This window comes from Jidongwangia harbinensis, assembly GCF_020216025.1.
GTDB classification, from domain to species: domain Bacteria; phylum Actinomycetota; class Actinomycetes; order Mycobacteriales; family Micromonosporaceae; genus Actinoplanes; species Actinoplanes harbinensis.
Window position 1 is genome coordinate 1 of sequence record NZ_JAIWNC010000019.1, and the last position, 57,671, is coordinate 57,671.

52 protein-coding genes (1 of these 52 running past the window's edge) are annotated in these 57,671 nt (G+C 71.5%); 33 read left to right on the forward strand and 19 right to left on the reverse strand.

Translation table 11 applies throughout. From position 1 onward, the window contains the following. Positions 1-377: DUF5984 family protein (locus LDL48_RS22900; RefSeq protein WP_225257255.1), on the reverse strand; the 377-nt coding region annotated here is incomplete at its 3' end. A 146-nt stretch (positions 378-523) separates the two neighbouring features. Between LDL48_RS22900 and LDL48_RS22905 the strand changes: the two genes are divergently transcribed. Together LDL48_RS22905 and LDL48_RS22910 are read left to right on the forward strand one after the other, a co-directional pair. Next, entirely contained in the window at positions 524-1,186 is a 663-nt protein-coding gene (locus LDL48_RS22905) for a DUF2625 family protein (protein ID WP_225257256.1), read from the forward strand. A gap of 265 nt (positions 1,187-1,451) precedes the next feature. Next, positions 1,452-1,781: a nucleoside triphosphate pyrophosphohydrolase family protein gene (locus LDL48_RS22910; RefSeq protein WP_225257257.1), complete on the forward strand. Its 330-nt coding sequence runs from the start codon at positions 1,452-1,454 to the stop codon at positions 1,779-1,781. Positions 1,782-1,849: 68 nt separating this feature from the next. Here LDL48_RS22910 and LDL48_RS45105 read toward each other — a convergent pair whose 3' ends face one another. Beyond that, positions 1,850-2,218, reverse strand: coding sequence for an IS3 family transposase (locus LDL48_RS45105; RefSeq protein WP_372472189.1), 369 nt, complete (start codon positions 2,216-2,218; stop codon positions 1,850-1,852). Beyond that, positions 2,215-2,841 (reverse strand): class I SAM-dependent DNA methyltransferase, encoded by a 627-nt coding sequence (locus tag LDL48_RS22920; protein WP_225257258.1) that lies wholly within the window; start codon positions 2,839-2,841, stop codon positions 2,215-2,217. The genes LDL48_RS45105 and LDL48_RS22920 overlap by 4 nt, the downstream gene beginning before the upstream one ends. A gap of 822 nt (positions 2,842-3,663) precedes the next feature. Here LDL48_RS22920 and LDL48_RS22925 point away from each other — a divergent pair. From LDL48_RS22925 to LDL48_RS22980, 12 genes are all read left to right on the forward strand, one after another. Next, the gene (locus LDL48_RS22925) at positions 3,664-4,473 is read left to right on the forward strand and encodes a hypothetical protein (RefSeq protein WP_225257259.1); all 810 of its coding nucleotides are present in this window, start codon (positions 3,664-3,666) and stop codon (positions 4,471-4,473) included. After that, positions 4,470-5,528, forward strand: a complete 1,059-nt coding sequence (locus LDL48_RS22930; RefSeq protein WP_225257260.1) for a WD40 repeat domain-containing protein — start codon at positions 4,470-4,472, stop codon at positions 5,526-5,528. The genes LDL48_RS22925 and LDL48_RS22930 overlap by 4 nt, the downstream gene beginning before the upstream one ends. Positions 5,529-5,692: 164 nt before the next feature. Beyond that, positions 5,693-6,271 (forward strand): RNA polymerase sigma factor, encoded by a 579-nt coding sequence (locus tag LDL48_RS22935; RefSeq protein WP_225257261.1) that lies wholly within the window; start codon positions 5,693-5,695, stop codon positions 6,269-6,271. A gap of 1 nt (position 6,272) precedes the next feature. Beyond that, on the forward strand, positions 6,273-7,244 hold the full coding sequence (locus LDL48_RS22940; RefSeq protein ID WP_225257262.1) for a CU044_5270 family protein: 972 nt from the start codon (positions 6,273-6,275) through the stop codon (positions 7,242-7,244). Continuing rightward, entirely contained in the window at positions 7,241-9,106 is a 1,866-nt protein-coding gene (locus LDL48_RS22945) for a hypothetical protein (RefSeq protein ID WP_225257263.1), read from the forward strand. The genes LDL48_RS22940 and LDL48_RS22945 overlap by 4 nt, the downstream gene beginning before the upstream one ends. A gap of 28 nt (positions 9,107-9,134) precedes the next feature. Further along, positions 9,135-10,145 carry a DUF6461 domain-containing protein gene (locus tag LDL48_RS22950; RefSeq protein WP_225257264.1) on the forward strand — a complete coding sequence of 337 codons (1,011 nt, stop codon included), beginning with the start codon at positions 9,135-9,137 and terminating at the stop codon, positions 10,143-10,145. Positions 10,146-10,282: 137 nt separating this feature from the next. Next, positions 10,283-10,591 (forward strand): hypothetical protein, encoded by a 309-nt coding sequence (locus tag LDL48_RS22955; protein WP_225257265.1) that lies wholly within the window; start codon positions 10,283-10,285, stop codon positions 10,589-10,591. Next, positions 10,592-11,524, forward strand: coding sequence for an MFS transporter (locus tag LDL48_RS22960; protein ID WP_225257266.1), 933 nt, complete (start codon positions 10,592-10,594; stop codon positions 11,522-11,524). It begins immediately after the preceding gene. 319 nt (positions 11,525-11,843) lie between these two features. Beyond that, complete coding sequence (locus LDL48_RS22965) at positions 11,844-12,434, forward strand: DinB family protein (protein WP_225257267.1); 591 nt, start codon at positions 11,844-11,846, stop codon at positions 12,432-12,434. 319 nt (positions 12,435-12,753) lie between these two features. Beyond that, positions 12,754-13,188, forward strand: coding sequence for an aromatic ring-opening dioxygenase LigA (locus tag LDL48_RS22970; protein WP_225257268.1), 435 nt, complete (start codon positions 12,754-12,756; stop codon positions 13,186-13,188). A gap of 101 nt (positions 13,189-13,289) precedes the next feature. After that, entirely contained in the window at positions 13,290-13,820 is a 531-nt protein-coding gene (locus LDL48_RS22975) for a hypothetical protein (RefSeq protein ID WP_225257269.1), read from the forward strand. 4 nt (positions 13,821-13,824) lie between these two features. Continuing rightward, positions 13,825-14,211 (forward strand): SpoIIAA family protein, encoded by a 387-nt coding sequence (locus tag LDL48_RS22980; RefSeq protein WP_225257270.1) that lies wholly within the window; start codon positions 13,825-13,827, stop codon positions 14,209-14,211. 49 nt (positions 14,212-14,260) lie between these two features. Here LDL48_RS22980 and LDL48_RS22985 read toward each other — a convergent pair whose 3' ends face one another. Further along, positions 14,261-15,730, reverse strand: coding sequence for an SMI1/KNR4 family protein (locus tag LDL48_RS22985; protein WP_225257271.1), 1,470 nt, complete (start codon positions 15,728-15,730; stop codon positions 14,261-14,263). 192 nt (positions 15,731-15,922) lie between these two features. Here LDL48_RS22985 and LDL48_RS22990 point away from each other — a divergent pair, with 192 nt between their 5' ends. Continuing rightward, positions 15,923-16,558: a DUF4360 domain-containing protein gene (locus LDL48_RS22990; RefSeq protein WP_225257272.1), complete on the forward strand. Its 636-nt coding sequence runs from the start codon at positions 15,923-15,925 to the stop codon at positions 16,556-16,558. A 7-nt stretch (positions 16,559-16,565) separates the two neighbouring features. Here LDL48_RS22990 and LDL48_RS22995 read toward each other — a convergent pair whose 3' ends face one another. After that, the gene (locus LDL48_RS22995) at positions 16,566-17,411 is read right to left on the reverse strand and encodes a hypothetical protein (RefSeq protein ID WP_225257273.1); all 846 of its coding nucleotides are present in this window, start codon (positions 17,409-17,411) and stop codon (positions 16,566-16,568) included. Positions 17,412-17,599: 188 nt separating this feature from the next. Beyond that, positions 17,600-18,418 (reverse strand): SDR family NAD(P)-dependent oxidoreductase, encoded by an 819-nt coding sequence (locus LDL48_RS23000; RefSeq protein ID WP_225257274.1) that lies wholly within the window; start codon positions 18,416-18,418, stop codon positions 17,600-17,602. A 284-nt stretch (positions 18,419-18,702) separates the two neighbouring features. Here LDL48_RS23000 and LDL48_RS23005 point away from each other — a divergent pair, with 284 nt between their 5' ends. Both LDL48_RS23005 and LDL48_RS23010 read left to right on the forward strand, forming a co-directional pair. Then, entirely contained in the window at positions 18,703-19,536 is an 834-nt protein-coding gene (locus tag LDL48_RS23005) for a hypothetical protein (protein ID WP_225257275.1), read from the forward strand. Between the two features lie 775 nt (positions 19,537-20,311). Continuing rightward, a complete protein-coding gene (locus LDL48_RS23010; RefSeq protein WP_225257276.1) occupies positions 20,312-22,687 on the forward strand; it encodes a hypothetical protein in 2,376 nt (791 codons plus the stop codon). A 37-nt stretch (positions 22,688-22,724) separates the two neighbouring features. On the opposite strand, the gene LDL48_RS23015 is transcribed toward LDL48_RS23010, so the two are convergent. The 4 genes from LDL48_RS23015 to LDL48_RS23030 form a co-directional block, all read right to left on the reverse strand. Continuing rightward, positions 22,725-23,597: an aldo/keto reductase gene (locus LDL48_RS23015; RefSeq protein ID WP_225257277.1), complete on the reverse strand. Its 873-nt coding sequence runs from the start codon at positions 23,595-23,597 to the stop codon at positions 22,725-22,727. Between the two features lie 32 nt (positions 23,598-23,629). Next, positions 23,630-24,757: an AAA family ATPase gene (locus tag LDL48_RS23020; RefSeq protein WP_225257278.1), complete on the reverse strand. Its 1,128-nt coding sequence runs from the start codon at positions 24,755-24,757 to the stop codon at positions 23,630-23,632. Continuing rightward, complete coding sequence (locus LDL48_RS23025; RefSeq protein ID WP_225257279.1) at positions 24,747-25,529, reverse strand: RNA ligase family protein; 783 nt, start codon at positions 25,527-25,529, stop codon at positions 24,747-24,749. Before LDL48_RS23025 ends, LDL48_RS23020 begins: the two co-directional genes overlap by 11 nt. Before the next feature lie 539 nt (positions 25,530-26,068). Further along, the gene (locus LDL48_RS23030; protein ID WP_225257280.1) at positions 26,069-26,410 is read right to left on the reverse strand and encodes a M23 family metallopeptidase; all 342 of its coding nucleotides are present in this window, start codon (positions 26,408-26,410) and stop codon (positions 26,069-26,071) included. A 118-nt stretch (positions 26,411-26,528) separates the two neighbouring features. Between LDL48_RS23030 and LDL48_RS23035 the strand changes: the two genes are divergently transcribed. The 4 genes from LDL48_RS23035 to LDL48_RS23050 all read left to right on the forward strand — a co-directional run bounded on the left by LDL48_RS23035 (position 26,529) and on the right by LDL48_RS23050 (position 30,856). Continuing rightward, positions 26,529-28,637 (forward strand): fascin domain-containing protein, encoded by a 2,109-nt coding sequence (locus tag LDL48_RS23035; protein ID WP_225257281.1) that lies wholly within the window; start codon positions 26,529-26,531, stop codon positions 28,635-28,637. A gap of 82 nt (positions 28,638-28,719) precedes the next feature. Then, positions 28,720-29,238 (forward strand): SigE family RNA polymerase sigma factor, encoded by a 519-nt coding sequence (locus tag LDL48_RS23040; RefSeq protein ID WP_225257282.1) that lies wholly within the window; start codon positions 28,720-28,722, stop codon positions 29,236-29,238. Then, positions 29,219-29,821: a LytR C-terminal domain-containing protein gene (locus LDL48_RS23045; RefSeq protein ID WP_225257283.1), complete on the forward strand. Its 603-nt coding sequence runs from the start codon at positions 29,219-29,221 to the stop codon at positions 29,819-29,821. Before LDL48_RS23040 ends, LDL48_RS23045 begins: the two co-directional genes overlap by 20 nt. Before the next feature lie 171 nt (positions 29,822-29,992). Next, complete coding sequence (locus LDL48_RS23050) at positions 29,993-30,856, forward strand: alpha/beta fold hydrolase (protein WP_225257284.1); 864 nt, start codon at positions 29,993-29,995, stop codon at positions 30,854-30,856. 27 nt (positions 30,857-30,883) lie between these two features. Here LDL48_RS23050 and LDL48_RS23055 read toward each other — a convergent pair whose 3' ends face one another. The 9 genes from LDL48_RS23055 to LDL48_RS23095 form a co-directional block, all read right to left on the reverse strand. Next, on the reverse strand, positions 30,884-31,711 hold the full coding sequence (locus LDL48_RS23055) for a hypothetical protein (protein ID WP_225257285.1): 828 nt from the start codon (positions 31,709-31,711) through the stop codon (positions 30,884-30,886). An 11-nt stretch (positions 31,712-31,722) separates the two neighbouring features. Then, positions 31,723-35,652 carry an FxSxx-COOH system tetratricopeptide repeat protein gene (gene fxsT / locus LDL48_RS23060; protein ID WP_225257286.1) on the reverse strand — a complete coding sequence of 1,310 codons (3,930 nt, stop codon included), beginning with the start codon at positions 35,650-35,652 and terminating at the stop codon, positions 31,723-31,725. After that, the gene (locus LDL48_RS23065; RefSeq protein ID WP_225257287.1) at positions 35,649-36,695 is read right to left on the reverse strand and encodes a hypothetical protein; all 1,047 of its coding nucleotides are present in this window, start codon (positions 36,693-36,695) and stop codon (positions 35,649-35,651) included. Before LDL48_RS23065 ends, fxsT (LDL48_RS23060) begins: the two co-directional genes overlap by 4 nt. Positions 36,696-36,810: 115 nt before the next feature. Continuing rightward, a complete protein-coding gene (locus tag LDL48_RS23070) occupies positions 36,811-37,602 on the reverse strand; it encodes an AAC(3) family N-acetyltransferase (RefSeq protein WP_225257288.1) in 792 nt (263 codons plus the stop codon). Then, complete coding sequence (locus LDL48_RS23075; protein WP_225257289.1) at positions 37,599-39,911, reverse strand: FxsB family cyclophane-forming radical SAM/SPASM peptide maturase; 2,313 nt, start codon at positions 39,909-39,911, stop codon at positions 37,599-37,601. The genes LDL48_RS23070 and LDL48_RS23075 overlap by 4 nt, the downstream gene beginning before the upstream one ends. Next, the gene (fxsA, locus tag LDL48_RS23080; protein ID WP_225257290.1) at positions 39,911-40,084 is read right to left on the reverse strand and encodes an FxSxx-COOH cyclophane-containing RiPP peptide; all 174 of its coding nucleotides are present in this window, start codon (positions 40,082-40,084) and stop codon (positions 39,911-39,913) included. The genes LDL48_RS23075 and fxsA overlap by 1 nt, the downstream gene beginning before the upstream one ends. 281 nt (positions 40,085-40,365) lie before the next feature. Continuing rightward, entirely contained in the window at positions 40,366-42,555 is a 2,190-nt protein-coding gene (locus tag LDL48_RS23085; RefSeq protein WP_225257291.1) for an alpha/beta hydrolase, read from the reverse strand. 144 nt (positions 42,556-42,699) lie between these two features. Then, positions 42,700-44,133, reverse strand: a complete 1,434-nt coding sequence (gene rox / locus LDL48_RS23090; RefSeq protein ID WP_225257292.1) for a rifampin monooxygenase — start codon at positions 44,131-44,133, stop codon at positions 42,700-42,702. Positions 44,134-44,273: 140 nt separating this feature from the next. Continuing rightward, on the reverse strand, positions 44,274-44,783 hold the full coding sequence (locus LDL48_RS23095; protein ID WP_225257293.1) for a DUF3455 domain-containing protein: 510 nt from the start codon (positions 44,781-44,783) through the stop codon (positions 44,274-44,276). Positions 44,784-45,004: 221 nt separating this feature from the next. On the opposite strand from LDL48_RS23095, the gene LDL48_RS23100 reads away from it, so the two are divergent. From LDL48_RS23100 to LDL48_RS23155, 12 genes are all read left to right on the forward strand, one after another. Further along, positions 45,005-46,120, forward strand: a complete 1,116-nt coding sequence (locus LDL48_RS23100; protein WP_225257294.1) for an acyltransferase family protein — start codon at positions 45,005-45,007, stop codon at positions 46,118-46,120. Between the two features lie 38 nt (positions 46,121-46,158). Continuing rightward, positions 46,159-46,725 carry an RNA polymerase sigma factor gene (locus LDL48_RS23105; RefSeq protein WP_225257295.1) on the forward strand — a complete coding sequence of 189 codons (567 nt, stop codon included), beginning with the start codon at positions 46,159-46,161 and terminating at the stop codon, positions 46,723-46,725. Next, positions 46,722-47,510 carry a hypothetical protein gene (locus LDL48_RS23110; protein WP_225257296.1) on the forward strand — a complete coding sequence of 263 codons (789 nt, stop codon included), beginning with the start codon at positions 46,722-46,724 and terminating at the stop codon, positions 47,508-47,510. The genes LDL48_RS23105 and LDL48_RS23110 overlap by 4 nt, the downstream gene beginning before the upstream one ends. Positions 47,511-47,550: 40 nt before the next feature. Next, positions 47,551-48,564 (forward strand): sialidase family protein, encoded by a 1,014-nt coding sequence (locus tag LDL48_RS23115; protein WP_225257297.1) that lies wholly within the window; start codon positions 47,551-47,553, stop codon positions 48,562-48,564. An 84-nt stretch (positions 48,565-48,648) separates the two neighbouring features. Further along, a complete protein-coding gene (gene fxsT, locus LDL48_RS23120; protein ID WP_225257298.1) occupies positions 48,649-51,990 on the forward strand; it encodes an FxSxx-COOH system tetratricopeptide repeat protein in 3,342 nt (1,113 codons plus the stop codon). Between the two features lie 117 nt (positions 51,991-52,107). After that, positions 52,108-52,941 carry a basic amino acid ABC transporter substrate-binding protein gene (locus LDL48_RS23125; RefSeq protein ID WP_225257299.1) on the forward strand — a complete coding sequence of 278 codons (834 nt, stop codon included), beginning with the start codon at positions 52,108-52,110 and terminating at the stop codon, positions 52,939-52,941. After that, entirely contained in the window at positions 52,938-53,759 is an 822-nt protein-coding gene (locus tag LDL48_RS23130) for an amino acid ABC transporter permease (RefSeq protein WP_225257300.1), read from the forward strand. The genes LDL48_RS23125 and LDL48_RS23130 overlap by 4 nt, the downstream gene beginning before the upstream one ends. Further along, positions 53,756-54,520, forward strand: a complete 765-nt coding sequence (locus LDL48_RS23135; protein ID WP_308016483.1) for an amino acid ABC transporter ATP-binding protein — start codon at positions 53,756-53,758, stop codon at positions 54,518-54,520. Before LDL48_RS23130 ends, LDL48_RS23135 begins: the two co-directional genes overlap by 4 nt. A 66-nt stretch (positions 54,521-54,586) precedes the next feature. Further along, positions 54,587-55,546: an XdhC family protein gene (locus LDL48_RS23140; RefSeq protein ID WP_225257301.1), complete on the forward strand. Its 960-nt coding sequence runs from the start codon at positions 54,587-54,589 to the stop codon at positions 55,544-55,546. A gap of 103 nt (positions 55,547-55,649) precedes the next feature. Beyond that, positions 55,650-56,573, forward strand: a complete 924-nt coding sequence (locus LDL48_RS23145) for an oxidoreductase (RefSeq protein ID WP_225257302.1) — start codon at positions 55,650-55,652, stop codon at positions 56,571-56,573. Further along, on the forward strand, positions 56,570-57,547 hold the full coding sequence (locus tag LDL48_RS44600; protein WP_225257303.1) for an AraC family transcriptional regulator: 978 nt from the start codon (positions 56,570-56,572) through the stop codon (positions 57,545-57,547). Before LDL48_RS23145 ends, LDL48_RS44600 begins: the two co-directional genes overlap by 4 nt. A 78-nt stretch (positions 57,548-57,625) precedes the next feature. Next, positions 57,626-57,671 carry the start of a phosphoribosylaminoimidazolesuccinocarboxamide synthase gene (locus LDL48_RS23155; RefSeq protein WP_225257304.1) on the forward strand. The gene runs 794 nt beyond the window's last position, so only the first 46 of its 840 coding nucleotides appear in the window; the start codon lies at positions 57,626-57,628; the stop codon falls past the right edge of the window.

Genomic DNA, 57,671 nt, shown 5'->3' on the forward strand with positions numbered 1-57,671 from the left:
TAGCCGAGATCCAAGGCGTAGTCGCTCTGGATCTCAAAGGCAGCGTCCACGTCGTCACCGACGTCGTCTTCATCCGGGAACCCGCGGGGCAGAAAGGTCCCATCGACAAACGGGACCAAGTCCTCAGGCACAGGCTCTTGCAGCGCCCAACGCAGCCCGATGACGTCCTCCCACAGGCGGGCGACGTAGTAATCGGGATGCCTCCGCTCGAGATTCCAGTGGCGGACGGCCTCGTCGCGATAGCGCAGGAACTCGCAGTTCTGACCTCTTATCCAGTACCAGCCGCTGGTCAACCCAAACCAGTGCAGCGTCAGCTTGTCGCCGCCCCACGGCGGCACCTCAGCGTTAGGCCGAAGCTCGAACTCGAACTGAAACATCGACCACCCTCGAGACTGCAAATTTCGGACATCGGTCGGGGTCACGCGCCGGAGTTCCCCGTGATCAGCTCGATAGATTTTGGCATCCTCATCTGCCGCGAAGCGTGCGCGAGGGCGCCGGAGTCTGCGGTCGGTAAGGTGCCGCTGTGCGTTCACTGAGCGAGCTGGTCGAGTCGCAGGATTCCGCGTGGCCCGAGGTCGAGGCTGCTGTCGCTGGGGCTCCGTATCCGGTCGTCGTACTCGCCGTTGACTCTCAGCGTGCCGACGAGGAGCTATTGCGTGTGCAGGTGACAACGCGGTCGTGGCTCGGTGCCGTGGTGCATCGCAGCGGTGGCCTAGTGCTCGATCACGGGTGGCTGCGGGTTCTGGGGTCGGGCAACGAGGAGTACCGGCTCGCCAGTCTCGGCGAGATTAACGACTTTGCCGGCGCCGTTGTGGTGGCCCGGGATGTCCTGGGTGGTCAGTTCGCATGGCGGGTGAACGCTGCAGGTGGACCGACGATCTGGTACCTCGCCCCGGATACGTTGCGCTGGGAGAACTGCGAGCTGGGTTACGGCGGCTGGCTTGCTGCCATGATCGGCGGCGGGACGACGGCGTTCTACCAGCATTTGCGATGGCCGGGATGGGTGCACGAGACGGAAACGTGCCAACTCGACCACGCTATCGACGTGTTTCCCCCGCTGTGGACGAGAGAAGGCAAGGACATCAGCGCGGCGTCCCGCCGCGTGGTGCCGATGTCTGAGGCAATGTCTCGGATCGGCGTCACCCGGGGTCGCGGGGACGCCGGCAACGACCACAGAGTTCACTGAGCTGCCGCTGTTGTCGTCTGCCAGTTGCTACTCAGATGTGGTCGCAGTATGCGTTGCACCGTCGGCCGAGGGAATGGGCGAGATCTCGAAGAACGCTCGACTTCCTCAGAGGTGGGCGGGGTGATCGCAGCTCCGCCAGCGATGTGCTCACCAACCTCGTACAGCGTGACGTACAGGTCCTCGGCCGACGGTGGACAGCGATGGCCGGCCCAGGGCTGCCGCGCCGCGCTCAGGTCGCAGGAAGGGTTGGCAATAATGGTCCGTCATGGACCTGGACGAGTACCAGCGCGGAGCCGTACGAACCGCTGCTCCACGCGACGAGAGGAACGAGCTGCTCCACCTGGTCCTCGGACTCGTTGGCGAATCCGGTGAGATCGCCGAGAAGTTCAAGAAGTGGATCCGTGACCTCAATAGCGACGAGTCTCTGATCGATCGCGGCGACATCACCAAAGAACTTGGCGACGTGCTCTGGTACGTCGCGGCGCTCGCCGATTACCTCGACCTGTCGCTCGACGACATCGCGACGACCAATCTGGCCAAGTTGGCCAGCCGCCACGACCGCGGCGTGCTGAAAGGCAGTGGCGACAACCGCTGAACCCGGGAATCTGCCATCCGGACAATCCCAGCCTCGGCCCGGGCGCACATCGACGCACAAACCTCTGCCTAGGACAAAGTTACTGGCCTGCGGACACATCTCGATGACCAAAGACATCGAGATCGGCCGGGCAGAAGGCCGGTGACCTGCCGACGGCGGGGATTGCTGCCGCGGATCCCGGCAGCTTGCATGCGGCGGGCGATGCGTTCACGGCCATGCTTGAGGTCGGCGTCAGCGAGTTCGGCGTGTATCCGCGGCGCCCCGTACGTGCCGTTCGAAGCCGTTGCACCTGGCGGACCGTGACGGTGAGCTCGACCTGTCGAGCTGGGGGCGGCGAAGGATCGACCGGGGGCCCCGCGAGGTGGCGTAACGGTGTCCGGATCTCCCGCCGACCGCGCGCCGGTCGGCGCCGCCGCCTCGCCGGCGCCGGTGCTCAGCCGAGTTTGCGAGCGATGAGGAACGCCACCACCATGCCCGGGCGCTCCTCCACGTCGAAGACGGCGTTCAGCACCATGCGGAACCCGGCGCCGGTGAGCATCGCGGCGACCGTCTCCGGACGCCGCCGGTACAGCGTCAGGTCGACCTCATGCCCCCACGCCTCGGCAATCGGTTTGGGCCCGTCGCCGACTTGGAACGCCAGCAGCAGCGGCGCGCCGGCGGTCAGTACCTGGTGGAACCCGCCCAGCACCGCCGGGAGCTCCGCGTCCGGGATGTGGATGATCGACAGGTACGCGATCAGCCCTCCCAGGCTGCCGTCCGGGTGATCGAGCGCGGTCATCGATCCGACATCGAACCGCAGCCCCGGATGGTTGGACCGGGCCTGCGCCACCATGCCCGGCGACAGATCGACCCCGGACACCTCCAGGCCCTGCTGGTGCAGATACGCGGTCACGTGCCCCGGCCCGCATCCCGCGTCGAGGGCCGGGCCGGACGCCAACTCCGCGAACAAGGTCAGCATGGCCCGCTCGACCGGCTGCCGCACCAGATCACCGTCGGCCAGCGCCGAGTAGCTGGCGGCCACCGTGTCGTACGACGCCCGCGTCCTGTCAAGATCATTCATGGTGGGAACCTATCCGCCGCTGCCGAGCCCCGGCGAGCGGCTGCCCCACCGTCTGGCCCGCATTGCCCGCCGGCCTTCCCGGTAATGCCGCATGCTCGTCCGCAGCCAGCGCAGGTGCGCGCAGCTCCGCCAGGGGTGGCCATCCGAGCCGCGTCTTGGACAACCCAAGCGGTACCGGGGCTCACCTCGTTCCTCGGCGCATGCTCAACTGCCGAGCTGAGTGCACTCGATCATGCCAAGAGGAAAAGGTGATTGATTCACCGGCTGGCCATAGGGTCCAAGATTCCTTTGTCCGAAACCCGGTCTACCGAGGTTGAAGTGCGCTCAATCTATTGCCAGCGATTGCAAGGTTTCGGGTCTGCCGGTGCGCAGATGGTGAGGGTGACGTCGAAGGTTTTGCGGTAGGCGATTCCTGCGGTGCGGTACCGAGTGTTGCAGCATGGGCGCACGGTGCCGCCAACCGTGCCCTTGTCTGGCCGCAGACAGTACGGCGCGCAGCGATCGGGTCAGCAGAGCCCAATCGCGGTCTGACGAAATCTGACACCTCGCGTTTGAACCCTCCACTCCCGCCGATCATCCGATCCACTGTGCGACGGCGGCGGCACTACCATCTCCTCGACGTTTGCTCCGCCGTTCACACGACCCAATGTGGAAGGTGAGTTCCGGATGAGCCCGCGCCGTCGCCGGCCAAAGTCCGCCAAGCGAGGCCCGGCCAGCACGAGGTCGGCTGACGCCATGACACCTCCCGATACTTGGCGGACGCGAACACGCCGACTGTGGAAGAACGTTGTCGACCATCGCGCCGCTGTTGCGGGGGGCCTGGTGCTCGCGCTGGTTCCGGTCGCGGTGACGTGGATCATCGCGCCCGGCCAGGAGGTGCGGTCACAGCAGGCCGTTCAGAGCGAGCAGCGGCGTCAGGCGGACAGCGGACCCCCCGTCCAGGCAACGGTGGCGTACGACTATGACGACAGCGACGGCTACACCTACGCCCTAGCCGGAACGCTGTCGGACGCCTCCGCGCGATCGCTGTCCGCCGCTCCCGTCAGCGTTGGCGCCTTCGAACACCTGGAGAACACGATCGCGCCGTACCGCCCGATCCGCATCGCGGCGCCGGACGGCGACGACGTGCCCGGCCGGACGATCACCAGGCTGAAGGCGGTGCTCCGTGGCAGGCACACCGACCCGGTGACGATCACGGAGATCAGGGCGCGGGTGGAAAGTCGCCGGGCTCCGTACGAAGGCACTCTTGTGTATGCCCCAGCAGAGGGCGAGTCGCCAACCGCGCAGGTGGGATTCGACCTCGACAGCCCGGAGCCCTATGCGCGTGTCATCAACCCGGACGGCGGGCTCGGCGAACGCTATTCCCGTGCGAAGTTCATCAGTCTTGCTCGCGGCGAGCCGATCGTGGTCACGGTTTCGGCCGTGGCGACCCGCTTCTACGAGTGGCGCCTCGACCTCACCGTGACGGACGCCGGCACATCGCGTGTCGTGACGGTGGGCATCGGGCCGGAGCCGGTCCGCAGCACAGGACTAACCGATACGTACAAGAGTCTTTACGCCTACCGGCAGGAGCCGCCACCGCCTCGCTTCGTCGGTGTTCCGTCAGGCCGGCTCAAGGACGCCTCAGGATGATGGTGACGATGAAAACCAAGCGACGCCGCAGATGCGGCGTTGCGGTCACGCTGTTCTGTACGCTCACCGCCTGCACTCCGGCGGCACCGACGCCATCGCCTACGCCGACCACGGAGGCGAGATACGAGTTCCAGCCCTTCCTGAAGGCATGGCCACCGTCGGGTAGCGTCCAGCGGATCATCTGGGCCGGCACCAAGATCGTTCTTGCGGCGGACGGCGATGTCTACAGCGTGCAGCCCGAAGCACCGGATCAGCCGGCGCTGCTCATGAGCACCGACAACGCCGTACTCGACCTCGTCTCCGACGAGGCCGGTGCTCTCATCGGGGTGAACACCTCGGGTTCGATCACCGTGCTGGCCGCGGATGGATCGACCGTCCGCCGTCGTACCATCGGCCTCGCCGAGGTAAGCGGCCTGTTCATGGACTCCGACGGGACGAGGCTGGCGGAGTTCGGCGACTCGCTGGCGGTGACCGACGCGCGGTCGGGCCGATCTGTGGCGCGGGGTGAACTGCCCGGGGACGAGTGGCCGAGGTACTTCTGGGAGGCCGGGTCGCCGACCAGGTTGATGGGCTTTCCCGGACACCCACCCGGCCGAGAGAACAGCATCGACGTCTGGACCGTAACCGACAACCGCCTCAGCGTTGAACGGCAGTTCTGCGGGTGCGACCCGATCCGCGCCCGATTCAACGCCTCCGGCAGCCGGATCGCGCTCGCCGGCGACGACGGGTTGGTGACCCTATGGGACACCGCCCGAGGTGCTGCGGTCGCCTCCCAGAGGGTCGCACGTCCCGCACACGACCGGGTCGAGCCGTTGGCCGTGCTGGGTGACGCCACCGTGTTGTACCAGTCGTCACGATCGGCCGCGTCGGGAACGACCGCCTACGACGACCTGATGCGATGGCACGTCGGCACGGGAAAGGTCGACTCTGTCTGGGGTTGCGGTCCTCGCTGCTTCGTGTCCACGATCGCGGTCAGCCCGGACGGGCGCCGGATGGTGGTCCTGGGCGGCAGCCCGAGCGGTACTTCGCTCTGGCTGGCCACGCCTGTGAGCTGAGTCGACGCCAGCGGTGGTTCGCTGGCCCCGGAAGTGCTCGGCATGCTGCTCACCCTCCGATCGCGACGCCGATCCGCGCGGGCGAACTGAAGTCCCGCTAACGCCTTTCCTGTGATCGGCGCCACAGCTGTGAAGAAATGGGTGCCGGCCGGAGAAGTGCAGACGTGACGATCCGACTGGACACCGGCGCGGCCGGTGCCGGCGACGATGCCGGCGCCGTGCAGCGATCGCTGCTGGCGCCGGAGCACTTCGCCGACGTGTTCGAGCGGCACTTCGCCGACGTGCACCGCTATGCGGCGCGGCGCCTCGGCGAAGCGGCGGCTGACGACATCGCCGCGGAAACGTTCCTGATCGCGTTCCGAAGACGGGACCGCTACAGGCCGGATCGCGGGCCGGTACGTGCCTGGCTGTTCGGCATCGCCGCGAACCTGATCGGCCGGCACCGCCGCGCCGAGGTGCAGGCCCTGCGTACCTGGGCCCGGGCCGGGACCGACCCGGTCAGCGGCTGCCATGCGGATCCGGTCGCCGACGGGCTCAGCGGCGGGCTGGGGCCCGGCCTGGCCGGCGTGCTGGCCCGGCTGTCCGCCGCCGACCGCGAGGTGCTGCTGCTCGTGGCGTGGGCGGAACTCAGCTACGACGAGGTCGCCACGGCGCTCCGAATCCCGCCCGGCACCGTCGCCTCCCGGCTCAACCGGGCCCGGCGCAAGGTGCGGGCGGCCCTGCAAACCCTTGACGAGGAGTGAGATGGACGAGTTGAGAGCGGTTGCGAGTCTGCGCCCGCAGCCGTCGGGGCCGGCGCCCGCCGCAGCGGCCGCCGCCCGCGCCCGGCTGGACGAAGCCGCTGCCAACGTACGAGGCGCCCGCCGGGCCCGGATCCCACTGCGCTGGCGGCTTGCCGGGGCCGGCGCGCTGTCGGCGGCCCTGGTCGCCGGGCTGGTGGCGGTCGAGGCGCTGCAGGACCCGAAGCAGGGCGGGCCGTTGTCGCCCGAGCCCGCGGCGGCGGCGCAATTGCTCGACCGGGCGGCGCGGGCGGTCACCGCGCAGCCGTACGCCGCGCCGCGCCCGGACCAGTTCGGCTACCGGGACGTGCTGATCGACGAGACCGACAGCGAGGGGCGCGTTCGCGAGCAGGCTCGGTCGTGGACTTCCGTGGGCGACGACGACGCGACGTCGACGGTATGTTCCCGGAAGGTCGCCGAACCGCCGGCGAAGTTCGACTGCGCCCACCCGCCGAGTGCCTTCGAGCCGCCCGGCGGATCGAAACCGCGGATGAACTCGTACGAGTACCTGCGTACGCTGCCCCGTGACCCGCAGAAGCTGCTCGACGCACTGAGCCAGAAGACAACGGGCATCGGTACGCGGCAAGGGGCGACCCTGATCCCCGAGCTCATAGCGGATCTCGTCGCGAACCCGTTGGCGCCACCGGATCTGCGCGCGGCGCTGTTCCGGGCGGTGGCGCTGGTGCCCGGCGTCGTGGCGGTGGACAGCGCGACCGACGCCGCCAGCCGTACCGGCACCGCGGCCGCGTGGACCGGCGACGGTATGCGGTACGAACTGATCTTCGACCGGGAGACGCACAAGTTCCTCGGTTACCGCATGGTGCTGGTCGACCCGAACCGGTACCGGGACCTGACCGGGGTTCCCGCCGGGACGGCGGTGCACAGTACCGCCCTGCTCGCCGGCGGCATCGTCGACAAGTCCGGCGACCTCCCGTGACCGCCAGTACCGGTCGGTCCTTCCGCCTGCCAGGCGTCGGCGCGGCCGCACTGGCGCTGGCCGCGACCGGCGTCGTTACGGCGGCCACGGCCGGCGCCGAGACCACCGTCCCGGCGGACCGGGTTTCAGCCGCGGAGCCCGATCCCCGGCACTGGCAGCGAGGACGCGCCAGGCCCACCGCGTCGGCGGCCAAGCGGTCGGCCGCCGACGCCGCCACCCTCACGGTGTCCGTCCGGGACCGGGCCGGTGCGGCGCCCAGCACCGGCCACGCCGGCCACGCGCTCGCCTTCGACCTGGCCACCGGTGCGCTCACCGTGGTGTTCCTGACCGACGGCGCGGGGACGGCCGCGGTCGCGCCTGGCTCGTACCTCGTGCAGGCGTTCGTCGAGACCGTCGAACCCGACGGCGAGACCTCACTGAGCATGCCGGCGCGCAGCCGGGTGCGGGTCGCCGGCAACACCCGCACGGCGCTCGACGGGCGCACCACCGTGCCGGTCGGCGTGGCCGTCGACCGCGCGGGCGCCCGGCTCCTGGGCGGAACCGTGCAGGTCACGATGGGCACGCCCGGGGAGCAGATCTGGTACGCCGCCGACTTCGACTACTCCGGTGGCGTGTACGTGCAGCCCACCGGCCCGGTCCCCGGACTGAATCTCGACGTGTACGGGAGGTTCAGCGACCAGGGCGCCCCGGTCAGCCGGTACCTCTATGCCGTGACGTTCCGCTCGGTCGGCGGGATTCCGCGGCGGCCGGCGTATGCGGCGCGCACCCGGGACCTCGCAGCGCTGACCGTACGGTTCAGCGGCCTGGACCGCCCCGGTTGCGGGCGCTTCGGGGTGAGCGGCCGGGTTCCGGGCCTACCGGTCGGCCTCGGCGGCTCGGTCACGTTGGGTGCCGTACCCGGCTCCTACCGGGCGTATTTCACCCCCGGCACGGACGTAGCCTGGCAGCTCAACGGCGAGGTTCTGCCTTCGGACTGCGCCGCTACGCCGGGCGGTGACTTCTTCGCCCTGCCCGGGCAGCGTTTCCCGGCTGCCGGGGCGTTCGACGTGTCTTTCGGCCGGGCGCCGCTGGGTCCCACGTTCGGCAACCGCTCGGCCGCCGAGCGGGAGGGCGACCTCCTGTGGATTCAGGTCCCGATGTACTCGGACGGCGGCGTGGGCCGGGGCGGCAGGACGGCGCTGTCCTTCGAGGACTACCCGTACACCACCGGACGCACCGTGCTGTCCGGCGCGGACGGCTCGGTGCTCGGGACGAGCGACCGCACCGGATTCGGCGCCTTCGAGGTAGGCCCGAAGCCCGCGCGATATGAGCTGACCACGGAGTCGACCCGGGACGCACCCTGGTCCGGGCTGTCCGCCGAGCAGCGCACCTCGTGGACCTTCGCCTCGCAGAACGCCGCAGGTGTGACGCCGCTGCCGCTGCTCGCCGTCCGCTACGACATGGCGCTCGACGACCTGAACCGGGCGCCGGCCGGGCCGTTCACCTTCGGCGTCTTTGCCGAGCAGAACGGCGCCGCGGCGGCACCGCAGGTGGCCGCATTGACGGTGGAGGCGTCCTTCGACGACGGCAAGAGCTGGCAGTGGGTCACAGTGGAGCCCGACGCGGGTCGGTGGGTGGCCAAACTCCACCACCCGGCCGGCGGCGGCTACGTGTCGCTGCGCGCCACTGCCGCCGACCGGGCCGGGAACACCGTCGAGCAGACCACGGTCCGGGCGTATGCCGTACAGAATCAGCCGGCCTCCGCGCGCGGGCGGAACCTGCCTGGGATCTGCTGGGCGGCTTCCGCGTTCCGCGGGCCAGCGACGGTGATCGTCCCGAGGGTGAAGAAACCGCTGGTCATGGCGGTGTCTCGGATACGGTGAGTGGGTGGAGGAGCACTATGAGCGGCTGTTGTCGGCGCAGGGGTGGGACTCGGTAGCGTTGTGCTTCACGTACGCCAAGGGTCTCGATGAAGCAGCGCTGATCACGGCGTTCGGCGGGGATCCTTCGGCGACGATGCCGCAGGCGGAGCTGTTCGAGACGCTGGCCGGTTTCCACTACAGCAGGGTGCCGGCAGCGCTGCTGGTCGCTGACCTGGGTGGCTGGTGTGTGGGTATTGAGCCCAACGGCTACCAGGGCAGCCGGCCCGAGGTGCTGCGCCGTGCTGCGGTCGGCGGGGCGGCGGTGAGTGTGTACTGGAACGTCAACGCAACCAACGCGTTCAGTTATGCGACCGGTGGCCGTACCGTCGTCGGCTTCGACATGCTGGACCCACAGTCGCCGTATGGTGCGGACCCGCACATCCTGGACGCGGAGATGGCCGATCTGCGGTTCGGCGGCGAGATCTTCGAGTCGTACGTGGCAGGGCTGGTGCTGGCGGAGCGGGTGACCGGGGTCCGGCTGCCGGCCGACCTGCCGCAACGCGAGCTCGTCGGCGCTGTGCTGAAGAAGGTTCCGGAGGACCTCGTCCCGGAGCACGGGGCCGGTCACCCGGCGTTGGGCGATCCCTTTGTCCAGCAGGTGCTGGCCGTGCCGACCGCGGACAAGCTGCGGGCGATCGACGGTTTCCTGGCCCGGCTTGTGGCCGAGGACTCGGGTGTCATCGAGGAACCGGTGATCCGGGCGAGTGTCGAGGCGTTCCGCGACGGGGAACTGGCAGCGGGCCTGCGCGACGCGCTCCTGGCGGTACAGGAACGCTACCGGGCCACACACCGCGCCACGCTGCAGCTTCCTGTGGCCGATCGGGGCAATGCGCTGGAACTCCTCCACGCGGTGCAGGATGTCGTCGCGGCTCTGCTGCCTGACCAGCGCAGGCTCGGCCGCGACTCCGTCCGCTACCGCAGCTACCAGCTTCGAGACACCGGCCGGAGCCTCCAAGCCTACGTATTGGAGCAGTGCGCCGTCCGCGCGAAATACCCCTGATCGGCGGAGCCCCGATCGTGGGCGGCGGAAGCGTTCCGCGCGGGGGATGGTGCGGGACTGAACAGCCATCCCGCCTTCCAGGCGCGCTCAGCGAATTGTGATGATCACGGTCTCTGCTGGAGCACTAGAGTAAGGGAATGTCGGCGGATAAGCCCCTTACCCTGTGGGCGGGGCGCGTGGCAGCGCTACTGGGCATCGTGCTCGTCGCGCTCACCCTGCGCCAGACGGTTGCGGTGATGTCGCCGATCCTCGACAACATCCGGGTGGACGTCCCGATCTCGGACATCGGCGCGGGGCTGCTCGGCACGTTGCCACCGATCCTGCTGGCGGTGTCGGGGGTCGTCGCGCCGCGCATCGCCCGCGGCATCGGCCTGCACGGCGGCATCGTGCTGGCGCTGCTGCTCATGACCTTCGGCCATCTCGTGCGCGCGGCCGCTCCGGGCTAGGTGGTGCTGCTGGTCGGCAGCGTCGTCGCGCTTGCCGGCACGGGCATCGGCAATGTGCTGTTGCCGCCGATCGTGCGGCGCTACTTCCCCGACCGGACAGCGTCGCTGACCGCCGTCTACGTCTGCATCCTGGGCGTGAGCACGGCCCTGCCGGCCGCGGTCGCCGCCCCGGTCGCCGAGCAGGTCGGATGGCGGTTCTCGCTCGGCATCTGGGCGGTGACCGCGGTGGTCGCGCTCGTTCCGTGGCTCGTCATCATCACGCGGGAGCGCCGCCGACGACTCTCAGATGCCGACGCCGTCGAGTCCCCGCCCACCACCATCATCACGCGACTGTGGCGGTCCCGCGTGGCCCTGTCGATCACCGTCGTGTTTTCGACCAGCACGATCCTTACCTACGCGTGTTTCGCCTGGCTGCCCGAGATCCTCGGCGACATCGCCGGCTCGACACCGGCCGAAGCCGGCGTGCTGCTCGCCGTCACCGGCATCATCAGCGCGCCCATCGCGCTCATCGCGCCTCTGCTCGTCGCACGGCTGCGCGATGTCAGCCGACTGATCGCCGCCGGCATCGCCAGCTTCGTGCTCGGCTACCTCGGCCTGCTGCTGGCGCCCGCGACACTCACACTGCTCTGGGTACTGCTCATCGGCTCGGGGTCGATCCTGTTCCCGGTCAGCCTCGTTCTCATCAACCTACGCACCCGAACCCAGGGCGGCACCATCGCGCTGAGCGGATTCGCCCAGGGGATCGCGTACGCGCTCGGCGCGCTCGGTCCCCTGCTCGTCGGGCTGCTGCACGACGTGAGCGGCGGGTGGACCCTGCCTCTGCTGTTTCTGCTCGCCGTCGCCCTCGTGGCGGCGATCCCGGCGTTCACGCTGGCCAAGCCCACGTTCGTCGAGGACGAGCTCGCCCGCTCGTACTCCAGCCGAGGATCGTGATCACGGTTCGACGAGCGCCTTCTCGTCTTCTCGAGCGAGATGCTGCTGTGGTGCATCGGCCGCCGCTACCGGGCAAACTTCCGGCGATCCGAGCTGGTTCTGCGAGGCCTGGGTAATGTTCGCCGGCCCATGGAGTCAACGGTCAGGAAACGCGCCTTGCCGCGGGCAGATCCGGGTGAGCCATCGTCGTCGCTGTGGTCTTCCCGCTTGAAGAGTTGGAGCCGGCGGTCCGGGGACGAGCAGGTACCTGGGCGGCGGGGCGTTCGGCGGGCCGAGGCGCGGGCTGAACTGTTCGGCCGTATGCGGCAGGCTGGCGGGCATGGCTGACATGGGTGATCCGAAGACCGTGCTGCACCACTACCTTCAGGCGACTCGCGAGGACCTGATCTGGAAGCTCGACGGGCTGAGCGAACGCGATGCCCGGCTGCCCCGCACGTCGACCGGCAACAATCTGCTCGGAGTCGTGAAGCACTGCCTCAATATCGAGGCCGGCTACTTCGGCCCCACCTTCGGGCGTGAGTTCCCGACGCCCGAGGACCTGGTCCCGACGGCCGCGTTCGACGAGGACCCGCAGGCGGACTGGTATGCGCGAGAGGACGAGACGAAGGACGGGCTGATCGACCTCTACCGTCGCGTCGGGGCCTTCGCGGACCAGACGATCGAGCAGCTACCGCTCGACGCGCCCGGGCGGGTGCCGTGGTGGCGGCCCGGCGGGCAGGACGTGACCCTGCAACGCATCATCGTCCACGTGATCTACGACCTCACCCGCCACGCGGGCCAGGCCGACATCATGCGCGAGCAGCACGACGGGTCGATCGGCTGGCAGCGGGGAAGCTCCAACGTTCCCGACGGCTACGACTGGCCCGCGTATGTCTCCAAGCTCACCGCGCTTGCCGACCGGTTCCAGTAGGGGTTTGGCCGGCGGCCGGAACAGCCGATCCTCACCCGCGGCATGATGGTCTGGCTGGCGACCGTCGGGATCGTCGTCGGAGCGTCATCGGGTGGGCCGAACGGTCCTACTCGGCGGAGGTCGCCCACACCATGGGCGTCGTGACGTTCTCCCTGTTCGCGCTGTTCTTCTCGATCGCCGCCAAGGACGAGCGACGGAGGTTCGCCGTGCGCCCTCGGCGCCGGCTCACCGGCACACCCGCGTGGAAGGGGAGCCGCCCACCGTCTTCTCACTCGACGTGGATGATGACGGCCGGCGCTCCCGTCGGAAACCTGGAGCCATGGCACGCAGTGAGCGCCGGGCAGGCGCGGTTCCCATCCTCGGGTTGTTGGTGATGATCGCCGGTGCGGTTCTCGTCGTGGCCGGCGTGATCACCTACGGCGTCGTCAGCGCCACCCTGGCCGACCAGAACATCACCGTGTCGGACGACGCCGAGTACTTCGCGGGACAGCACGTCACGCAGCCGTGGGAGGCGTACGCCCAGGCCGACGTGATCGCGAAGCACGCCGGTGAGATGGCGGGCGGGAAGACGTACGCCGAGTTGCCGCGGGACGACCCGAACCGCGACTCGGTGATGGACGCGTCCTTCCTGCAGGCATCGTTGTTCACCTCGGTCGTGGCCTTCGGTGTCGCCGCGCTCGCAGCCGGGCTGGGCGTGGTGTTCGTCCTGATCGGGCTTGCTCTGCGTCGGGTGGCTGCCGCAGAGCGTGGGTAGGACGCCGACCGGACCGCAGAAGCTCATCCGCGGGGAAGGAGGCACACCCGGCGGGCCGTCCCGGCATCGTAGGCAAACGACTCCGACAGGGAGAGATGACGATGGCTGTCGACACGTTCATGGTCTACGTCGGTGTGTATCCCAGCGTTGCCGCCGCGGAGGCGGACTACGACCTGGTGAAGGATCTGCACCGCAAGGTGGGTCTGATCGACGCGTACGACGCCGCGGTTCTCGAGCGTCGACCGGGCGGGAAGACCAAGATAGTCAAGAAGCACGAGACGCCGACCCGGGTGGGCGGGGTGCTGGGCGGCGGGTTCGGTCTCGCCACCGGCCTGATCGTGGCGCTGTTCCCGTTCGCCGCGATCGGCGGCGGCCTGCTGGCGGCGACCACTGCCGGCGGAGCCGTTCTCGGGTCGCTGGCCGGCCACGCAGCGGCCGGGATGAGCCGGCGGGATCTCCAGGAACTCGGTGAGCATTTCGACACCGGAGACGCCGGCCTGGTGGTCATCGCCGTCTCCGACATGGGCGCCAAGGTGGAACGGGCGATGGAGCGGGCGGCCAAGGTGGAGGCCCGGCGGCTGACCGCCGACACCACCGAGATCGAGCAGGACGCCAAGTCCGCCGGGGCATGACGCCATGATCGAGGAGTTGGCCGATCTGCCGGACGGTGTTCTCGGGTTCCGGTTCGCCGGCCCGGTGAGCCGGGAGGAGTACCTCGGCGTGTTCCTCCCACCCACCAAAGCCATGCTGGACAGTGGTCGGAAGGTGCGTCTCGTCCTCGTCATCGAGAACGACTTCGGCTGGTTCCAGCCCGGGGCGTTCTGGGAGGATCTGAAGTTCGGCATCGGGCCGGGCATCGCGCACCACAGCGCCTGGGAACGGATGGCGATCGTCTCCGACGCCGACTGGATCCGCCACGCGATGAGCGTGTTCGGCTGGATGGTCCCCGGCGAAGCCCGGGCCTTCCCCGCCGCGGAGCTGGACGGGGCGACAGCGTGGGTCGCGAACCCCGAAGCTGTGTGACGCCGGGGCTACCCGACGGTGGCGACCCGGTCCGGGATCGACGGGGTGGTCACCGTCCGGTGGGGACGTCGAGGGGCGTGACGAGCCAGTCCACGCTGCCGCCGGTCCGCTGGTAGGCGCGGTAGCCGTCGAGGTACGGCTCGCCGGTCTCGAGCGCCCGCGCCGTGCCCTCGAGCAGTTCGGTGACCGAGGCCGGCCACTGCCCGAAGAACGTGCCGCCGTAGCCGGTCGTCTCGCCGACCCGGCCGCGGCCGCCGGGTCGCTGGTCGACCACCAGCTGGCTGCCGGCGGCGGTCGTCGCGAACGGCACGAAGTGACGGCTCCACGGCTGGTAGGCCCGGTCCGGCAGGGGTTTGGCGGCCCGACAGCTCAGCCCCCACTGCGCCAGGATCCGCTGCAGGCCGGCCGGGGCGTATGCCCTCGGCAGGATGGCACCCGCCCCGCCCTCCGCGGCGCCGTCGTGCCGGCGCAGCGAGGCGACCAGGTCGGGCGGAAAGGCCACCGCCATCTGCCGCTGGAGGGCCTCGATCGCCTCGGTGGCGGCCGGCGGGCGCAGGTCCGCCCGGCTCGCCGGCGCGTGCCGGGCCAGCCATGTCTCGATGCGCCGCCAGGCGGCGTCGACCCGGGCCGTGGTGGCCGCGTCCGGCGGGGTGAGGGCCGGCCGGCCCACCGGCCTGGAGCAGTCGTCCGGCGACGGTACCGGCAACGACTGGGCGCGGGCGCGTGCGTGAGCCAGGGCGCGGGCGTGGTGCTCGGCGACGGCCTCGCTCTCCGGCCCGGAGTACTGCAGGCGCGTCGGCAGGGGCCCGGCCATCCGTGGTGGGGTGTTCCGCTCGACCGTCGTCACCGCGATCCGTGCCTCGGTGGTGTGCTCCACCCAGCCGAGCCCGCAGGCCAGCACGACCAACACGACGAAGACGGCGACGAGCCCGAGGAGGATCCGCCGGCCCCTGCTCGGTTCCGGCCGGGGCTCGGGGCCGGGCGCGCCCGTGGCCCGCAGCGCCGGCGTGAACCACGACGCCGCCGTCTCTCTGTCCGGGTCGTCGGGCCGGTCCCCGGGGATGCGACCGGCCGGCGTGACCGGCAGGGCCGCCTCGTCGAGGTCGCCGACCACCACGACCGTCGTCGGGACGGTGAGCCCGCCCAGCGCGGCGAGCGCGAGCGTGGTGTGGTTGACCGGGTCGGCACCCGGGCCGGTCACCACGACCGCACCGCCGCGGGTGCGCGCCGCGAGGTCGGCGAGGGACCAGCCGCCGCGGCCGATCGGCACCAGAAGCCCGGTCGACGCCACCACCAGCACCAGATCGTGCGAGGCGGCGAGCCCTCGCACCAGCACGGCGGCGTCGCGCACCCCGGTCTTCCCCGGCGAGTGCATCACGACAGACGTCGCCACGCCGCCGGCCGAGAACCCGTCCGGCGGCGGATCGAGGGCCACCAGCGCCATCCGTACGGACGACGACGCCACCACCGCCGACGCCGCCACCCACGCGTCGACCTCGACCGAGGTTGACGCGATCATCCACGGGCCGCCGGGCGGCCATCCAGGCGAAAACACCCCGGCACCCTAGCGAAGGGCGATCCCCGCCGCTGCCCCTCGCCGGAGGTGTGGCCGGGAGTCCGTCCGCTCCGTCGCATGTGGACGAGGTGTCGCATCCGGCCGAACTTCCGTAGCCTCCATACTTAGATGTCTGTCAATGCTTGGGGGAGTGGCATGGTAGGAGCACTCACCGTCGGCGGTCTCCTGGCGTCGCTGCTGGTGGCGCCTCTGGCCGGACGGCCGGCGGATGATCCGTCGATTCCGGCAGAGCGCCTCAAGGTCACGGTGGTGACGACCAACGGCAGCGGCTGCACCGCTCCGGCGCTGATGACGGCGAGCGTTTCGGAGGACAACTCGGCGTTCACCGTGACCTTCGGCCCCGAGTACCGGGCCGGCGTCGGGACGCCGCTCCGGCCGGCGGATGCCCGCAAGAACTGCGAACTCAACGTGGTCCTGGAGCCGCCGGCGGGCTTCACGTTCGCGTTCTCCGCCAGCCGCCTGAGTGGTAGCGGCACGCTGGCGGCGGGCGCGACCGGGGCGGCGCGCTGGCACACCTACTTCGCCGGTCAATCCCAAACGACATATCGGGCCCACCGGCTCGCCGGTCCGTTCGACGGACCCTGGACCGCCGGCGCCGTCCACGCGCCCGAAGCGCTGATCTGGCATCCGTGCGGGGAACTGCGCAACGACAACTTCAGTACCGAGGTACGCGTCAGCGCCGGCACCTCGGACCCGGCGGCGACGACCAGCTTCGTCAGCCTGGAGTCCAGCACCACCGACCTGATCTGGCGTCCCTGCCCGGTCACCTGAACCAGCGTCAGCGGGTCCGGCCCGGGAAACGCCTGCCGACCGGCCGGCGGCCGCCGGCTCGCGGCCTCGGCTCGGCCGCCACGCGGGAGGAGGTCGCGGCGCGGCGGGCCTCCGCCGCCACCGTCTCGTCGGCGTCCTTCTCCAGCTCCTGGCGGATGTGCGGCGGGACGATCGAGGAGGTCGCCATCGCACGCCGTACGTCCGCCGAGCGGTCGTCGAGCAGCGAGCGGAGGTCGGTCTCGGTCAACTCCACCGCCTGAACCAGCGTGGCGCGCACCTCGGGCGACGAGTCCTGGGCCAGGGTGTGCCGCTGCTCGGGGGTGGTCCGCCGGTTGACGGCAAGCCCTCTGCGTACGCGAAGGGTCCGGTCTTGCAGCAGGGCGGAGATGGCGTCCGGGTCGCTGGTGTGACTGGCGAGCCGCGACCGGACCTCCGGGGAGGCGTCCTCGGTGAGGGCCGCTGCCAACTCGGGCTCCAGCGCCGGCATCTCCGCCAGCAGGCCGCGCAGCTCCTTGTCCGGTGCGGTCGACATCACCCGGCGTACGCGGGCGTCGCACGCCGGATTGGTCGCGACCGCCCAGCGCACCCGTCGATCCGTGTCGCCGAGGAGGCGCAGCAGGTCGCCCTGGGAGACGGCGGGATTCTGCGCGACCGTCTCGCGGACGGCGCGGTCACGGTCGCGCGCGAGATGCCGCAGCGTCTGCGTCTGCACATCGGCGCGGGCCGCAACCGCCACCCGGACCTGAGGTGACGGGTCGGAGGCGAGCTCGAAGAGGGTCTCCGGGGTGGTCGTGTGGTCCTGTGCGAGGGAGACCCGCGCATCGATGTCGCCGGTCGCGCGTTGACTGCCCATGGTCAGGATTGTCGCAGGCCGCGAGCGCCGGCTGCGCTCGCGGCCTCGAGCGGGCCCGGAGGTCAATCGTTGGCGGACCGCGCCCGCGTGCCCGCGGCGCAGGCCAGATCGCGAGCCGGGCGGTCGCCGGTGGTCGGAAAGCGGGTCACCGGGTCGGCACCGGAGCGCAGAGGTGTACGCGCCACGGATCAGCGGTACCGGCCGCTGAGCACGCCCAGGACGTCGGCGTAGCGGCCCTCGGCCTCGGCGTTGCGCTGCCACTTGACCCGCTCGACCAGGATCTGCTCGGCCTTTCCGTCCGTCTCGAGCAGGCTCATCACCTCGTCGAGGAAGTCCTCGAGGGGCATGGCCGCGTCGGAGTTCTGCTGGTTCATCAGGGTGGTCCGGGTGGCCGGCGGGACCAGCTCGATCACCTGGATGTTGCTCGTGGCGAGCTGCACGCGCAGGCTTTCGGTGAAGGAGTGGACCGCGGCCTTGGTGGCGTTGTAGGTCGGGGTCGCTGGCAGCGGCACGTAGGCCAGGCCCGAGCTGACCGTCATGACCGTCGCGGCGGGCCGGGCGAGCAGCTGCGCGTCGAGGTGCCGGGCCATCTCCGAGACCTGGCTTTTCGACAGTTGTTTGACGCCCAACCGCTCAACCAGTTTCTCCACCCGCCGGGTCGACACCCCGAGCAGATACGAGGTGGCGACCACGCTGACGAGGGCCTGCTCGGCGCGGCGGCGGTGCTGCAGCAACCAGTCCGAAAAGGTGCTGCCGGTCCGTAGTTTCGGGATCGCCAGCTCGACCGTGCCGGCCCGGGTGTCCCACTCCCGAGCCCGGTAGCCGTTACGCGAGTTGGTGCGCTCGTCGCTGCGTTCGCCGTACCCAGCCCCGCACACCGCGTCGACCTCGGCCGACATCAGCACGTCAGCGAAGGTCTTCACCATCGCCCGCAGGACATCAGGGCTCGCCGATTCCAGATGCTCGCGCAGCAACCCGGCGACGTTCAGACTCTCTTCTGCGGCCATCGCAGAGTCCTCCTTCGTGATCTTCAATCCATCCCGAAGGATCAGCGGTGGCCGCCTCTCATACCTGGAACCGCAGGTCATACACCACTTCGGTGGACGCGACCCGTGCACTACCAGACGTCCCTCACCCTCGCCGGGATTCTGCGATGGACCAAGCCATGATCCGAGAGATGCTCCCTAGCAGTCTTGGGGCGACGTCCAGACACTCGTTGTGCGATACGAAAGCGCATAATGCTGGTACCGATAGGGCAGCTCGGCGGAGGCGTGATCGTTCTGGGGGAGCCTTGAATGAGGATGATCGATTCAGGACGGCTTGGTTGTTTTTCTCGATCGGTTTGGCGCTGTCCTCCGGCGTTGCCCAGTTGGTCGCAACCGGCGTCGGCAGGATCGTCCTCGCGGCAGTTTTCCTCTCGTCAATTGCTTTACTTATCGGAAGAGTAGCGCGAGATAGGCTGTCGTTGAAAGCAAAGGTAGCCCGCGAGAGGGAGTCACTTCGGGAAGCACTGCAGTATGTTATGGAAGCGAGCGACGCGTCCTTCAGTGAAGAATTCAATCTAAATATTCATATCGGATCTTCGGATGCGGGCGACAAGGTCCGGTGCGAAGTAGTCACCATCCCGGAAGGGCCGCTGAGGTACCGATCTTTCTATCCCTTTGTCTCGAATGAGCCGAACGCTCCGGATATCGAAAATATGCGCTTTGCGGGAGAGGTGCTTTCGCCATTCGGGACAAGCGTAGAGCTCATACCGCTGCGAGCTGATCGCTGGGTGCGAGTCGCTGCGTTGTTTCGACCGGTTCTGAAGGCCCCGTGTCGCTGGGTAGTAGAGTACAGGGTGCCTGGCTTTTGGAGGCCCTTGCGGGTCAGAGGTCGGGATACATTGAAATGGTCCCTGCGGCATGAACCCTCGGGCAATGACGCGACAGTTACGGATTTCGTGATAACCTTCTTCCCGCCCTCCGGGACGATACTTCATGTCGCCGAGAGGTCGCGGCGCGGTTCCATTTCGAGTAATCTCGACTCGTCGGGTGATGCATCCACGACTTGGCGAATCAACGGTTCGAGAGCGGGCGACATCTTCTTTTTCGACGTTCTAGCGATAAAGAAGAATCCAGTTTGATATTCTAAGAGTCCCTCCTTCGCCTGAAAGCTTCTGCTCGGTTCGCCTTGGCTTTCCCGATTTAGGCCATCGGCAATTCGTTTGCGGCCATGGCGCTGTGTGAGCGTGGCCGGCCCGACTGGCACATTTCCCTCGTGGTCGCAAGGATTGTGCGGCTGGTTGACTGGCACTACACCTCGCGGAGGACCCCGCTACGCGAGTTCTCACTTGCCCTAATCGGGACGCGGCGTGGTGTTGGGGCTACCCAGCACCGCGCCGGTTCGGCCGCTGTTCGGCGTTCCCCCGAGTCGCCGGCCAGGCCCGCCCTACGTCAGGGGGAAGGTCCCGGCATCGACCGGCCCGTCGTCAGGATTCGTTGTCATGCATGAAGTAGAAACCGTCCGGGGAGGTGTCGCGGAAGCAGAAGCTGATGGCGTCGTAGTGTCGACGGTATTCGGTGCGGACCGTCGTGCATTCGGCCGGAGTGAGAAACGGATCGACCGTCCGAGAGGTCTAGCACGGAAATGCACGGGACTTGCAGCGTCGATCAGGCCCCGGGCGGGTGTAGTCGTTCTGGTCCGATGGAAAATATGCGTGGTCGGCGACTTGCTCGCTGGTGTCGGCCCAACCGACGACGCAAATCTCGGCAGCACTCTACAAATCCACCACCGCGGAAGCGGCGCGATGCTGGTACCCGCCGTCCTCCCGGGAGAACCGGGCCGGCGTTCGTCCCGGGTGTGGGCATGATGGCGCCGCACCACTTCGCAGCGCCGCCCGGGGCTGGGAGCATCGACGCATGTCGGAGGAGCGCCGCGAGCAGCGCCGGGGCCGGGCCGCGGGACTGGCGGTCCTCGCCACGGTGGCCGGGATCGCGATCGGTCTCGCGACCGAGATGGCGGGTAGCCACCTGCCGGACATCGACGGCCGGGTGCTCTGGACGGTCCTGACGGTTCTCGTTGCCATCGTCGTCGCCGTGGTCGTCGCGCAGCATCGACCCCGACGCCGCCGACGGGGGCGGCTGGGCCGGCGGGTGCGGGACCTGACCGCCGCGCAGTTGGAGGTCCATGATCCGGTGGACGTGCCGGGGGTGACGTTGCCGGACCAGACCAGCTACGTGCCCCGGGCCCACGACGAGCGCCTGGCGGCGGTGGTGCGGCAGGCGGCGGGCGGCGCGAGCCGGATGGTGACCCTCGTCGGTGACTCCTCCACGGGCAAGACCCGCGCCTGTCGCGAGGCGGTGCGGAAGTTGCCGAGGCGCTGGCGGCTGTGGCATCCCCTCGACCCGTCCCGTCCGGACGCGTTGCTGGAGTCGCTGGCCGAGGTGCGCCCGTACACCGTGGTGTGGATCAATGACGCGCACCACTACCTGGCCACCGCCGACCCGGAGGTAGGTGAGCGGGTCGCCGCCGGGCTCCGCACGCTGCTGGCCGACGAGGGGCGCGCGCCAGTGCTGATCCTGGCCACGCTGTGGCCCGGGTTCCGGGCCCAGCTCACCGCCACGCCGCCGGACGGGCGGCCCGATCCGCACGCCCAGGCCCGTCAGCTGCTGGTCGGCACCGAGGTCACCGTGCCGTCCGCGTTCACCGGCGCGGACCTCGCCGGCGTGCGGGCCGCCGCCGCCCATGATCGGCGGTTGGCGCTCGCGGTGGCCGAGGCGGAGGCGGGTCGGGTCGCCCAGTACCTGGCCGGCGTGCCGGAGCTGTTGCTCCGGTACCGGACCGCGCCGGCCGGTGCGCGGGCGGTGCTGGACGCGGCGATCGACCTGCGCCGCCTCGGACATCCCGTCCACCTGCCCGGCCCGCTGCTGCGGGCGGCCGCCCGCGTCTACCTGTCCGAGGTGGACCACACCGAGCTGCTTCGGGTGCACGGTGCGGGCTGGTTCGACCACGTCGTCGAGGGGCTCGGCCGTACCCAGCACGGGATTCCCGGACCGCTGGTCCGCGTCCCGGCCGACGGTGCGGTGGTGCGGCTGGCCGACGCGATCGATCAGGCCGGCCGCATCGACCGTGCCGAGGTCTACCCGCCCGCGCCGTTCTGGGAGGCGGTCGCGGCCGCCGTCACCGACGCCACCTTGCTCACCGCGTTCGGCCAACAGGCCGAGCGCCGCGGCCGGTACGGACGCGCCACCCAGCTCTACAAGCTTGCCGCCGACCGCGGCGATGCCGGTGCGCTGCGGCTCCTGGGCGCCCTGCGGGAACGCGCCTGGGACATCGCCGGCGCCGAGGAGCTGTACCGGCAGGGCGTGGACCGCGGTGACATCCGCGCGCTGTACGACCTGGCCGCGCTGCGGGAACGGGCCTGGGACACGGCCGGCGCCGAAGGGCTGTACCGGCAGGCCGTGGACCGCGGTGACACCCGCGCGTGGTACTACCTGGCCAAGCTGCGGGAGCGGGCCGGGGACATCGCCGGCGCCGAAGGGCTGTACCGGCAGGCCGTCGACCGCGGCGACGCCGGGGCGCTGCGGCGCCTGGACGCACCGCGGCTGCTGGCCGCGCTGCGGGAGCGGGCCGGGGACATCGCCGGCGCCGAGGCGCTGTACTGGCAGGCCGCCGACCACGGCGATCTCCTCGCGCTGCCCAGGCTGGCCGCGCTGCGGATGCGGGCCGGGGACACCGCCGGGGCTCAAGCGGTGTACCGGCAGGCCGCCGACCGTGGCGACAGCGGCGCGCTGCGGCACCGGGCCGCGCTGCGTCTCCTGGCCGGGGACATCGCCGGTGCCGAGGCGGTGTACCGGCGGATGGCCGAACTCGGCGACACCAGCGCGCTGCACGACCTGGCCGGGCTGCGGAAGGAGGCCGGGGACGCCGCCGGTGCCGAGGCGCTGTACTGGCAGGCCGCCGACCGTGGTGACACCAGCGCCCTGCACCGCCTGGCCGAGATGCGCGAGCACGGCGGTGACCTCGCCGGCGCCGAAGGGCTGTACCGGCAGGCCATCGACCGCGGCGACACCGGCGCCCTGCAACGCCTGGCGAAGCGGCGGAAACGGGCCGGGGACGCCGCCGGTGCCGAGGCGCTGTACCGGCGGGCGGTCGACCGCGGTAACACCGGTGCGCTGAATTCCGTGGCAGATCTGCGGGAGGACGCCGGGGACACGGCCGTCGCCGACCGGATGCGGAGGTTCGGGCTGACCGAGTCGGGGGAGGTCGCGACCGCCCTGGACTTCGGCTCGTAGCCGCACCGCGGTGCCGTCGGACCCGTCGGCACGGAGGTCACTCGCCGCTGTCTCCGGTGCCCAGCGCCCCGATCCCCGGCAGCCGGAGCAGATCGCCCGCTTGCAGATTCTCGGCCAGGTGGGCGGCGCTGCTGGTGCCCGGGATGGCGAGTACGTGCGGCCCGCGGCTCAGGGTCCAGGCGATCCGGGCCTGCGCCGGTGAGACTCCAGCGCTGCGGGCGAAGGCGACCACGGCGTCGCTCTCGGACACACCCCCGCGCTCGCGGCCCGGACCGGCGAGGGCGAAGAACGGTACGAACGCGATGTTCCTGGCGTGGCAGGCGCGCAGAATCTCGTCGTTGACCCGGCCGAAGTCGATGCCGTACCGATTCTGTAGGGCGACGACCGGTGCGATCGTCTCGGCCTCGGCGAGGTGGGAGGGCCGGACGTTGGAGATGCCCAGATGCCGGATCAGGCCGGCTTGACGCAGCTCCGCCAGGGCACCGAAGTGTTCGGCGATCGAGTCGAGCCCGTGCTGACGCAGATAGACGAGATCCAGGTGGTCGCGGCCGAGCGCTCGGAGATTCGCCTCGACCTGGCCGCGCAGTTGATCCGGCCGGGCGAGGCCGTCGGGGGTGGGGCCGACCTTCGTGGCGATGACCAGATCCGCCGGGTACGGTGCCAGCGCACGCCGGATGACGTCGTTCGCCCAGCCGAGCGCCGCGAAGTCGTGCTCCTCATGACCCGGTTCGGCGTAGGTGGGATAGAACGCCGCGGTGTCGATGTGGTTGATACCGGAATCCACGGCCCGGCGCAGCAGCGCGGCGGCCCGGTCGCGGTCTCGCCCGAGACGTTTGGCGCCGAGTCCGATCCGGTTGACCGTCAGATCTCCGAGAAGGTACGTACCGCCGGGTGCTGGACCGGAACGCATGCGCCCGACCCTAGGCCAACCGCCGCGGGACGTCACGCCGTCCGGACCGCGTGTGCCTCGGTCAGATCCGGAGACTCCCATTTGCCGATCAGGCGGTCGACGACCGACTCCGGTACCGGCGCCGGCCGGCCGGCGTTCTGCCGCCGTAGGGTGTCCGGTGGCACCTCCAGCGCCATGACCTCCACCCGGGCGTGATAGGCCGCGCCCAGGCCGATGCACAGCTCGCGGTGCTGCCGCGAGATGTTGGTGGCGTTCCAGACGAAATCACGGCGTGCCCGCAGGTGCTCGCGTGCCTCCTCGTGCGCGGCCGCGGCGACGGCACGCTGGCCGTCGGTCGGTTTGACGCCCAGGCGGGCGCGGATCGCGTCCAGGCTGACCACCGGCCGGTCGCCCGCGTGTGCCGCCACCCAGGTGTCCTTGCCGGCGCCGGGGAGTCCGGACAGGACGGTCATCGTGAGGCGGGTATCGTCGTAGGCGGCGTAGCGCGGGTCGCGGCCCGGCGTGCGGAAGTACTGGAACCGGGCGTGGTCGGACGCGAACGGCCAGGGCCGGTCGAGCACACCGAGGTCGGCGCAGTACTCGCGGAACAGGTCGATGTTCTCCCGTACCTCGTCGCGGTCGCCGCAGATCCGGCCGGTGATGTCCGCGTCGGCCAGCATCGCCAGGTCCCGGTTGCGGGCCAGCAGGCTCACCCGCAGCACGATCTGCTCCAGGTCCGGCCGTTCCAGCGCCCAGAACGGCACCTGATGATGCCGGACCAGCGCGGCCACGTACTCGCGCCAGGGACGGGGCGCGGCCAGCTCCCACAGGATCCGGCGCACGCTCAGGTCGCCGCGCCGGGAGTGGCCGTGCGCGGTGATCCGGCCGTCGGGATCGGCGCGGGTGCAGTCCGGCTTGGCCACGTCGTGCAGCAGCACCGCCGCGAACAGCCGGGCCCGGTCGGCCGGCGGCAGTTCCCGCCAGCCGGCGTGTGCGGCCAGCGCCTCCGCCGCCATCCGGGTGTGCGTGGCCACGTCACCCTCGCCGTGGTGCACCGGGTCCTGCGGCACGCCGCGCAGCCGGCGGATCCAGCCGAACTCGTCCTCGATCCGCGGCCACGGCACGGTCCAGGACGGCGCTGCCGGACACAGCTCCGCGAAGATCGTCCAGTCAGATCGCATCCATCACCGCCGGGGTCGCGAGCCGGTTCGGCACGATCGGCCGGTCCGCCCAGTGCGAGCCGGAATCGAGGACGGCCTGCTGAAACCCGGCCCGTACCCACTTGTAGCGGCCGGCCACCCGCCCGCCGGCCTCGTCCTTGACGTACAGGCCCTCCATGTCGTCGCCGGAGTCGCTCTCCGCGAGCGCCCGGTCCGGGTCGACGCCGGCCTTGGCGGCGGCCGCGCGCAGCGACTCCCGCCAGGCCGGCGTCCGCACGGTGGACGGCCCGGCCAGGCCGGTCAGCTCACCGAGCGTGGCGAACGCGCCGGCCCGCAGCACCGGAACGCTCACCACTGGCGTACCGGCCAGCATCGCCCGGCGCGACGGGGTGTCCAGGAACGCGCCGGTCCGCCGGTCCAGGACGTCGAACTCGCAGAAGTAGTGCGGCAGCGCGTCGTAGTAGACCGTGTGCTTGGCGTACAGCCATTCGCCGTACAGCACGTACCGGTCGCCGAGAACCGGCCACAGCGTCGGCGCGATCAGGTTCGCCCAGGACTTGAGCGGCGCGAACTGGCGCTCCCGCGGGCCGCCGGTCAGGTAGTGGCCGCGGGACTGCAGCCGCAACTCGCCGCGGCCGGCGAAGCTGATCGCGGCGTTGGCGCCGTCCAGCTTCTCCTCGACGACCAGGTGCCGCCCCGCGAGCTCGGCGAACGGCGTCTGTGACAGGTCCTCGTCGCCCGGCTGCAGGCGGGAGCCGGCGAGGTGCGGCGTCCGAGGATACTTTCTGATCACGTGCCGTTTGTACCGGTGCGCGACCGTGCGGACCACCGAATATGCGTTACCCGCCGGGGCCGGCGACGGTCAGTACCACCAGGAGACGGGCGGGGAGGCCCGGTCGGCGCGTGCACGGGCGTTCAGGTACCCACCGGGCACCTTCCGGCGGTCGGTCCGCAACCGTTGCTGGGCCCCGCGCAGAGTTTCGAGGGCCACCCGGTTGTCCGCCGCGGCTGGTGTTCTCGACCCGCACGGACCGCAATCGCGATGCGGCGAAGGTCTTGGCGTACGCGAGGTCGGGCTGGTCCCAGGCACCGAACCGCCAGCCGGACCGGCCCGGTGTCTGCGCGGGCCGCGGTTCGTGGTGCGCCGGCGTCTGCGTGGCGTCCGGCCGGGTGCGAACGAACGTGGCGTCGGGCCAGCCGGGCGCGAAGGTGGCGTCCGACGTCATCGGCGGCTCGGGATCCCGTCGCGAACCGTCGTCCGGGGCCGGCCGAGGCATCCCGCGCGCCCGCTTCCGAGCGTCGCCGCCGAATCCAGTCCATCAGGCATTCCCATCAGCCACCGCAGCGTTGCTGTCCCTGGTGGACCACCTCGCCCACCGACACCGGCGGCGCCGAGATCAGGTGCAGGTAGCGCGTCTGCCAGCCGCCGCCGTGGTCGATCAGGACGGGTTCGTCGTTGCTCGGGCCACCTACTTTGATCAGATCGAGGCCGTGGGAGTGGGGAGCGTGGTCGCCGTGGGTACTCGCCCGCCATTCCTGACCACACCCGAACGGCAGCCGGAACAGCGGCCGTGGACCCGCCGCGCGGGTGACGTCCGGCGCCACACCCACGGATGCGCCGCCCGCCACGGTCGCGATGAGCACCGCGCTGAACGCGGCGGTCCGTCTCCGCATGGTCAACCCCCGTCGATGCGTCGGAGACTCCTGTCTAGGGGGTGGCCGGTTGTCTTGCTTCCGCCTGATCCGTTTGGACAATTGATCAGACAGAGCTGGACAACTCACGGGGGTGGGCATGCCGCGGCCTGAGCGCGCGCTGGGCGAAACCGGTGACCCGCTCATCGAGTTCGCGGCCGGGCTGCGAAGACTCCGCGAGAAGGCAGGAAATCCGTCGTACCGGTCGCTGTCCGGCACGGCCAACTTCTCCGCGGCGACGCTCGCGGCGGCCGCGTCCGGCCGCAAGCTGCCGACGCTGCAGGTGACGCGGGCGTACGTCCGGGCCTGCCACGGTGATGTCGCGGAGTGGGAGGGCCGCTGGCACGCGCTCGCCCGGGCGGGTCGCCCCGACCCGGTGGCACCGGTGGAGGGCACCGCGCCGTACGCGGGACTGGCGCCTTTCCAGCAGGATGACGCCGCGTTGTTCTTCGGACGGAGTGTGCTCGTCGCGGATCTCGTGCGACGGGTGTCGGAACGCCGGTTGATCGCGGTGTTCGGGCCGTCGGGCGTCGGCAAGTCCTCGCTGGTGCGGGCCGGGCTGATGGCCGCGATGCCGGGCCCGGCGGTGTTGCTGGTGCCGGGAGAGAACCCGCTGACGGACCTCGCGCTGGAGCTGGCCGCCCTGGCCCGGCTCCCGGCGGGTGCGGTGCTGGACGACCTGGCCGGGGACCCGTCGCACGCCGAGCTGGTGGCGCGACAGGCGTTGCCGGCCGACTCGGCCGAGTTGCTGCTGGTGGTCGACCAGTTCGAGAACGTGTTCGCGGCGTCCATCTCGGACCGTGAGCGGGTCGCCTTCGTCGGTGCTCTGGTGGCGCTGAGCCGGGCCGGGAGCCGGACCCGGGTGGTCCTCGCGGTACGCGCGGACCACTACGCGCGGTTCGTGGAGTTCCCCGATCTGCTCGCCGAGATGCGGGACGGGCACCTGCTGGTCGGCGGGATGAGCCCGGCCGACCTGCGCGAGGCCGTCGTGAAACCGGCGGACCGGGTCGGGGTCCGGGTCGAGGGCGCCCTGGTCTCGGAGATCGTGGCCGAGGTGGCCGGCCGGCCCGGTGCGCTTCCGCTGGCCTCGCACGCCCTGCTCGAGGCGTGGCGGCGGCGTCGCGGCACGACGATCACGCTGGACGGCTACCGGGCGGCGGGCGGGGTCGACGGTGCGGTCGCGGCGACCGCCGAGGGCATCTACCACGGTCTGGACGACGCCGAGCGCATCGCGGTCCGCCGGTTGCTGCTCCGGATGATCGACCTCGACGACCTGGCCGGGGTGCGGGGCCGGCGGGTGCCGCGGTCACAGATCAACTCGGCGGATCTGGTGGACCGCCTGGTGGACGCGCGGTTGCTCACCACCGACCACGGCAGCGTGGAGCTGGCGCACGAGTCACTGATGCGGGCGTGGCCGCGGTTGCGGCTGTGGGTGGACCAGGACCGCGCGACGTTGCGCGCGCATCGGCAGCTCGCGGATTCCGCGGCCGTCTGGCAGGAACTCGGGTACGACCAGGGCACGCTCTACCGGGGCAACCGGCTGGCGCAGACCCGGCAGTGGACCGCGTCGCCGTCGTGGCGGTCGGCGCTGAGCCCGCTGGAGCGCCGGTTCGTCGACGAGAGCATCCGTCAGGAGGCGGCCGAGAATGCCCGGCAGAGCCGCCGCTGGGTCCGCCGGCGCTGGCTGTCCACCCTTCTGGTCGGCATGCTGACGCTGGTCACCGTGGCCGGCGGCGCGTCGACGATCGACCCGCTGTACTGCGAGCGGGGGGCCGTGGGGCTGCTCGACGTGCGTACCGGCCGGCTGGTCGCCGCGGAGGACGGCTATCAGGGGCTGGACGCGGGAGCGTTGCGGGCCAGGACGTCCGCCGACACGTACGGCACCTGGGAGCAGTTCCAGACGTGCCGTCTCCCGCGGGAGCCGGGAAGCTTCCTGCTGCGCGGGTTCGCCGCGCGCAAGCGCTTCGTGTCGACCCGGCCGCGGACGCCGGGCGACGCGGTGCTGCGGCTGTCCGCGGCGACCAAGGGGCCGTACGAATGGCTGGTTGCCGTCCCGGCCGCCGGCGGCGAGGTCATGCTGTTCTCGATCGGCCGCAACCGGTACGTGTCGGTGCGCCGCGGCGGGAAGCCCCGGTACACGGGTCTGCTGGAGGCGACCACCTCGTCGACCGCGGACGCCGCCAGATTCCGCATCACGCCCCTGCCGTGAGCCCCGGCATGGCCGGCGGATGCAACCGGATCGTCGGGTGCGGTGTGTTCTTCAGTGTGCAAGGACAGCGGGAGCGGAAACCATGACCGGCGGCGGCAGCGCCGACTTCGACGCCTTCTACGTTGCGACGGTCCGGCGCATCGTGCTGTACCTCTACGCCGTCTCCAGCGACCGGTCCGAGGCACAGGACATCGCCCAGGAGGCGTTCGCGCGGGCCTGGCAGCACTGGCCCAAGGTCAGTCGGTACGACGATCCCGAGGCCTGGGTCCGGACGGTCGCCTGGCGGCTGATGGCCAACCGGTGGCGCGGTCTGCGGCGCCGGCTCACCGCCCAGGACCGCCTGGGCCCGACGGTCGAGGCGACCGCCGGACCGTCCCCGGACCGGGTGGCCGTGATGGCCGCGTTGCAGCAACTGCCGAAGCCGCAGCGGCAGGTCATCGCGTTGCACTACCTGCTGGACATGCCGGTCGCCGGTATCGCGGCGAGCATCGGCGTCCCGGTGGGCACGGTCAAGGCGCGACTTTCCCGGGCACGAACCACTCTCGCCGGGCTGCTCGGCGAGCACGATCAGGAGGTCGATGATGTCTCGTCCCGTTCATGAGCGGCTCCGGCAGTTGGAGGCCGAGGTCCAGCACCTGCCCGTCCTGCCGGCCGCCGCGATCCGCGCCCGCGGCGGGCGCCGACGGCGCCGGCGGGCCACCGGCGTGCTGGTGGGCACCGCAATGGTGGCGACCGCGGCCGGGCTCACGGCACCGAGCGCCCTGGACCGGTTGTCCCCGGACCGGACGGCCGCGGCCGGTCCCGCCGCGAGCTGCGTTCTCACCCCACCGCCGGATCCGGCCGCGGTGCGGGTCCGGGTGCGGAACGGCGGGGCGGACGCCCGGCTGGGCGACCTGACGTCGGCCGGCCTGCGGGAACGCGGCTTCACCGTGCTCACCGACAGCGGCGCCGGGAACCCGTCCCCGGGTCCGACGACCCTCTACTACGGCCCCGCGGCGATCGGCGCGGCCACCCTGCTGCGCGCGGTGCTGATCGGCGACGCCGCCATGCGGTTCGATCCGGGCCGCACGGACGACGCCGTCGACCTGGCGCTGGGCACCACCGCCGTCCGTCTCGCCACCAGCACGGAGGTCAACCAGGCGCTGCTCGCCGCCGGTCCGCCGTCCGCGCCGCCGGAGTGCTGACGCACCCGCGCAGGCGGTCCCACCGGCGGCGGTCGGTGGACGGGGGGGGCGAGACCCGCACGGCCGTTCTCACTTCGGTGATTTCCGGGCCGGCGCGCGTCGTGACGATTACCATCGATACACGCCTTCCGTCGAAACTGGACCGGTGCTTCGGGGATGAGGAATGCCTTGGTGACACGGGTTGACGTCGGTGTCGGAGCCAGGGTTCTCGCGGTGCAGGTGGCGGGCTCGTCGGACGGCGCTCCGGTCTTCCTGCTCCACGGCACCCCGGGGTCGGGCAGCGGACCCCGTCCCCGGAGCAGCATGCTCTACCGGCTGGGCATCCGGCTGATCAGCTACGACCGGCCGGGGTACGGCGGCTCCACCCGGTCGCCGAACCGGCGGGTGGTCGACGCCGCCACGGACGTACGGGCCATCGCCGATCGGCTGGGCATCGAGCGGTTCGCCGTGGTGGGCCGGTCCGGCGGCGGCCCGCACGCGCTGGCCTGCGCCGCGGTGCTGCCGCACCGGGTGGACCGGGCGGCGGTGCTGGTCGGGCTCGCACCCTGGGGCGCGGCCGATCTCAACTGGTACGAGGGCATGGCCGACGCGAACGCCCGCAAGCACGTCACCGCCGACCGGGGCACCGCCGACCAGATGCACGAGTTGCGGGCCCTGGCCGAGCAGACCGCCGCCGACCCGGAGAGCCTGATCGAGGACCTGTTGGCGCAGATGTCCGGGCCGGACCTGCAGATGATGCAGAGCGTGCTGTACCGGCGGATGCTGGTGAAGAGCTACGCCGACGCGCTCCGGGCCGGCCCGTACGGCTGGCTCGACGACATCCTGGCCTTCCGCCGCGGATGGGGGTTCGCGCTCGACACGATCGTCCGGCCGGTCCGGCTCTGGCACGGCGCGCACGACACGTTCTCGCCGGTCAGCCACAGCCGGTGGCTGGCACAGCGGATCCCGCGTTCGGAGGTGCACGTGCAGCACGACGCGGCGCACTTCGGCGCCATCGAGGCGCTCCCCCGGATTCTCGCCTGGCTCACGGCCTGAGCCGGCCGGCCGGCGCGGCCCGCCTCGTCATGTCCCGGTGCCGGCAGCCGGCCGGGGCTGCGCCTGGGTGGTGAAGGCCTCCAGCTCGGCGCAGAGCTGCACCAGATGGTCGACGCTGTGCAGGTGGTTGATCGCGGCGTCGCGCAGCCGGTTCGCCCGGTCGGTGGTGGGCGGTCCCTGGGCGAATTCCTGGCATCCCGCCGCCATGGTCTGCCGCTGGTGCCGCAGCGCGGCCTCGAGGTCGTTCCAGAGCCGTTCGAACCGGGCCTGCTCGGCGGTCCGCTCGCCGTTGCGGACGCGCTCGCCGAACAGCGCCCGGAGCTGGTTGCCGTCGATCCGCAGCGGGGTCACCACGCGCTCGTAGAACAGCCACTGGTGGCCGTCCATCTGGGCCTGCAGAAGGTGGGCCGACTCGAGCGCGCGGTCCGGGTCGGCGAGGCCGCCGTTGACCACCCGCGCGGCCGCCACGAAGGCATTCGTACTGGCCGCCACCTCTTCCACCAGGTTCTGCACGTAGTCGCTGGTGGTACGGACGGAGGCGGTCAATTGCTCCAGCGCGGCGGCGTACCTCACCTGCAGCCGGACCCGCTCGAGTTCCATCACCTGGTACTCGGCCAGCCGGGTGATGATCACCAGGGCGACCGGGAGCGCGACCATGCCGCAGATCAACTCGGCCAGGATGTTCGTGGTGAACTGCAGGCCGCCCCACCAGTTCCGCGCGTCGGCGACGACGGACAGGGTGACCGCGACGAACCCGATGCTCCACACCCAGTAGGCGAACCGGCGCAGGACCGGCGGTGCGGTCCGCCACGCCGACACGACCAGCGACGGGATGGTGCTCTCCGAGTTCGTCATGGGCGTCCGTCCTAGAACTGGTGCGGGTCGATGATCCGGTACAGGTACCGGCGACGGTCCAGCCCGTTGACGATCGGATGCGTCTCGCCCAGCCGCAGGATGACCCGTTCGCGCAGCGCGGCGAGCCGGTCGTCCACCGCGTCGGCGCCCAGGGCGTCCTCGACCAGGGCGAGGTTGGCCTCGAACCGGAACGTGTTCGGGTGCTCCGGGCCGAACACCCGGCGGACGCCGTCGGCGATGCCCAGCAGCGCCTCCCGCGCGGTCGCCGGCCCGGTCCCGCCCTCGGACGGATCGGCCTCGCAGATCGCGAGGTTCATCTGCGCGGAGAGCGTGTACGGGTGTTCCGGCCCCAGCACGTCGGACAGGCTCTCCACGGTCGGCCTGATCCAGTCCCGGGCGTCGCTGAACCGGCCGAGGCGACGGTCCGCGATCGCCAGGTCGTTCATGCAGACCAGCGTGTACGGGTGCCGGTCGCCGAGCCGGCGCTTCCAGAACGCCTGGATGGCGAGCAGCTCGGCGATCGCCTGATCGCCTTCGCCCGCACTGAGCAGGGTGAGCGCGAGACTGAAGCGGCAGCTCACCGTCTCCGGGTTGTCGGAGCCGAAGAGCTCCAGGAGCCGGGCGTACGCCTCCTGGTGCAGTTGCAGGGCCTCGTCGATCCGGCCGAGGCTGCGCAGCGAGACCGCGTAGTTCGACTTGGTGGTGAGCGTCGACCGGGAGTCCGGGCCGCGGGTGTGGACCAGGTGGTCCAGGGTCTGCTTCAACAGCGCGGCGGAGCGGTCGAAGTCGCCCGCGTCGCGCCAGTCCCGGGCCAGGCAGGCGGCCGTGCCGAGGGTCCAGAGGTTGGTCTCCCCGTTCACCTCCTGGCGCCGCTCCCAGGCCTCCCGGTCGTGCTCGCCGGCTTCCCGGAACAACCCCATCAGCCGGTACGACACCGCGAGGTTGTTGCGGGCCGCAAGGGTGCGGGTGTTGTCCTCCCCGTACAGGTCCTGCCAGGCGCTGTAGGTCTCGATGTCGAGCTGGAGCGCCTCCGGGTAGCGGCCCAGACCCCGCAGGTCGGCCGCGTAGCTGCCCCGGGTCATCAGGGTGTGCGGATGATCCGGCCCGAGCAGGCGCACCTGCTCGGCCAGCACCTGCTCGTCCAGCTGCCGGGAGAGTTCGAACTCGCCCAGGTCGCGCAGCAGGTTGGCGAGGTTGAAGCGGAGCTGGAGCAGCTGCCGGAGCAGGACCGCGGCCGCCACCGGGTCGGTGGTGTCGGCCAGCTGCCGCTCCCAGATCCGGGCGACCCGTTCGGCCCGGTCGCGCCCGGTCACCGGGTCGGCCTGGACGTAGTAGTAGCGGACCCGGTCGATGAGCAGCTGGCGCACCGGCTCCTCGGTGCTGTGCACCGCGTCCGAGGCGTCCAGGTGCGGCCAGAGCAGGCGGAACCGGGCCCAGTGCTGCGGGTCGTCGACGTCGCCCTCCGGCCGGGCCCGGGCGAGTACCTGGTGCACCTGCAGCCGGGCCTGGGCGAGTTCCTCCTCGGTCATCCGGTCCCGGACGACGTTCTGTACCACCCGGTGGATCAGGATCCGGCCGCTGCGGTCGCCGTCGCCGGAGGAGGCGGGCCGCTGGTCCAGCCGCAGCAGCGCCAGCCGGTTGATCTGCTGGACCAGGGAGCCGCGCAGCAACCGCTCGGACAGGGCCGGGTTGTACGGCTTCAGGTACTCCGCCATCTGGTCGCTGAAGATCAGGTCGAGCGGGATCTCCGGGGCCAGCACGCTGCACAGCTGGAAGAGCCGGTACGCCGCGTGGTCCCGTTCCCGGAGCCGGGTCAGCGAGAGGTCCCAGGTCCGGGCGATCGGCCGGTCGGTCATGGCGGTGAGGACGGCGCTCGGCCCCTCCTCCTGGATGAGCTGGAGGTACTCGGTGACCGAGGTGTGCGTCTCGTGCAGCCAGGCGGCGGCCGCGGCGACCGCGATCGGCAGGTCGGCGAGCTGCTCGGCGACCAGGCCGGCGTCCTTGCGGTCGATCGTGCCGACCCGCTGCACCAGGTGCTCGATGCTCTCGTCGCGGGTGAAGACGTCGACCTCGAGCGGCTGGGTCTGCTCGCCCCACGCCTTGTTCCGGGAGGTGATCAGTACGTGGCCGGGGCCGTGCGGCAGGTAGGTGCGTACCGCCTCGGGCTCGTCCGCGTTGTCCAGGATCAGCAGCCAGCGCCGCTTGTCCCGGCTGAGTTCCTGGACGACCGCGCGCGCGTAGTCCGGCCCGGACTGCTCGGACTGCAGGTTCAGCCGGGCGCCGAGGTCGCGCAGCGAGCCCTGCAGGCTTTCCTCGGTGTCCGCGTTCAGCCACGCCACCACGTCGTAGGCGGCGCGGTAGCGGTACGCGTACTCCAGCGCCATCTGGGTCTTGCCGACGCCGCCCATGCCCTGCAGGGCGACCGCCTGGGTGCCGAAGAGCACGACGGCCGTGCCGGAGCGGAGCTGGTCCCGGACGGCGCGCAGGCCGGTCTCCCGTCCGGTGAAGCGGGCGTTGCGGGCCGGCAGGTTCACCACCAGGTCCGGCTCGTCACCGGGGTAGCGGGGCGCGCCGGCCAGCAGGACGTCCAGGTCACCGGCGGGCCGGCCGACGAGTTCCAGGATCCGCGCCGCCGCGGTGGCGGCGCCGAGCCCGGCGATGAACGCCGAGTTGGCGGTGGGGATGCGGCGCCACGGGGTGATGTCGGCCGTGTAGATCGCCCGCAGCTCCGGCTCCCCGGTCGGAGTACCCGGCGCGCCGGAGAAGGCGGACACTCCCTCCGCCCGCGAGATGATCTTCAGGTGCTGCGCGTCGGCCGACGGCACGTCCGTCCCGTCGCCGCTCTCGGCGAGCGCGCGCACGACCCGGAAGCCGCCGTTGGACAGGACGTGCTCCACCCATTCCAGCCACACCTGGTCGATGCCGGCGGCGGAGAGCAGCACCACGTCGGTCTCGGAGAACGGTTTGCGCTCGAACCGGGCGATGAACTGGGCGCGCAGGTTCGGGCTCATCGGCGGCAGGGCGGTGACCCGTCCGCCGGTGATCTGGGTGGCCAGCGACTCGTACGCCCGCAGCAGCGTGCCACTGGCGCCCGGTGCGTCGCCGAACGTCGCCAGCACCTCTTCGTAGGCGTAGTACGCCTGGTACGGCACCTCGACTCCGTGCCAGTACGCCCGCCGCCCGTCCTCGTCGAGACCGCTCGGCAGGTCGGCGAACTCCCGCATCGCGACGGTCCGCCCGGTCTCCGCCTTCCGCTTCTCGGCCGGGTCCACGCGCATCGGCACCGGCAGGACCCGGATGTCGCGGGGACTGTGCAGCTGCCGGGCCATCCGGGCCGCGCCCTCGATGCCCTGACCGCTGAACGTGAAGCAGTCCACCAGCACGTCCGGCAGGTGGCTCGTGCAGATGCCGGCGATGTCGCTGTGCCCGGTCCGGCTGTCGATCAGCGTGAAGTCGTACCGGTCCTTCATGTCGGCGCGCATCGCGTCGAAGAAGCGCCCGCCGCTGCCGTCACCGTTCTGGTAGAAGTCGTCCCAGTTGATGTTGCTGAGCACGCCCTCGTACACCGGGTTCTGCTGGCCCGCGGAGAGGAAGTCCAGCGTGCCGCCCTCCGGGAAGTGGTCCCAGTCCAGCGAGAACGAGTACTGCTGCACGCTGGCGTAGCCGCCGGCCTGGGCCGGGTCCCACTCCGGCTTGGAGGAGTCCCACTCGTACAGGTTGATCATGTCGACCACGCCGCGGGTGCTGGCCAGGAAGCCCGGGTCCATGAAGGGCTGGAAGAACCGGTGCAGGCCGGGCGACTCGAGGTCCCAGTCGACCGCGAGCACCCGGTAACCGTTCGCCGCCAGGATCCAGGCGACGTTGGCCAGCGCCATGGTCCGGCCCGTCCCACCCTTGTACGAGTAGAACGTGACGACCTGTCCGTCGCGGCCCCTGGTCATCGCAAGTCCTCCCACGGTCTGCTGGTCTGCCGGTTACGAAGGAAGTTGCGGCGGGCCTTGGTGACCGCCTCGTCGATGGCCCGCTGGAACTCCCGGGCGTCGCGGGCGACCTGGACGCCGTTCGGCGCCATCGACCGCGCCTCGGCGGCCAGATCGTGCGCGCGGGCGGCGTGGTCGTCGTGGTCCGGCCCGATCACCATGACCACGGTCATCCACGGCGGCATGGTGCGCAGGAACCGTTCGGCCGCCGGGCGGTTCACCGGGTCGTCGAGCACCGCGGCGTCGAGCAGCAGTACGCCCGCGGACTCGTGGAACCCGTTGACCGCCGACGGCGCCGCGGTACCCAGCACGATCTCGGGCAGCAGGGACAGCCGCTGCGCGGCGTCCCGGGCCCGCTCGGTCACCGATCCGGGGCCGAACGGGGTCCAGTCCGGATCCCGCAGGCTGGACTGGACCACGGTGATCAGGAACCGCGCCTCGGGTACCCGCGGCGGCATCGGCAGCTCGGGCCGGCCGCGCAGCCAGGCCGGCATCCGGTCCGGGTTCTCGGCCGCGGCGACCAGCCGGTCGGCGAGCTCGTCGACGATCCGCCGCAGCTCCACCGTGTACGCGTTGAGCCGGCAGATCGAGGCCATGCCGCACTCCAGGTACTCCTGGACGGAGCTGCCCAGCGAGGTGGCCTGGGCGAGACCGTTCACCCGGCGGGCCGGCAGGTGCGGCTCCCAGAGCACGGGGTGCACGAACGGCGGCTCGGCCGGGTCGCCGAGGCGGTGCAGCCGGTCGCCGAAGTCGGGCGGCGGGTCGTGCAGGAACTCCCGGGTGTAGAGCGGGACCAGCACGCGTACCCGGGGCAGTCCGATGTCGAGCGCCCGGCGCGCCTCGCCCGCCGTGGGGAAGTAGAGCGACCCGGCGCGCAGGCCGGGCATCGGCGCGGCACGGCTCTGCACTTCGAGGTCGAGCCGGTGATAGAAGGACTCGACCCACTGGTTCGGGGTCGAGGTGCGCGCGTGGATCAGCGCGAAGTAGAGATCGGGCGCGGGCACGATCGGCTCTCCTCAGCGCGCATGTCCACTTGATCCCCGCTTCTGTTCGGTCGTGCCGGGAGGTTCAGCGTAGTTGCCCGACTCCACTCTGTCATCGACGAGCTTTCCCGCCGGCTCACCGGTTCGCCGCGAACCACTCCCGGGCGCGATCCACCGCGGGCACCATTGGCAGGAGGTGCGCCTCGGCGTCGCCCACCCGCCCGGTGACGGCCCAGGAGTGCCGCAGAAGGTCGTCGCCGGCCTCGCCGAAGTCGCTGTCGTCCAGCTTCCGGGCCGGGAACCGGGCCAGGGCCCGCCGGCCGTCCCGCATCACGAAGCAGGAGTACTCCGTGGTGGGCGCGGGCCCGTCGAGGCGGTACTCGGCGAGGTGCAGAGCCGTGCACTTCGCGGTACCGACGCCGAGCATCAGGATGGTGGCGCGGCGCCGGTAGAGCACGCCCAGCGGGGACCGTTCGCCCAGATGACAGTCGAGGTCGTGGGTCCGGACCACCTCGGCGGCGGCCGGTCCCAGCGCGGCGAAGGACGTCTGCGGATGCCGGCTGCGCAGCGCGCCCGGGTGCGAGCGGACGTGCTCGGCGAGGCCGCCCACGCCGTACGACGGCGTGCGGTCCGGATCGAAGCCCGGCATGCCGTCGGTGTACCGGGCGCGCTCGGCATCGGTCATGCCGGCCGTGGCTGCCCGGTACACCGGGCTGGTCAGCGAATTGTTCGGGGTCTGCGCCGGCACCACGACCGTGCCGGCCGGGCCGGACACCTCACGGATCGCGGCGAGCAGGGTGGCCGCGCCGCCGTCGATCCAGCCGATCCGGCGCATCGAGCAGTGCACCAGCAGGATGCCGCCGCGCGGGACGCCGAGGGTGGTCAGATCCGCGACGAGTTCGTCGCGGGTGGCGGTCCGGCCGGTCACGACTTCCAGGATCGCACGGTGGCGGCCAGCCGGTCGACGAAGTCCGTCCCCAGTGGGGTGAGCGCGTCCGTGCCGCGCAGCGCGGCGATGGCGTCGGTCGTCCAGCGGTGGTACATCGCGAACAGGTCGGCCGCCCGCGGGTCGGTGCGCGCCCGCAGCCGCCACACGTCGGCCACCGCGGCGTGCGCGTAGACGCCCTGCAGGGCCGCCTCGACCGGCCTGGGCTCGGGTTTCCAGCCCACCGTGAGCTGTGCGTCCGAGTCGCGGTCGTGCAGGTCGTAGAGGTCGAGCAGCGCGCCCAGCTTGGCGTGCTGGAATTCGTGCACCAGCAGGACCGCCAGCTCGGCCGGGCCGACCTGGGTGGCGGCCAGGGCACCGAACGCGTCCATCGCGGTGGCCGCCCGCTGCTTCCCCGCCGGGTCCGGCGCCAACGGCATGATCACCTGCAGTCCGGTACGCAGCGCCGGGGCGTACCCGGGCAACTCGGCACCGATCAGGCGCCACGCCTCGGTCAGCGCGTCCCGCCACCGGCCGACGGCGTGCTCGTCCAGCCGGTCCGCCGGTGTCCAGCCGTGGCAGTCCCGGGCCGGGTCGCCGTCCTCGATCCGGACCCGCCAGCCGTCCAGTGTGATCCACCGGGCGGGTTGCCAGGCCGCGGTGGTGCCCGGCTGGGCGAGGTCGACCGTGATCGTCCGGTGCCCCGGCCCGGTGAGCCACAGCTTGCCCCGGTCCACGGTGATCCGGGCAGCCGCCGTCACCGCCTCCGGCCAGTAGAGCGTGCCGACCGTGGGCAGGGCGACGACGCCCCGGTCGATCCGTACCCCGGTCTCCAACCGCACGTCCGCGTGCACCGCCGCGGCGGCGGCGAGACCACCCAGGTAGGGCATCCCGGCCGGGTCGTCCGCGCGGAGGACGCCGACGGCCCAGGCCCGGACGTACGGGTGGGCCAGCACCCGGCGCACCGCGTCCGGATGCTCGGCCTCCACCTCGGCGAGCGCCGCCCAGCCGGAGGTCGGACCGTGCTGATCGATCGTCGCGGACACCAGGGCCCGGGTGACGGACCGCTGCTGCTCGGCCAGCCAGCCGATGGTCGCCTCGTCGCCGAAGCCCGAGGCGATCTGGCTGATCACGTCGGCCGTACTGATCTCTTCCGGCTTGACGCTCGCGTGGTGCACGCTTCGCTCGTCGGCCGTACGGTCGATCAGAACGCGCAGGTCGGGGCAGTAGACCGAGGGATTGTCGAAGCCGTGGCCGGTGCGGTAGCGGTGGGCGTAGAGGCCGCCGGCGCACTGCCGGACCACCGGGCAGGACTGGCAGACGGCGTTGAGGTTCCGCAGGCCGTGCTGCCGTACCGCGATCGGCCGGAGCCGGGAGACGTCGTCGACCGGGTGGGTGAGCACGCTCAGGCCGGTGGCCGGGGCGCCGTCGTAGGCGGTCTTCACCGAGTCGGCCTGTTCGTACCGGCCGTCGGTCTCGATGACCGCCAGGTCGACGGCGTCCGCGCCGAGCTGTTCGCTGCCGCTCGGCCCGCCCTGAGCGGTGGAGTACAGGCCGTCGAAGAGGCGGATCCGCATCGGACGGCCGTCGGCGAGCCAGCGCCGGTGGATCGCGGAGAGCCAGTCCGCGTACGGCGTGTGGCTGCCGTCCGGCCGGTCCGGCGGACTGTCCCACGTGGCGTGCGGCAGAAGGAAGTCGACCTGCGGCGGACGCTCGGCGAGGAGCGCCGCGTAGACCCGTTCGGGTGAGTTCCGCACGTCGACGGTGCAGAGGATGCCGGCGTACAGCTCGCGGTACTCCGGCCGCCGCAGCAACGCCAGCGCGGCGCGGACCTGGTCGTAGCTGCCCGCGCCGTTCGCGAACCGCCGGTGCCGGTCGTTGGCCGCCCGGTCGCCGTCGAGCGAGACGCCCACCCGTACGCCGTGCCGCTTGAGCACGTCACCCATCTCGGGGTTGAAGCGCACGCCGTTTGTCTGCATCATCAAGGTGAGCCGGGTGACCGCTTCGATCGGCGCCCGGACCTGGGAGATGAGCTCGTCCATCCGGGCCGGCCCGAGCAGCAGCGGCTCACCACCGTGGAGGACGACCCGGACGCGGGTCAGGTGCCAGGCCTCGGCGTGCTCGGCGATCCGCCGGGCGGCGGCCAGCGCGACGGCCGGCGTCATGATCTTGGGCTTCGTCCGCCAGCTCTGATCGGCGTGTTCGTAGACGTAGCAGTGGTCGCACGAAAGGTCGCACCGGCCGTGCACCTTCAGAACGAACTGGCTCAGCGGATGGGCTTCGCCGGCCGCACCGCCCGCCCGGCCGGGCATCAGTGTGCTGACTGGAATGCGGCGACGTCCAGCCGCCGGAGCAGGGCCTGCTTGTCCACGATCCGGCGCACCACGCGATCGGTGTGCTCGGCCCGGATCTCCCGCAGCGGGGTCTTGTTGATGATGGCCAGCGGCCCGACCAGGTTGTCCATGGTCGCGACTTCGGTGTTCACGATATCTCCAGGTCGTATCAGGTTCGAGTCTCGCGCTGGCCGTGCTGTCGAATAACGACAGCTGAGCCGGTTGGGTTTCGGTCTGCGGGCTCGTGTGACGGCGGCCGACTCGCGCCGACACGAATGCTGCCGGAGCCTGCGCCACCCGTCATCGTCCCACACTCCTTCCAACCTGAAGCTCAGGTTGCGAGGAATCAGGCGCCGATGATACGGAACGAAGGAGATGGGCGGAATGGACCGAAGGCCCGCGCTTTCCCGGAGGACGGGTGACCCGGCGCGGGCTACCCCGCCTCCGACCGGAACAGGCGCGGCGCGAAGTCGATGAGGTTCTTCTGCCACGCGTCCCAGCCGTGCGGGCCCTCGGTGACTCCGGCGAACTCGTACCGGATGCCCAGGCGGTCGAACGCCGCCATGGTGGCCATCGTGAACGGGTACACGAAGTCGGTCACGTTGCCGACGTACACCCGCAGCATCGTCGTGCCGTTGTTGATGGCGGTCGCGTCGTAGCCGGTCGGGTCGACCCCGCTGCCGGGCGTGCCGATCGCCGCGGAGAACGTGCCGATGTAGGCGAACTCGCCGGGGTGCTTCTTGAGCACGTCGTACGTCTGGAATCCGCCCATCGACAGGCCGGCGAGCGCCTTCCGCGCCGGATCGTCGGCGATGTGGAACTCGGCGCGAGCCGCCGGAACGATGTTCTCGCGCAGTTCCCTGGCGAAGTCGGGGACGTTGCCGTTGCCCATCACGACCACCATCGGGACGAGATTGCCGTCGCGGAAGTGATTGTCCAGGATCTGCCTGGCGCGGCCCATCTCGAGCCAGTCGGTGTAGTTCTGACCGCCGCCGTGCTGCAGGTAGAGCACCGGGTACGGCTCCGCCCGGCGCGGGTCGTAGCCGGGTGGCGTCCACACGTACGCCGAACGCTGCTGCCCGGCCACGGTGCTCTGATAGGTGAGCGTCTCGACCGTGCCGCCCTGGCCGGGCGGGACGTCGGCGAGCAGGCGTGACCGCTGTCCGGGCACGAGGAACGTGCTCCACGTCGGTTCCGTGGTGATGCTCGTCGGGTTCGCGGTGTCCTTCTTGGAGACCCGGTCGACGATGAACTTGTAGTAGTAGAACCACGGCTTGAGTGGTCCCACGGTGCCCCGCCACCGGTCGCCGACGCGGGTCAGCGGGACGTTGACCCAGCTGCCGCCGGGCGCCCAGTTGCCCCAGAGCGTGACGCGCCGGGCGTCGGTGAACTCGGCGCCGGTCTCGACCGTGACGAAGGTGTCCCCGTTGGCGAGCCTGGTGAGCCACGGCGTCGGGGTCGTGCCGGGGGCCGGCGGGGAGAACGCGTGGCGCAGCGGCAGGTGGCCGGCGCTCGGGCCGTGGCGCGGCGCGGCGCGGAAGAGCCGGGGCACGAAGTCGGCCAGGTTCTCCTGCCAGGCCGTCCAGTTGTGGCCGGCATCGGGATTGACCCCGTCGAACTGGTGCCGGACGCCGGCCCGGTCGAGCTTCCGCAGCAACCGGTAGGTGGGGTTGTACGCGGGGTCGGTCACGTTCCCGGTGTACAGCCGCAGCAGCCGGGTGCCGGCGTTGACCGCCCGGGCGTCGATCTTGGGGCCGCCGTCCGGGTACGCACCGGCGAACGACCCGACGTAGGCGAACCGGCCCGGCCGGGTCAACGCGAGCTGCAGGGCCTGCACGCCGCCGGACGACGCGCCGGCCAGCGCCCGGTGCGCGGGGTCGCGGGCCACCCGGTACCGGTCGTGGACGGCCCGCATGAGGTGGGTCAGCCCGGGCTCGGCGTCGGTGGCGTCGCTGTCGCCCATCACGACCACCATCGGTTCCATCCGGCGCTGGACGGAGAGGTTGTCCAGGATCTGCCGGGCGCGTCCGAGCTCGGTCCAGTCGGCGTGTCCGCCGCCCGCGCCGTGCCGCAGGTAGAGCACCGGGTACGGCCGTGCGCGGCGGGTGTCGTACCCCGGTGGGGTCCACACGTTCGCCGCCCCGCCCGGGTAGGCGATGGTCTCGACCGTTCCGCCCCGGCCGGCGGGGACGTCGGCGAGCAGACGAGCCGAGTCGCCCGGGATCAGGATGGTGCGCCAGGTCGGGTCGGAGGTGACCGTCGCGGGGTTGGTGGGATCTCCGACGATCTTGGTGTCGTCACCCCGGAGCCGGTAGTGGTACAACCCGGCCGGCAGCGGGCCGATCACCGACGTCCAGGCGTCACCCGAGCGTCCGAGGCCGAGGTCCGCCACGTTCGCGGACGGGCCGAAGTTCCCCTCGACGACCACCGACGACACGGTGCCCATGGCGTTCTCGAGGTCGGCCGCCGGGATCCGGAACGACGCGAAACCCTCCGACACGGTGAGCCAGGGAGCCGCTGCCGCCACTGCCGCCGGTGGTGTCCCGGTCAGCGCGGTCGCGCTGCTCAGGACTGCGGTGACGAGCACCGCCACGAACCGCAGGCGGCGGGAAGTGGACGTCATTCGAACTCCTCCTTGGGCCCCGTGACAGCCGGGCGTCCACGGCCGGGAAGATCGGCCTCCGTTGTGGACGGGCTGGTCTCCGCCAGCATTACATAGGCGTACATGGATGCGCCGAGGCCCATTTGTTCCCGATTCGGAAAGGGGCTATCCCGGACTGCGAACGGCCGCACCGAACCACCTCGGCAACCGGTTCAGCAGGTCCTGCTGGTCGTCGCCGGCCCACGCGACGTGCCCGTCCGGTCTGAGCAGCACCGCGGGCACGTCCAGGTCCGCGCTGACGGCGGCCACGTGGTCGACCCGGTCGGCCCAGCCCGCCACCGACAGCCGGCCGGTCTGGTCCAGCAGCAGCCCGCGGCCGGCGTGCAGCAGCTCGTAGAGGCGACCCCGCGGCAGCGGCAGGTCCCGCATCCGCCGGCCGAGCAGCTCGTGCCCGGGGCCGAAGTCGTAGCGGACGCCGAGCGCGGTGACCTTCTCCACCAGGTACCGGTTCACCTCCTCGAAGTCCATCAGCTCCGACACCAGGCGGCGCACCGCCTGCGGGCCCGGCTCGGTGGACATCAGGTGCATCTGGGCCCGGGTGTTGTCCAGCACGTCGGCGGCGACCGGGTGGCGTTCGGCGTGGTAGCTGTCCAGCAGCCCGTCCGGCGCCCAGCCGTTCACCTCCGCGGCCAGTTTCCAGCCGAGGTTGAACGCGTCCTGGATGCCGAGGTTGAGCCCCTGCCCGCCGGCCGGCGGGTGGATGTGCGCCGCGTCGCCGGCGAGGAACACCCGGCCGGTACGGAAGCGCTCGGCCAGCCGGGTGGCGTCGCCGAAGCGGGACAGCCAGCGCGGTGAGTGCACGCCGAAGTCGGTGCCGGCGTATGCCCGCAGCTGCCGCCGGAAGTCCTCCAGCGTCGGCGCGACCGCGCGGTCCTCGGCCACTCCGGCGGCGGGCACGAGCACGCGGTGCACCCCGTCGGCGAGCGGCATGGCGCCGAACCGGAGTTCGGTCCGGCGGACGTCGGCCGTCACGGCGGCCAGCGTCTCCGGCGTGGCCGTCAACGCCATCTCGCCGAGCAGGAACTCGGTCCTCGCCGGCTCGCCCGGGAAGCCGACGCCGAGCAGCTTGCGTACCGTGCTGCGGCCGCCGTCGCAGGCAACCAGATAGCGCGAGCGCAGACCGGTACCGTCGGCCAGCTCGACGGTCACGCCGTCGTCGTCCTGGCTCAGCCCGACCAGCTCGGCGCCGCGCCGGATCTCGGCGCCGAGTTCGCCGGCGCGTTCGGCCAGCAGGCGGTCGACGACGGGCTGGGGGATGCCCAGGACGTACCCGTGGCCGGTGTCCAGCCGCTCCGGCGGCGGCTTGGCGATGCCGGCGAAGCCGCCGATCGGATGCGTCCGGCCGAGCGCGCGGAACCGCTCCAGGATGCCGCGCTGGTCCAGCACCTCGATGCTGCGCGCGTGCAGGCCGAGCGCGCGGACCACCGGGGTCGGCTCGGTCGCCTTCTCCAGCACGAGCGCGTGCACCGCGTGCAGGCGCAGTTCGGCAGCCAGCATGAGGCCGGTCGGCCCGCCGCCGACGATGATCACGTCAAGCACAGAATCCCCCCATTTCGCACACCGATGGGAGATTCTGCGGCACACCCCGGGCCTTGCCGCAAGGCCCGGGGTGCGCTATACGTTGGGAGAGGCAAGGAGGGAAGGCACTCCTTGCCTTTGTTGTGCTCCCGGACGCGGCGTCAGTTGCCCCAGAAGATGTAGTTCGCGTTGTACGGCACGCTGGCCTTCGCCCCGTCGGTGCACGCCGTCGCCGGCGCCACGCCGCCGAACGTGTTCATCCGCTGGATGTGCGTGACCGTGCCGAGCATGCCCTGGCCGGAGCGGGTCTTCACCTCGAGCAGCAGCTCGGGGATCGCGCCGGGCACCGGCGAGGACGCGGCCACCCCGGCGGTGATCAGGGAGCCGTCGGCCTCGGACTCCCAGGTGGGGCCGCCGTAGTGGTGGATCCGGCGGTTCGCGCCGTCGAACAGGTCCGCCTCGGGCACCGACGGCGCGGCGAACTTGCCGCCCGCGCACGTGTAGGTCTGCGTGCCGGTGCCGACCACGAACATGCCGATGATCTTCAGGCCGTCCGGCGGCTGGAGCGCTCCCGGACCCTCGGCCGCGGAAGCCTGGTAGGTGACCGCGGAGACGGCGACCGCGACCACGGCGGCGGCGGCGATCGCGACTTTCCTCTTGAGCGTGCGCATGACTACTTCCGATCGGATAGGCGGCATCGCCACCGGGTACGCGGCACCGGGCCGTAGAAGATCGACTTGTCGGGGAGGACTGCCCGCAGGGGCATCGGGCCGGGGTCGAAGAGGACGACCGCCGGCGGCCGTGCCACGCCGCCCGGTAGCGGATCCGGTCCCGCCGCACATGTGTGGGCGGATGCACATTCGCATCCGCCGACCGGCGGGAGCTGCTGCAGATGACGACGACCACCCTCGACCGGGCGCCGGGACGCCCCGCCGTACCGCGCGCCGCGGAGACCGGCCCGCCGCGCCTGCCGGCCCTGGACGGGTTGCGGCTGCTCTGCGCGCTGGCCGTGGCCGGCTACCACTTCGGGGTCTCGTGGCGGCTGGACGGGGTACGGCCGCCGTTGTACCACCTGCCCGACGCCGCGCCCGTGCTGATCTACGGGTTCCTCGGGGTCGAGGTCTTCTTCATGATCAGCGGGTTCGTGATCTGCCTGAGCGGATGGGGCCGGACCGTCCGCGGGTTCGCGGCGTCGCGGGTGGCCCGGTTGTATCCGGCGTTCTGGGTCTGCGTCCTGGTGACCGCCGCAGTGGTCGCGGCGGTACCGGTGGCGGGCGGGTTGCCGGTGTCCGGTGCGCCCACCGTGCCGGACGTCGTGGTCAATCTGACCATGCTCGCGGAGCCGCTGAACACCCCGCTGGTGGACACCGTGTACTGGACGCTCTGGATCGAGCTGCGGTTCTACCTGATCTTCGCGTGCCTGATCGGTGCCGGGCTGACCGAGCGGGGACTGCGGATCTTCGGTACCGGGTGGCTGATCGCGGCGGTGGTGATGCCGGCGTTCCCGGGCGCGTTCCTGCAGGAGATCGTCATGCCCGACTTCGCGCCGTACTTCATCGCCGGGATGACGATGGTGTTACTGCGCCGGTCCCGCTCCGACCGGCGGTTGTGGGCGCTGCTCGCCGGCTGCTGGCTGGTCAGCCTGCACCTGGTCGAACTCCGCGTCCTCGACCTCCGGCCCGGCTTCGCGGTCGCCGTCTGGCCGGCGATGGTCCTGCTCACCCTCGGGTACGCGGTGCTGCTCGCGATCGCCCTCGGTGCCCTGGACCGGCTCGACTGGCGGTGGCTGACCACGGCCGGCGCGCTGACGTACCCCTTCTACCTGCTGCACCAGCGGGTCGGGTACAGCCTGATCCGCACCGCCCACCAGCACACCGGCCTGCCCGCCGGGGTGCTGATCGCCGGTGCCGTGGTGGTGCTGCTGGCCGCCGCCTGGCTGGTGCACCGGCACGTCGAGCGCCGCCTCGCGCCCGTGCTCAAGGCACGTATCGTCGGAACCCGGAAGTGACCGGTAGCGGTACGGTCCGAGCCGGACATGTGAGGGGTATGAGCCGAAGCACGGCGGATCCTGAGGCCGCCTTCCGTGAGCTGTTCCGGGCGACGTACGACGACCTGTTGTGTTTCGTCGAGCGGCGGATCTCCCCGGCGGTGGCTGACGACGTCGTGGCCGAGGTGTTCCTGACCGCGTGGCGCCGCTTCGACGACGTCCCGGTCGCCCGCGACGAGGCGCGCGCCTGGCTCTTCACGGTCGCCCACAACACGCTGCGCAACCGGCACCGCAGCGAGAGCCGGCAGCGCGGCCTCGCGCTGCGCATCCTGCGCGAGCCGGACCCGGCCGTCGGCGCCGAGGCCGACGGCGTGGCCGCCCGCGTCGACCTGGTCCGGGCCTGGCAGCACCTGTCGCCCGACGACCAGCAGGTGCTGACGCTCACGGTCTTCGAGGGCCTCACCGGTCCGCAGGCCGCCAAGGTCCTGAGCATCTCCCGGCCGGCGTTCAGCCTCCGGTTGCTGCGGGCCCGCCGGCGCCTGCGCCACCACCTGTACCAGGAAACCGTCACGACCGCCGACACCCCGCGCCCCGGCGCGATCGCCGAGATCGGAACCACCGCATGAACCTCGACCAGGCACTCCGTGACGCCGCCGAGCCGGTCCCGGCGCGCGTCGAGCAGGCGCCGGCACAGGCGCTCCTCGACCGGATCGTGCGCACACCGATGGACTCCGCCCCGGCTCCGGCCGTGACCCGGCTTCCCCGCCGGGCGGCCGTGACGGTTTTCGCCGCGGTGGCCGCGGTGGCCGTCGCCCTCACCGTCACGTTGTCGAACGTGGGTGCCGGACCGGCGTACGCGTCCTGGACTCCCGATCCGAGCCCGCTTCCCGCGGCCGACCGGGCCGACCTCGCCGACCGGTGCGTCGAGCAGGTGGGCGGCACGCTGCCGCCGGCGGCCGGCCGCCGGGTCGTCGGCGAGCTGCGCGGCCATTACGCGTACGCGAACGTGGTCACCCCGACCTGGACCGCGACGTGCTTCCGGGACCGGGGCGGGAAGGTGCTCTACGGCGGCAACATGATGGCGCCGGTGAGCCGGGCCGCCCTGGGCGGCAGAGGAGTCGAGATGCAGGCGTGGGGTCAGTTGCGCACCGACGAGGGGTACTGCCGTCTGATGGCCGGACATGTCGGTTCCGAGGTCGTCGGCGTCGACCTGACGGTCCGGAACGCGGCCGGTGGCCCGGCCCGCATCGTGCGCACCACCATGGCGGACGGCTACTTCCTCGCCTGGTATCCCGAGCGGGCCGCCGAGGCGAACACCAACCGGACCTTCCTCACCCTGCGGCTGGCGGACGGCGGCACGGTCGACGGACTGTCCGCCCGCGATCTGCACGACGCTCCGGTGCTCGACTAGGCTCGGTGTGGCCTGACGGGCACCGATCGAGGGGAGCACCGTGCCGCACCAGATCACCGTGGCCCGGGCCGAGCCGGGCCGCCTCGCGCATTTTCCGGACATCGTGCGGCTGGCCGACGGGCGGTTGCTGGCGGCGTACCGGGAGGGCGCCGGTCACCTCAGCCCCGAGGGACGCATCTGCCTGGTGGAGAGCGCCGACGACGGACAGACCTGGGGACAGCCGCGGATCGTGGTCGACGGCCCCTTCGACGACCGGGACCCGAAGCTCGCCCGGCTCGCCGACGGCACGGTGCTGCTCAGCTACTTCGTGCTGGACTGGAGCACCAAGCCGCGGCACACCACCTGCGGCACGTTCGTGCGCCGCAGCACCGACGGCGGTCGCACCTGGAGTGAGCCGGTCGAGGTCGGCAGCGCGATGCCCGGCACCGGTCCGGGCCGCGGCGTGCAGGGCTGGGCCGCCTCGCACGGGGCCGCGGTCGAGCTGCCCGGCGGCGACCTGCTGTTCCCGCTGTACGGCAAGACCACCGACAAGTGGTGGCATCAGGCGACGGTGGTACGCAGCACCGACGGTGGCCGCACCTGGCCGGCCGAGAGCGAGGTGCTGGTGGCGGCGGCCGACGAGGTGCACTTCCAGGAGCCGACGCTGACCGTGCTGGACGACCAGATCGTGGCGCTGATCCGGACCACGGTCGAGCATGCGTACCTGTCCCGGTCGACCGACGGCGGCCACACCTGGACCACTCCGCAGGCCACCGACATGCCGGCCTCCTCGCACCACGCGCTGCGGTTGAGTACCGGCGAGGTGCTGGTCACCTACGGCGACCTGTCGTCGCGTTTCTCGGCGCACCGGGAGACGGTCGGCCGCCTGGTGCGGCAGCCCGAGGACACCTGGGACGGGTACGGCGACGTCCAGCTGTACGACTCGGGCGACGAGGACCAGGCGAATCCGTCGAGTGTGGAACTGGAGCCGGGCCACTTCCTGACGCTCGGGTTCGACGTGGGGGCGGCCACGGTCGTCGGCGTGTTCACCGAACGGGACGACTACCCGCGCTGAGGACTCCCACGGGGGATTCCGTGGTCCGGTGGATGACCAGGGAGGCCGAACCGTAGTAGGGCGCCCGTCCGAGAAGAGCACCGAATGGCTGAGCAACGGCACGGCAAAGTGGTGACGTTCTACTCCTACCGGGGTGGAACCGGCCGCACCATGGCCCTGGCCAACGTGGCCTGGATCCTGGCGGCCAACGGTAAACGCGTTCTGATCGCGGACTGGGACCTCGAGGCACCGGGCCTGCACCGGTTCTTCGAACCGTTCCTCAAGGCCGAGACGGTCGAGACCAGCAGTGGCGTGATCGACCTGATCCGCGAGTACGAGTGGCAGGCCACCCGGAACGTCGACCGCGGCCCCGACTGGCACAAGGACTTCGCCCGGGTGCAGCGGCATGCGTTCTCCGTGAACTGGGATCACTTCCCGGAGGGCGGCCAACTCGACTACCTCTCCGCCGGGCGGCACAACCAGAACTACGCCGCTGCTGTCACCGGCATGAACTGGGACGACTTCTACGGGCGTCTCGGCGGCGGGGCGTTCCTCGATGCGCTGCGCGCGGACATGCACGCAAACTACGACTACACGCTGATCGCCAGCCGGACCGGGCTGAGTGACGTGGCGGACATCTGCACCATCCACCTCCCGGATGTTCTGGTCGACTGCTTCACGTTCAGCGAGCGGTGCATCGCAGGTGGCGCCCGGGTCGCGGCCGCGGTAATGCAGCGGCACGCCAAGCGCGACATCCGGATCCTGCCGGTGGCGATGCGGGTCGACCCGGCCGAGAAGGACAAGGCGGACGCCGGCCGGGTGGTCGCCATGCAGCGCTTCCCGGGGCTGCCGGCGGACATGACGCCGGCCGAACGCGCCCGGTACTGGAACGCGGTCGAGGTGCCGTACCGGCCGTTCTACGCGTACGAGGAGACGCTCGCGACCTTCGGCGACCGGCCCGGTCAGACGACGTCGCTGCTGGCCGCGTACGAGAATCTCGCCGATTACATCTCCGACGGCGAGGTGACCGCGATGCCGCCGATGGATGAGGCGTTGCGGGCCCGGACCGCCTCCCGGTTTGTCCGTCGCCTCGGGTACGCGGAGGAGGAGGTGACGCTGCAGTACGCGCCGGAGGACCAGCTCTGGGCGGAGTGGATCAGCGGATTGCTGGGCGCCGTCGGCGTCACCGTGCACGACCCGGACACCCCGGCCTCCGCCGCGGCGGCCGGTTCCGGTCGCCGGCTCACCGTGGTCTCGCACGCCAACGCGAGTTCGCACGCCGGGCTGGTGCCCCGGGACCGCACCGACCCCCGGCCCCCGCTGGCCGTGTACGTCGAGGACGTGGCCCCGGTTCCGGGTTTCCCGGTCGGTTCGTCCGCCTTCATCGGTGGCAAGTCCGGTGAGGTCGCGGCAGAGCGCGTTCTACGACTGGTCGGGCGCCCGGACATCGCGGACGCGGACCTGTCCGCGATCGGCGTGCGGTTCCCCGGCGACCAGGTGCTGGTGTTCAACCCGCCGGTCCGTAACGCGCGGTTCACCGGGCGGGAGCGGGACCTGCTCGACCTGCGGACCCGGCTGCGCGGTGGCGGTCCGGTGGTGCGGTCCGGCCCGATGCCGGTCGCGCTGCAGGGCCTGGGCGGCATCGGCAAGACCCAGGTGGCGCTGGAGTACGCCCACCGGTTCCGGAACGCCTACGACATCGTCTGGTGGATCGACGCCGAACAGGTCGCCTTCATCGACATCGCGCTGTCCGACCTGGGCCACCGGCTGGGGCTGGCGCTGCCCCAGTCGAGCGTGCTGGACGCGGCCCGGGCGGTGCTCAACAGCTTGGAGCGGGGCACACCGTACGCCCGCTGGTTGTTGATCTTCGACAACGCGGAGGACGTGGAGCGGGTGCTGCCGTTCATCCCGCGCGGCCCCGGTCACGTGCTGATCACCTCGCGGAACAGCCAGTGGGGCGACCACGCGCAACCTGTGCACATCGACGTCTTCCCGCGCACCGAGAGCATCGCCCACCTCCGGCACCGGGTGCCCACGATCGAGCGCGACCAGGCCGATCGCATCGCCGACGTGCTGGGCGACCTGCCGGTCGCGGTGGCCGCCGCGGGCGCCTGGCTGGCCGATACCGGAGAGCGGGTCGGCGACTACCTCGGGCGGGTCGAGCGGTCCGGTCCCGGCCACCACGTCGACCAGGTCTGGGAGCTGTCGCTGGAGCTGCTGCGGCGGCGTTCCGGTGCGGCGTACCGTCTGCTGCAGTTGTGTTCGGTCCTGGCCCCGGAGATCTCCCTGGACCTGGTGTACAGCGACGAGCTGGCCGCCGCGCTGAGCGTGTTCGACCCGCTGGTCTCCGAGCGGGCCTACCGCGGTTCGCTGGTGCAGCACCTCAACCGCCTCGCCCTGCTCAAGCTCGACGTCGGGCGCAGCCAGATCCAGGTGCACCGGCTGTTGCAGCACGTGGTCCGGAGCCGGATGACGGAGGCCGAACTCGCCGAGGCCCGGCACCAGATGCACCTGGTGCTGAGCGGCCTGCGACCGCGCCACGAGATCGACGATCCCCGGTCCTGGCCGCGGTTCCGGACGCTGTGGCCGCATCTGGAGCTGTCCCACGCGGCCGCCTGCAACGACGAGTCGGTGCGCCAGCTGATGATCGACCGGGTGCGCTACATCTGGTTCACCGGCGGTCTGGCCGAGGGCCGACGGTTCGGCGAGGACATCGACCGGCGCTGGAGCGAGATGCTGAGTGCCGAGCAGGACCCGCGCGCGGCCGTCACGCTGCAGCGGCAGCTGCTCCACCTGCGATTCAACGTCGCCAACATCGTGCGGCAGACGGGGCAGTTCGAGGAGGCCCGGGCGCTGGACGAGACGGTCCTGGCCGAGCAGACGGAGCTGCTCGGCCCGCATCACCCGCACGCCCTGATGACGGCCGGCGGCCTGGGCGGGGACCTGCGGGCCCTGGGCCGGTACGCCGACGCGCGGAGCCGGGACGAGGAGACCTACGCCGCCTGGGTCGAGTACTTCGGGGAGGACCATCCCCGGACGCTGAGCGCGAAGGCGAACCTGGCGGTGTCGCTGGGCAGCGCCGGCCGGCCGGACCTGGCCGTGCCGCTGCTGGAGGACGCGCGCGAGCGGCTCAACGAGGTGGTCGGGCCGGACCACCCGTACACCCTGGCCGCCGAGGTCAACCTGGCGATCCTGCACGCGGAGACGGACGCGGTACCGGCCGCACTGCAGATCATGGACGTCGCCGTGGAGCGGCACCGGGACGTGCTGGGACCGGATCACCCGGACACGCTGCGCTGCACGGCGAACCGGGCCCTCATGCGGATCGCCGTGGGGGAGAGCCCCGGCGAGGACGCGACGGCCGGTGACCGCTTGGCGGCGGTTCTGGGCGACGACCATCCGGCGGTGTCTGCTCTGCGCGCGGGGCGGTACCTGCACCGGTACTGACCCCCGACCGGGGCGTGGTGATCGACACTGTCGTATCGACTAGGCTTTTCCTATTGACTCGATAGGGTGTGTCAGATCAATGATCGACACCACCGAATCGACAAGCGGGAGGCAGCCGTGACGGCGACCCATACCGGAGCCCGACGAAACCTGCACCGGACGGTCGCGGTCGCCCTGACGGTGCTCGCGGTCGCGGCCGGCTGCGCCAAGGAGGACACCGGCGGCTCGGCCGGCGGTGTCGACCTGGTCCGCGCCGGCAAGCTGGTCACCTGCACCCACCTGCCGTACCCGCCGTTCCAGTCCAAGGACGCGTCCGGCAAGGTCGTCGGCTTCGACGTCGCCCTGGTCGACCTGGTGGCGGCGAAGCTCGGGGTGACCCAGGAGATCGTCGACACGCCGTTCGAGGGCATCAAGTCGGGCCAGGACCTGAACACCGGCAAGTGCGACATCGCGGCGGCCGGCATGACCATCACCGACGCCCGCAAGCAGGTGCTGGCGTTCTCCGACCCGTACTTCGACGCCACCCAGGCGCTGGTCGTGCCGACCGGCAAGCCGATCAAGACGCTGGCCGACCTCAAGGGCAAGCGGCTCGGGGTGCAGGGCGAGACCACCGGCGAGGAGTACGTCCGCAACCAGGTGAAGCAGAACAACCTGGACATCGAGGTGGTGTCGTACAAGGACCTCGGCTCCGAGCAGCAGGCGCTCGCCACCGGCCAGATCGAGGCGGCCGTGGGTGACCTGCCGGTGTGGAACGACTACATCAAGAACAATCCCGGCAAGGTCACCGTGCCGACCGGGTTCGACACCGGTGAGAAGTACGGATTCGCGCTGCGCAAGGACGGCGACCCGGACCTGCTCCGTACCGTCAACGAGGTGCTGAAGCAGGCCCGCACGGACGGCACGTACGACACGATCTACACGAAGTGGATCGGCCCGAAGCCGGCCGCGTGACGGCGCTGCTCCGCCCGCCGGCCCGGCGTCTGGGCATGCGGGCGCGGCGGCGGCTCTCGCGCGGTGCGGCGTACCTGGTGTTCGCCGCCGGGGTGCTTCTGGTCGGGCTGACCGCCGACTGGGGCCGGCTGGCCGACGCGTTCTTCCGGTGGGACGTCGCCCGCGACATGTTCCCGGGCGTGGTCACCACCGCGCTGGTCAACACGTTGCTGTACACGGCGCTGGCGTTCGCGTTCGGGCTGGTGTTCGGGTTGCTGCTGGCGCTGGCCCGGCTGTCCCCGGTGGCGCCCTACCGGTGGTTCGCCGCCGCGTACGTCGAGGTGTTCCGGGGCCTGCCGGCTCTGCTGGTGCTGTTCCTCGTCGGGTACGGCATCCCGCTGGCGTTCCCGGACCGCGAGATACCGGGCGGCGTCTACGGTTCGGTGGCGGTCGGGCTCGGTGCCACCGCGGCCGCCTACACCGCCGAGACCCTGCGGGCCGGCATCCAGGCGGTCCCGCGTGGACAGTCGGAGGCGGCCCGGTCACTCGGCATGTCCGCGCCCCGCGCGATGATGTCCATCGTGCTGCCGCAGGCCCTGCGGATCGTCACGCCGCCGCTGACCAACGAGTTCGTGTCGCTGACCAAGGACACCTCGCTGGTCTACGTGCTCGGTGTCACGGCCGGCACCATCGAACTCACCAAGTACGCCGGCGACGTGCTGAACCAGCGCGTCAACGCCACCCCGCTGGTCGTGGCCGGCCTGCTGTACCTGGCGGTCACGCTGCCGCTGTCGCAACTGGTGCGGGTGCTCGAGCGCCGCGCCGCGCGGGGGAGATGATCGTCATGGTGGCCGTCCGGATCCACGAACTGCACAAGTCCTTCGGGGCGCACGAGGTGCTCCGCGGCATCGACCTGGAGGTGTCCGGCGGCGAGGTGGTGTGCCTGGTCGGGCCGTCCGGGTCGGGCAAGTCCACGCTGTTGCGCTGCCTGAACGGGCTGGAGACGGCCACCTCCGGCACGGTTCACGTGGGCGACGTGGAGATGACCCATCCGGACACCGACCTGGATGCGGCGCGACGGCACATCGGCATGGTGTTCCAGCACTTCAACCTGTTCCCGCACCTCACCGTGCTGCGCAACGTGACGATCGCCCAGCAGCGCGTGCTGCGCCGGTCGCGGCGGGACGCGGACCGGGTGGCGCTGGCCAATCTGGAGCGGGTCGGTCTCGCGGACCGCGCCCGGGCGTACCCCGCGCAACTCTCCGGCGGCCAGCAGCAGCGCGTCGCCATCGCGCGGTCGCTGGCGATGGAACCGGCCCTGATGCTGTTCGACGAGCCGACCTCGGCTCTCGACCCGGAACTCGTCGGCGACGTGCTGGCGGTGATGCGCTCGCTCGCGGAGGACGGGATGACGATGATCGTGGTCACCCACGAGATGTCGTTCGCCCGGGACGTGGCCACCCGCGTGGTGTTCATGGACGAGGGCCGGGTGGTGGAGACCGGGCCGCCGGCCGAGGTGCTGCGCGCGCCGCGACACGAGCGGACCCGGGTCTTCCTGCAGCGGGTGCTGGAGCCGGGACGCGATATCGAGTTGCGCTAGCGACCAGATGGTAGCGGTGATAACGTCCGAGACGGGAAGTCGTCGACCGGGCAGGAGGATCCGCCGGTGTTGCGTGAGGTCTGGCCGTTCGTCGACGCCCACCACCGGGCCGGCCGGCCCGTCGTCCTCGCCCGCCTGGTCGCCCGGGACGGGCCCGGTGCCCGGCCCCTCGGCGCCACCATGGCCATCGCCGCGGACGGCACCTGGTGCGGCTCCCTCTCCGGCGGCTGCGTCGAAGCCATCGTCGTCGAGGCCGCCCGCGCCGTCCTCGACGGCACCGCGCCCCCGCACCTGACCACCGTCACCCCGGGCGGTGACCTCCTGCCCTGGGAGACCGCACCGGCCTGCACCGCCGCCCTGCACGTCCTGATCGCTCCGGCGCCCGCCGAGCCGGTGCACACCGCGATCACCACCGCGCTCGCCGACGACCAGCCGCTCACCGTCCACACCGGCCTGCGGCCGCCGTACCCCTGGACCCTCACCCCGGAAGACCCGCACGCCTTCACCGAACACCTGCCCCGCCGTCGGCGGCTCGTCCTGGCCGGCGCCACCGACCTCGCCGCCGCCCTGGCCACGCTCGCCCAACCCCTGCACCGCAACGTCATCGTGGTCGACCCCAGGCCCGGGCACACCTCCTCGGGCGCCGTCACCGCCGCCACGGTCGTCCGGGCCTGGCCCGACGCCTGGATCGCCGCGCACCCCCTCGACGCCACGGACGCCGTGATCGCGGTCAGCCACGACCCCCGGATCGACGACCGCGCCCTGCGCGCCGCGCTCGCCGGCAACGCCGGCCACATCGCCGCGCTCGGCAGCCGCGCCACCCACGTCCAGCGCCTGCAGCGGCTCGCCGGCACCCCCGGGTTGCACCGCCTCATCGGCCCCGCCGGACTCGACCTCGGCGCCACCACGCTCGCCGAGACCGCGCTGTCGCTCCTCGCGGGCGTCGTCGCCACCGAGAACGACCGCACCGGCCGCCTGCTCCGCGACACCGACACCCCGATCCGCGCGCAGGCCGACGGAAGCTAAGGGCCGGGTGGCGGGAACGGCCAACAGGGTGGCGGGTTCGGCTACTGCCCCGGGCTCCCGCGCTTCGTACGGTGAGGTGAATCCCCTGCCGAGGAGCGTGTGCATGTCCTGGTCGATGGCCGACATCCCGGATCAGAGCGGTCGCGTGGCGGTGGTGACCGGAGCCAACCGCGGTCTCGGGCTCGCGACCGCCACGGCGCTCGCCGGAAAGGGCGCGCACGTGGTGATGGCGGCCCGGGACCGGAGCCGGGCCGGTGCGGCGCTCGCCCACCTCCACGCGGCGCACCCCGGGGCGTCCGCCGAGATCGTCGAGCTGGACCTCGGCTCGCTGGCGTCCGTGGAACGCGCCGCCGGGCAGATCCTGGCCGCCCACTCGCGGATCGACCTGCTGATCAACAATGCTGGGGTGATGGCCACACCCCCGGGACGCACGGCCGACGGGTTCGAGACCCAGCTCGGCGTCAACCACCTGGGTCACTGGGCGCTCACCTCGCACCTCCTGCCGGCCGTGGTCCGCACCCGGGACGCCCGGGTCGTCACGCTGACCAGTTCGGCCCAGCACAACGGCCGCCGGCTCGACCCGTACCCGCGCGGCGGCGAGTACGACCGGTGGCGCGCGTACGACGACTCGAAGCTGGCCAACCGGCACTTCGCGCAGGGGCTGGACCGCCGGTTCCGGGCGGCCGGCCTGACCGCGACGGCGCTCACCGCGTACCCCGGGTTCAGCCGGACCGACCTGTTCGCCCACCTGACCGACGCGGCCGGTCTGCGCGGGATGCTGCTCGACGTGACCCGCCGGGTCGGCATGCCGGTCGAACGCGGCGTGCTGAGTCAGCTGCGCGCGGCGACCGACCCGCGGGCCGTCGGCGGCGTGATGTACGCCCCGCGCTGGTCCGCCGTCGGCCCGCCGGTGCGCCGCCGGCTCGTCCGCCCGGGCACGGACCGGGCGATCCGCGTGCTGTGGGCGTTGTCCCGGCGTCTCACCGGCCTCGACGTCGACGTGACCCGGGCGGTTGCCCGGACGTGACCGCGGACCGGTTCACCCTCAGCCCGGCGGCGTACGCCATCTTCGCCGACCTCGGCGTGCCCGCCGGTCCGGTGCTGCGCGCGGCCGGACTGCCCGAGGACCTGTTCCAGAACCCGCCGGTGGTGCTCACCGCGACCCAGTTCTACCGGTGCTGGGAAGCGTTGCAGGAGGCGTCCGGCGATCGCGCGCTCGGCGCGACCCTGGCCGCGATGGTGAGCACCGAGACGTTCCAGCCGCCGATCTTCGCCGCGCTGTGCAGCCCCGACCTGCGCCACGCGGCGGAGCGGCTGGCCGTCTACAAACGACTGCTGGGCCCGCAGCGGCTCGTCGTCGAAGCGGACGACGACGGGCTGCGGGTGACCACCGTGTGGCCCACCGATCCGGTGCCGCCGGCCGGGCTGGTCGCCTACGAACTCGCGTTCTGGGTCGCGCTGGCGCGGCTGGCCACCCGTACCCGGGTGATCCCGGCCCGGGCCACCATGCCGGACCCGCCGCCGGGCCCGGCCTACCGGGACTATCTGGGCGTGCCCATCGACCGGGGCCCGGCGGTGACCGTGACGTTCACCGCCCCGGACGCCCGGCGCCCGTTCCTGACCTCGAACGCGGCGATGTGGCAGGTCTTCGACGCCGACCTGCGCCGGCGGCTGGCGGACCTGGACCGGGCCGAGTCGACCGCCGAGCGGGTACGCGCGGTCCTGCACGAGCTGCTGCCCGCCGGTCGGGGCAGCGCGGTGGACGTGGCCCGCCGGCTCGCGTTGAGCGGCCGCACCCTGCAGCGGCGGCTGGCCCAGGAGGGCACGACGTTCCAGGACGTGCTCCAGCGCACCCGGTACGCGCTGGCGCGGCACTATCTGGCGCGGCCGGACATCACCGTGGCGGAGATCGCGTTGCTGCTCGGGTACGACGAGCCGACCTCCTTCTACCGGGCCTTCCACCAGTGGTCGGGGACCACGCCGCTGCAGGCCCGGTGCTGACACCGCCGTCGGTCCGCCGGTTGCCGGTCCGATAGCGTGGCCTGCGGCGGTAGCGGTTCGGTGGAGAGGATCACGCGCGTGGAGTTGCTGCACTCGGGCAAGGTCAGGGACGTCTACGCGGACG

Coding starts and splice junctions, on each gene's coding strand:
- LDL48_RS22910 (WP_225257257.1), top strand. CDS start 1,452: ATGGACCTGGACGAGTACCAGCGCGGAGCCGTACGAACCGCTGCTCCA.
- LDL48_RS22920 (WP_225257258.1), bottom strand. CDS start 2,841: ATGAATGATCTTGACAGGACGCGGGCGTCGTACGACACGGTGGCCGCC.
- LDL48_RS22930 (WP_225257260.1), top strand. CDS start 4,470: ATGATGGTGACGATGAAAACCAAGCGACGCCGCAGATGCGGCGTTGCG.
- LDL48_RS22940 (WP_225257262.1), top strand. CDS start 6,273: ATGGACGAGTTGAGAGCGGTTGCGAGTCTGCGCCCGCAGCCGTCGGGG.
- LDL48_RS22955 (WP_225257265.1), top strand. CDS start 10,283: ATGTCGGCGGATAAGCCCCTTACCCTGTGGGCGGGGCGCGTGGCAGCG.
- LDL48_RS22965 (WP_225257267.1), top strand. CDS start 11,844: ATGGCTGACATGGGTGATCCGAAGACCGTGCTGCACCACTACCTTCAG.
- LDL48_RS22970 (WP_225257268.1), top strand. CDS start 12,754: ATGGCACGCAGTGAGCGCCGGGCAGGCGCGGTTCCCATCCTCGGGTTG.
- LDL48_RS22975 (WP_225257269.1), top strand. CDS start 13,290: ATGGCTGTCGACACGTTCATGGTCTACGTCGGTGTGTATCCCAGCGTT.
- LDL48_RS22980 (WP_225257270.1), top strand. CDS start 13,825: ATGATCGAGGAGTTGGCCGATCTGCCGGACGGTGTTCTCGGGTTCCGG.
- LDL48_RS22985 (WP_225257271.1), bottom strand. CDS start 15,730: ATGATCGCGTCAACCTCGGTCGAGGTCGACGCGTGGGTGGCGGCGTCG.
- LDL48_RS22990 (WP_225257272.1), top strand. CDS start 15,923: ATGGTAGGAGCACTCACCGTCGGCGGTCTCCTGGCGTCGCTGCTGGTG.
- LDL48_RS22995 (WP_225257273.1), bottom strand. CDS start 17,411: ATGGGCAGTCAACGCGCGACCGGCGACATCGATGCGCGGGTCTCCCTC.
- LDL48_RS23000 (WP_225257274.1), bottom strand. CDS start 18,418: ATGGCCGCAGAAGAGAGTCTGAACGTCGCCGGGTTGCTGCGCGAGCAT.
- LDL48_RS23010 (WP_225257276.1), top strand. CDS start 20,312: ATGTCGGAGGAGCGCCGCGAGCAGCGCCGGGGCCGGGCCGCGGGACTG.
- LDL48_RS23015 (WP_225257277.1), bottom strand. CDS start 23,597: ATGCGTTCCGGTCCAGCACCCGGCGGTACGTACCTTCTCGGAGATCTG.
- LDL48_RS23020 (WP_225257278.1), bottom strand. CDS start 24,757: ATGCGATCTGACTGGACGATCTTCGCGGAGCTGTGTCCGGCAGCGCCG.
- LDL48_RS23030 (WP_225257280.1), bottom strand. CDS start 26,410: ATGCGGAGACGGACCGCCGCGTTCAGCGCGGTGCTCATCGCGACCGTG.
- LDL48_RS23035 (WP_225257281.1), top strand. CDS start 26,529: ATGCCGCGGCCTGAGCGCGCGCTGGGCGAAACCGGTGACCCGCTCATC.
- LDL48_RS23040 (WP_225257282.1), top strand. CDS start 28,720: ATGACCGGCGGCGGCAGCGCCGACTTCGACGCCTTCTACGTTGCGACG.
- LDL48_RS23045 (WP_225257283.1), top strand. CDS start 29,219: ATGTCTCGTCCCGTTCATGAGCGGCTCCGGCAGTTGGAGGCCGAGGTC.
- LDL48_RS23055 (WP_225257285.1), bottom strand. CDS start 31,711: ATGACGAACTCGGAGAGCACCATCCCGTCGCTGGTCGTGTCGGCGTGG.
- fxsT (WP_225257286.1), bottom strand. CDS start 35,652: ATGACCAGGGGCCGCGACGGACAGGTCGTCACGTTCTACTCGTACAAG.
- LDL48_RS23075 (WP_225257289.1), bottom strand. CDS start 39,911: ATGCCCGGCCGGGCGGGCGGTGCGGCCGGCGAAGCCCATCCGCTGAGC.
- LDL48_RS23085 (WP_225257291.1), bottom strand. CDS start 42,555: ATGACGTCCACTTCCCGCCGCCTGCGGTTCGTGGCGGTGCTCGTCACC.
- LDL48_RS23095 (WP_225257293.1), bottom strand. CDS start 44,783: ATGCGCACGCTCAAGAGGAAAGTCGCGATCGCCGCCGCCGCCGTGGTC.
- LDL48_RS23100 (WP_225257294.1), top strand. CDS start 45,005: ATGACGACGACCACCCTCGACCGGGCGCCGGGACGCCCCGCCGTACCG.
- LDL48_RS23105 (WP_225257295.1), top strand. CDS start 46,159: ATGAGCCGAAGCACGGCGGATCCTGAGGCCGCCTTCCGTGAGCTGTTC.
- LDL48_RS23110 (WP_225257296.1), top strand. CDS start 46,722: ATGAACCTCGACCAGGCACTCCGTGACGCCGCCGAGCCGGTCCCGGCG.
- fxsT (WP_225257298.1), top strand. CDS start 48,649: ATGGCTGAGCAACGGCACGGCAAAGTGGTGACGTTCTACTCCTACCGG.
- LDL48_RS23135 (WP_308016483.1), top strand. CDS start 53,756: ATGATCGTCATGGTGGCCGTCCGGATCCACGAACTGCACAAGTCCTTC.
- LDL48_RS23145 (WP_225257302.1), top strand. CDS start 55,650: ATGTCCTGGTCGATGGCCGACATCCCGGATCAGAGCGGTCGCGTGGCG.